We start from the raw sequence: 55,093 nt of genomic DNA, 5'->3' as shown, positions 1-55,093 counted from the left end.
GCGAACGCATCGAACGCCTGCAACGCACGCCTCTGGGGCATTTTCAGCTGTTCCTCAAAGGCTTGAACGGCGACGCCCTGATCGTCAGCCGGCGGCATGTGGCGGGCGTGCGCAAAATGATGCAACAGCTTTAATCCGCCATTTACGGGCGGGTTTCATCCCGATTGCTGGATGCCTGAGGCCAGGGAGGCCACGCGGTTTTCTGATACAAGTCAAAGTGGATTTGGCTGAGCTGTTATTATCCGCCGTATCTATTCAGTACGGATTGATCCATGTCCTCTCGCGAAATCCGCATCGCCACCCGTAAAAGTGCACTCGCCCTGTGGCAGGCCGAATACGTCAAAGCCCGTCTGGAAGAGGCCCATCCGGGTCTGCTCGTGACGTTGGTGCCCATGGTCAGTCGCGGTGACAAGTTGCTCGACTCGCCACTGTCGAAAATCGGCGGCAAGGGCCTGTTCGTCAAAGAACTGGAAACCGCGCTGCTGGAAAACGAAGCCGACATCGCGGTGCACTCCATGAAAGACGTGCCGATGGACTTCCCTGAAGGCCTCGGTCTGTTTTGCATCTGCGAGCGCGAAGACCCGCGCGATGCATTCGTCTCCAACACCTACACCAGCCTGGACGAATTGCCGCCAGGCAGCATCGTCGGCACCTCCAGCCTGCGCCGTCAGGCCCAGTTGCTGACCCGTCGCCCAGACCTGGAGATTCGTTTCCTGCGCGGCAACGTCAACACGCGCCTGGCCAAGCTCGATGCCGGCGAATACGACGCGATTATCCTCGCTGCTGCCGGCCTGCTTCGTCTGGGCTTTGAAGATCGCATCACCTCGGCCATCAGCGTCGACGACAGTCTGCCGGCCGGTGGCCAAGGTGCGGTGGGTATCGAATGCCGCAGCATCGACAGCGAAATTCACGCGCTGTTGGCACCGCTGCACCATCAGGACACCGCCACCCGCGTGACCGCCGAACGTGCTCTCAACAAACATTTGAATGGCGGCTGCCAAGTGCCGATCGCCTGCTATGCCGTGCTTGAAGGCGAACAAATCTGGTTGCGCGGTCTTGTCGGAGATCCGAACGGCGGCCTGCTGCTTAGCGCCGAGGCTCGTGCGCCACGTAGCGATGCCGAAGCCCTGGGTGTGCAAGTGGCTGAAGACCTGCTGAGTCAAGGCGCCAACGACATCCTGAAAGCAGTCTACGGCGAGGCAGGTCACGAGTGACGGGTTGGCGCCTGCTGCTGACGCGTCCCGCGGATGAGTCGGCGGCGCTCAGCGGTTTTTTGGCCGAAAAGGGGATTTTCAGCAGCAGTTTGCCGCTTTTGGAGATCGAGCCGATTCCTGCCTCTGACACAATGCGCGAGATGATTCAGGGGCTGGATCGCTATTGCGCAGTGATAGTCGTCAGCAAGCCGGCTGCCAGAATTGCCGTGGATCTGCTCGACAGGTATCGGCCGCAACCCCCTCGTTTGAAGTGGTTCAGCGTAGGCGCAGCCACCGCGCAGATCCTCGAGGATCGCGGGTTGGACATCAGCTTTCCGGTGGGGGGCGATGACAGCGAAGCCTTGCTTGAACTTCCGCAGTTGCGCGAGGCCATTGCGCGGCCCGATCCGCGTGTGCTGATCATGCGCGGGGAGGGCGGGCGCGAGTTGCTGGCTGAGCGTTTGCGCGAGCTTGGTGCTAGTGTCGAGTATCTGGAGTTGTACCGCCGCGACCTGCCGCTGTACCCGCCGGCAGCGCTGCCTGACCGGATCGAAGCGGAACGCTTGAACGGGCTGGTGGTCAGCAGTGGACAGGGTTTTGAGCACCTGCATCAATTGGCCGGCGATGCCTGGCCGCAGTTGGCGCGGTTGCCGTTGTTTGTTCCAAGCCCCAGGGTCGCCGAGCTGGCACGTTCCGCCGGGGCCCAAACAGTTGTGGATTGTCGTGGCGCCAGTGCCGCGGCATTGCTGACGGCGTTACGGGAGCATCCCGGACCCGTTCTCTAATGCAAAGGATGGATACGTGAGCGAAACAGCCTTGCCTAAAGATGACGTCAAGCCAGTGCTCGATGCACCGGTTGAAGCACCGGTTGAAACCGGGCCACCTGCTGCAGTGCAGCGCCGAGGCAATGGGCTGGCAATCGTCGCGCTGCTGCTGGGCGCTGCCGGTGTTGCCGTGGGCGGTTGGGGAGTCTGGCAGGTGCGTCACCTGCAAGCCAACACTCAACTGCAGTTGAGACAGGTCCAGGCATTGAACGATCAGGCGCAGGAGCTGAAGCTCAATGAACAACGCCTGACGGCTCGCCTGGAACAAATGCCGGCCGCCGACGAGCTCGACGCGCGCAGTCGTTTGGTCACTCAGCTTCAAGGTGATCAGCAACGCTTGAACCAACGTCTGGAAACGGTTCTGGGCGCCAGCCGCAAGGATTGGCGCCTGGCCGAGGCCGAGCATCTGCTGCGTCTGGCCAGCCTGCGTCTTTCCGCGTTGCAGGACATCAGCAGTGCCCAGGCTTTGGTCCAGGGCGCCGATGAAATTTTGCGCGAACAGAACGACCCGGGTTCGTTTGCCGCTCGCGAGCAAGTAGCCAAGACACTGGTGGCATTGCGTAGCACCCAGCAGCCGGATCGCACCGGTCTGTTCCTGCGATTGGGGGCGTTGCGCGATCAGGTGATCAGCCTTACCGAGCTGGCACCCGAGTACAAGGACCGTGGCGAATCCCTGTTGGGTTTGACCGCCGATGGCGACGGCGCCAGTCGTTGGGCGCAATGGTGGGATCAGGTCTCGCGCTACATCCGCATCGACTTCAACGCCGACAAGAATGTGCGTCCGTTGCTGGCCGGGCAGAGCCTGAGCCAGGTGCGCCTGGCCCTGAGCCTGGCGCTGGAGCAGGCGCAATGGGCCGCGCTCAACGGCCAGGCCGCGGTTTATACCCAGGCGCTGGCCGAAGCGCGGGACGTACTTAAAGGTAACTTCAACCCGGACAACCCTCAGAGCAAAGTGATGCTTGAGCAGGTTGGCGAGTTGAGCAAGCAACCGGTCACCGTCGTCACGCCAGACCTGACCGGCACGCTGAGTGCGGTTCAGGGGTATCTGGAGCGGCGTAACGTCAACGCCGAGGACTCGATCAAACCGATGGCCAAACCTGCCGCGGACACCGTTCAGGAGGCGACGCCATGAAACGCCTCTATGTAATCGTGTTCCTGGTGATCGCCGCTGCTGCCGCGCTGGGGCTGGCGATCGCCGAGCATTCCGGTTACGTGCTGATCGCCTACAAAAGCTTCCGTTACGAATCGAGCCTGTGGGCAACCCTGGCGTTGGTCGCTGTGCTCTGGCTGGTGTTCTGGGGCATCAAGGCGTTGATCGAACTGGTGATGACCTCCAGCGGCGTGGTCAATCCCTGGTCGCGGCGCAATCGCAGTCGCCGGGTGCAGGTGGCGATTGAACACGGTCAGCTGGATCTGGCCGAAGGTCGCTGGGCCAGTGCGCAGCGTCATCTGCATCGGGCTGCGGAAGCCGAGCGCCAGCCGCTGCTTTACTACCTCGGCGCTGCCCGGGCCGCGAACGAACAAGGGCAATACGAGGAAAGCGACAATCTGCTCGAGCGCGCTCTGGAGCGACAGCCCCAGGCAGAGTTGGCCATTGCCCTGAGTCACGCGCAACTCCAGACCGACCGCGGCGATACCGATGGCGCCCTGGTGACCTTGCAAGCCATGCACGAGCGTCATCCTCATAACGTCCAGACCTTGCGCCAGTTGCAGCGCTTGCACCAACAGCGCGGCGACTGGTCGGCCGTGATTCGCCTGCTGCCGGAGCTACGCAAGGACAAGGTCCTGCCAGCGTCCGAGCTGGCCGAACTGGAGCGCCGGGCCTGGGGGGAGAACCTGTCCCTGGCGGCGCATCAAGAAGCAGACGGAACGGTCGGCTTGCAATCGCTCAATCGCGCCTGGCAGCAACTGACCTCAGCTCAGCGTCAGGAGCCGCAACTGGTGCTCGCTTATGCCGAGCAACTTCGGCAACTGGGGGCTCAGGTCGAGGCCGAAGAGATCCTGCGAACAGCGCTCAAACGCAACTACGACAGTCATCTGGCGCGCCTCTACGGACTCGTTCGCGGCAGCGATCCGGCCCGTCAACTGCACACCGCCGAAGGCTGGCTCAAGGATCATCCGGCCGACCCGAGCCTGCTGCTGACCCTGGGGCGCTTGTGTCTGCAAAGCAGCCTTTGGGGCAAGGCGCGGGATTATCTGGAAAGCAGCCTGCGCGTGCAGCGAAACCCGGAAGCCTGTGCGGAACTGGCGCGGCTGCTGGCGCAGCTGGGTGACACTGAACGCAGCAATCAGTTGTTCCAGGAAGGCCTGGGTTTGCTGGACGAGCGCCTGCTGGCGGCACCGTTGCCGGTTCCTGTTCACGCTTGAAGAGCGGATGACGGGTCGCTCCAAGGAGCGACCCAGCCGCCTGCAAATTGTCGGTATTTTCCCTTTGTAGTCCGTAAACGGCAAAGTCCTACAGAGGACTACACCTAATCCTCTCGTTCCTGTCGGGAATTCCCTACACTTCTGTTGAAGTGTCCCCGCTGGCCTGCCTTGAAAGCCTGCGGCGCTTTCCTCTACCGTAACCGCCTGTCTCTACTGTTACGGAAATGCCATGTCTTTGGCCTGCTCACGCTCCTTGTTTTTCATGGCTTTCATTGCAGGTGCCCTGGCCTTGGGCGTGTCCTATTACCTGGAATATGCGGTCGGCCTCAAGCCTTGCGGGTTGTGCCTGTTGCAGCGCTTTTGCCTCGCGTTGCTCACGGGTGTCTGCCTCGTGGCTTCGGTGCATGGGCCCGGCCGCTTCGGGTCTTTCCTGTATTGGGTACTCGGACTGTTTTGCAGTCTGGCGGGTACGATCACGGCATGGCGCCAGGTTTTGCTGCAGAGCGATCCCACGCATCAGCTGTTGACGTGTCCGCCTGATCTGGCGGTTCCGTACGAGGACATGCCCTGGTTTTGCCAGGTGACACAGATGTTCAAAGGGGTGGCCGAGTGCGCGGAGATTTCCTGGACACTGTTCGATCTGAGCATTCCTGAATGGAGTCTGCTGCTCTTCATGGCGATGACGATTTTAGGTATTTATCAGTTGCTGCGTCTTGCCTGGAAAGCGTGTCAGCGACCGCTCAGCGGCGGTTCGTCGCATCGGGCGCTGGCGGGTGATTAAACACTTGTATGAACTTTATCTCCTGCGTACCTTGAAGCCATTGTCGCGCGGGCATAATCTGGCCCGCACGTGTCATTGGAATTATGTTGCTCGAATGACGCTCTGCCTGGCCGATACTTGATTTTCAAGTGTGCGACGGGTGTAGGGCAGCATGACCCACAAGGGAAGAGAGATCACCATGCTCGAAAGTTGTCAGAATGCTCAGGAACGTTGGGGTGGAGTGCATCTGCTGATCGATCGCTGGTTGCAGGAGCGTCACGAACTGGTTCGGGCCTATGATGCTCTCGGCGCCAAGCCTGAGGCGCTGGGTGAGAATCGTAAGCCGTTGCAGGAATTCTGCGGCGTGCTGGTCGATTACGTGTCTGCCGGGCACTTCGAGATCTACGAACAGCTGACCGGTGAAGCCAAGGCGTTTGGTGACACTCGCGGGCTTGAGTTGGCCGAGACCATCTACCCTCGCATCGATGTCATCACCGAGAAGCTGCTGGCGTTCAATGACCTGTGTGATGCAGGTCAATGCGTGGCAGAGAAATTCAAAGAGCTGGGTGGCCTGTTGCACGAACGCTTCGAACTGGAAGACTGCCTGATCGAAGTGCTGCACACCGCTCACAAGGAAGAAGACCCGGTTCAGGCCTGAACCTCCTTCCTGCAAGACCTGCAAAAACGGTGCGCCATGCGCGCCGTTTTTCGTTTCCGGTATTCAGCCTGTGGCACCGCGCAGTTCGACTTCGAATACCAGTGGTGTGAACGGAGCAATCAGATCGCCGGCACCCTCGGCGCCATACGCCTCGGCCGATGGAATCACCAAGCGCCATTTCGCACCGACCGGCATTTGCTGCAACGCGCTGCGCCATCCGCTGATCACGCTATCGAGACTGAACCACTGCGGCTGACTGTTCTGATCGAACACCGTGCCGTCGGGAAGTCGGCCGATATACAGCACCTGGACTTTGCCGTTGGGGCCGGCTTTGGCCCCAGTGCCTGGCGCCAACTCCGTTAGCAATATCCCATCGGCCAACTCACGAACGCCCGGTCTGGTTTTTTCCTCGGCGAGAAAAGCCTGCTCTTTTTCGAGGGCGATTTCGCTTTGCGGCATGCTCGGTTGCAAGGCGACCTGGGCTTCGTGCTCGGCAAGAATCTGTTCGATCTGCTCATCTTTCAGTGCCAGGGGTTTGCCTTGATAGGCTTGTTGCAAGCCTTGGATCAGCGCCTGCAGTTGCAGATCAGGAACCTCCTGGCGCAGGCGTTCGCCGAGACTTGCACCCAAGCTGTAAGAGAGATCATGAGTGTCATTTTCCTGGGTTTTTTCGGCGGCCTGGGCCACTGAAAAAAACACGCACAGAGATAAAAAAAGGTAGCGCGACATGGGCACTCTCCGACCTGAGATGCGGGGGATTATGCCAGTGTGAATGCGCCCGACGGTGAACTGGTTTTGCGCAAGCGCAGAAGAATTTCAATCCGTTGCAACGCAGCGCTTTGGATACTGTCAACATGCCCTAGCGGCGGTAGCAGCAGAGGTCTAGTATGAGCCGCACCCACGTCAGCCAGGAGGTAAACCATGTCGGCCACCAAGAAGCCTGTAAATACCCCGTTGCACTTACTCCAACAACTCTCGAGCAGCTTGCTCGAGCATCTGGAAAACGCTTGTTCCCAAGCCTTGGCTGATGCTGAAAAACTGCTCGCCAAACTGGAAAAGCAACGCGGAAAAGCGCAAGAAAAACTGCACAAATCCCGTACCAAATTGCAGGACGCTGCGGCGGCCGGCAAGGCCAAGGCACAAGCCAAGGCCAAAGGCGCGGTGAAGGAGCTTGAGGACTTGCTCGATGCCCTCAAGGATCGTCAATCCGAAACTCGCAGCTACATTCTGCAACTCAAGCGCGATGCTCAAGAAAGCCTGAAACTGGCCCAGGGCGTCGGTCGTGTGCAAGAGGCTGTCGGCAAGGCGTTGTCCCTGCGTTCGGCCAAGCCTGCTTCGGCTCCTGCCAAGAAAGCCGCTGCCAAACCGGCTGCTGCAAAAGCACCGGCCAAGCCTGCTGCCAAACCGGCCGCCAAAGCACCGGTGAAAGCCGCAGCAAAACCAGCAGCAAAACCTGCGGCGAAAAAACCAGTCGCTGCCAGCGCTGCGAAACCGGCGGCTAAAACAGCCGCTGCCAAACCTGCCGCCAAGCCAGCCGCTGCCAAGCCAGCCGCTGCCAAAACAGCTGCCGCTAAACCGGCTGCAAGAACCGCTGCTGCTAAATCCGCGGTGGCGAAAACTGCAGCGACGAAAACAGCTGCCAAACCGGCTGCAAAAACTGCCGCTGCGAAACCTGCTGCCAAGCCTGCCGCGAAATCAGTCGCGACTAAAACTGCGGCCAAGCCAGCTGCAAAACCAGCTGCAAAAGCTGCAGCCAAACCGGCTGCCAAAACTGCTGCTGCAAAACCTGCTGCAGCCAAGCCAGCCACTGCTGCAAAACCTGCCGCAGCGAAACCAGCAGCCAAACCTGCCGCTGCCAAACCGGCTGCAAAACCAGCGGTGAAAAAACCGGTTGCCGCCAAGCCGGCCGCCGCGCCAGTTGCCAAGCCAGCCAATCCGGTTCCGGCGGCAACGTCTGCTTTAGCAGCGGCCACTTCGACAACGCCGCCAGCGCCAACGCCGGCCGCCGCATCGATCGCAGCAACCACCCCAACCAGCGCTTCCTAAGTGCCGGTTACCGCGACGCGCAGCTGATGCAGCGCGTCGCGGTCCAGGTGGGCGGCACCCGCCGCCACACCTTCCAGCCAGGCCGATAGATCGGTCGCCTCATCCTGCGGCCAACTCAACGCCAATCGTTCCAGTCGCACCAACAGATGTCGCTCGGCTTGCAGCTCGAGTGCCTTCACTTGTTCGCGTAACGCATTCAGTTCGCTATCGTCAGTGGCAACGACTTTCCAATTCACCCGCAAGGCTCGCAGCGGTTGCACCACGTCTGCGTCCCACGGCTCGGCCACGCTACGCAATTGCTGCAATCGGTGCTCGTTACAGGTGACGCCACGTTCTCCCAGCCACAGCCCGCACAGCAGCAAGCACACATTGATACCCGCCGACTGCAATTGCAGGCACGCGGGTTCAACGCCGGGACGGGCGTAAGTACTAAGGGAAAAGCTCCACAGGTCAGAGGACATAGTGCTACTCGCGCCAGTTGCGAGCGAAGCTGGTAGACTCCGCCGCCATTATGATTCGACTTCAGAACCTGACTTTACAGCGTGGCCCGCAACGTCTGCTAGAAGACGCCGAGCTGACCCTGCACGCCGGCCACAAAGCCGGCCTCATCGGTGCCAACGGCGCCGGCAAATCGAGCCTGTTCGCCCTGCTTCTGGGTGACCTGCACCCGGACTCGGGTGATTGCTTCTTGCCGGCGGACTGGCGCATCGCCCACATGCGCCAGGAGATCGACACTCTCGATCGGGTGGCGGTCGACTATGTGCTCGATGGCGACCTGCGCCTGCGTGAGGTGCAACGCGACCTCGCGGCAGCCGAAGCGGCCCATGACGGTACCGCTCAGGCCCGCCTGCACTCGGAACTCGACAGCGCCGACGGTTACACCGCCGATGCCCGGGCCCGCAAGTTGCTGGCCGGCCTTGGGTTCACCAATGAACAGATGGATCGCCAGGTAGGAGATTTCTCTGGCGGTTGGCGGATGCGTCTGAACCTGGCGCAGGCTTTGATGTGCCCCTCGGACCTTCTGCTGCTCGACGAACCGACCAACCACTTGGACCTCGACGCCATCATCTGGCTCGAAGAATGGCTCAAGAGCTATCCCGGCACCTTGATGCTGATTTCCCACGACCGGGACTTCCTCGATGCGGTTGTTGATCACGTGGCCCACGTCGATCAGCGCAAGATCACCCTGTATCGCGGTGGTTACAGCGCCTTTGAACGCGCTCGCGCCGAACGTCTGGCCCAGCAACAGCAGGCCTACGAGAAGCAGCAGGCGCAACGGGCGCACATGGAAAGCTACATCGCCCGTTTCAAGGCCCAGGCCACCAAGGCCCGTCAGGCCCAGAGCCGGATCAAGGCGCTGGAGCGGATGGAAGAGCTGTCCGCCGCCCACGTCGATTCGCCATTCGATTTTGTTTTCCGCGAATCGGTGAAAATCTCCAGCCCGTTGATTGACCTCTCCGACGCCCGACTGGGTTACGGCGAGCGCGCCGTGCTGGAGAAGGTCAAATTGCAATTGATCCCCGGTGCGCGGATCGGTTTGCTTGGCCCGAACGGTGCCGGTAAGTCGACTCTGATCAAAAACCTTGCCGGTGAACTCGAGCCGTTGTCCGGCCGACTGACCCGTGGCGAGAACACCGTTGTTGGCTACTTCGCCCAGCATCAGCTGGACTCCCTCGACTCCAAGGCCAGCCCGTTGCTGCACATGCAGCGCCTGGCGCCGACCGAGCGCGAGCAGACGCTGCGCGACTTCCTCGGTGGTTTCGATTTCCGCGGTGCGCGGATCGATGAGCCGGTGCTGAACTTCTCCGGTGGCGAAAAGGCCCGTCTGGCGCTGGCGTTGATCGCCTGGGGCCGGCCGAACCTGTTGCTGCTCGACGAACCGACCAACCACCTGGACCTGGAAATGCGCCTGGCGCTGACCATGGCCCTGCAGGAATTCAGTGGCGCGGTACTGGTGGTCTCCCACGATCGCCATTTGCTCAAAAGCACCACTGACAATTTCTATCTGGTGGCGGACGGCAAGGTCGAGGAGTTCGACGGCGACCTGGAAGACTACACCCGTTGGCTGGTGGACTACCGTCAGCGCAACGCCCCGGTCAGTAACACGCCGGTCAATCCGGACAAGACCGACAAGAAGGCCCAGCGCCAGGCGGCGGCCGCGTTGCGTCAGCAACTGGCACCGCACAAGCGCGAGGCTGACAAGCTCGAAGCCGAGCTGGGCAAGCTGCACGAGAAACTGGCGAAGATCGATGCCAGCCTCGGCGATAGCGACATTTACGAGCCGGCGCGCAAAAACGATTTGCGTGATCTGCTGGCCGAACAGGCCAAGCTGAAGGTCCGTGAAGCCGAACTGGAAGAAGCCTGGATGGAAGCGCTGGAGTTGCTTGAAAGCATGCAGGCGGAGCTGGAGGCTCTGTCCTGATGGAAGCCTTCAAGTTGCCGCTGCCGGCTGGGTGGGGCGAGCCACTCTGGCTGGTCGTGCAAATTCTGCTGATCCTGCTGGCCGGTTATATCGCCCAGCGGGTTGTCGCTAAATGCCTGACACGCCTGGGCGAACGCTATCCGTTTCCGCCGCAATTTTTCATGCCGCTACGCGGTGGGTTGCGCTGGCTGATCATGGGCAGCGCGCTGATCTTCGTGCTGGAACGCCTCGGCGTTTCGGCGACGGTGCTCTGGACCGCGTTGTCCGGGTTTGTCGCGGTAGCGGCCGTGGCGTTCTTCGCCATGTGGAGCGTGCTCTCCAATCTGCTGTGCGCGATCCTGATCTTCACCGTCGGCCCGTTTCGGATCGGTGATGTGGTCGAATTGGTGGACACCACCGACAAGCCTGGCGTCAAAGGCCGGGTGGTGGCGATCAATCTGCTCTATACCACGCTGATCGAAGCCGAAGAACTCGGCACCGGCAGCGCCATGGTGCAAGTGCCCAACAGCCTGTTCTTCCAGCGCTCGGTTCGACGCTGGCGCGGTACGGATGTGTTTCCGTCCAATGGGTTCGAAAAATAGTCGTTACCTCTTGCATAGAGGTTGTCTGATAAATCGTCATCGCGAGCAGGCTCGCTCCCACATGGGATTTGTGAGCGCCGAAAAACCAATGTGGGAGCGAGCCTGCTCGCGATGAGGCCTTACAGCCATAAACGCTGGTCGGCAGTCCACCCTGTCCTGCAAAAAATCGGTAGTCATCAGCCCAAAGCCGCATTAGCTTAGACGTCTGTCACGAGTCTGAATCGAGGTGTGCGATGGTGCTTCAAACATGGCTGGCATTTTTTGCCGCCTGCTGGGTGATCAGTCTGTCTCCCGGTGCCGGCGCCATTGCGTCGATGTCCAGCGGTCTGCGATACGGATTCTGGCGCGGTTACTGGAACGCCCTGGGCCTGCAACTGGGTCTGGCGTTGCAGATTGCGATTGTCGCCGCCGGTGTCGGTGCGATCCTCGCGGCTTCGGCCACTGCTTTCTACGCGATCAAATGGTTTGGCGTGGCTTATCTGGTTTACCTGGCGGTCAAGCAATGGCGCGCGCTGCCCAATGACATGAGCGACGATGCGGCAGTCCGGCAAATCGGCAAGCCGATGGCGCTGGTGTTCCGCGGTTTCCTGGTGAACGTCAGCAATCCCAAGGCGTTGGTGTTCATGCTCGCGGTGCTGCCGCAATTCATCGATCCACATGCACCGCTGGTGGCGCAGTACCTGATCCTCGGTATCACCATGATCTGCGTCGACCTGATCGTCATGGCCGGTTACACCGGGCTGGCAGCGAAGGTGCTGCGGATGTTGCGCACGCCCAAGCAGCAGAGACGCATGAACCGCACGTTTGCCGGGCTATTCATAGGCGCGGCGGCGTTCATGGCGACGCTTCGCAAAGCGGCGGTGTAAAACTCTCGGGTACAAACGCGACCTATTGTGGCGAGCGAGCTTGCTCGCGCTGGGTTGCGAAGCGGCCCCCAAATATTGCGAGCGCTACGCACTCGAGCGGGAGCAAGCTCCCTCGCCGCATTAGGACTCAGTACGGTTCAGATTTATTTGATGGGCATAAGAGCAAGCATAAAAAAGGCGACCCTTTGGGTCGCCTTTTTCGTTTTCCGGAGGGTCAGCGCAGAATGACCGGCGCTATGTCCGCTGGCAGGTTGTTACGCCGCGGCGCTTGCTCCGGCTGCTCGTAACCACCGCCGCCGAGCTGTTGGCTCAGTTGCCCTGCCACGTCCTCTCCCAAGGACTTGGACACGTCACGCACCACCCGCGGACGGTTCAGCGAGACACGGATGTCCCGATGGTTCATCAGTTTGGTGTCCTGACCTTCGCCCATCGCCGTGAAGGCCGAGGTGATTTCGAAGGTCTTGGTGTTGATCAGGCTGAAATCCGCCACCAGGGTCAACGCCAGCACCGCCGAATAGCTGTTGGTGTTGGCGAGCTCGTTGATGTCCTTGTTGAAGTCGATGTCCGACACGGTGCCGAACAACACGTAGTCCGCGCCTTTGAAGTTGCCGGCCTTGATTCGCTTGATCACGTCATAGACGTCACCCTTGGACGCCGAAGTGTAAGGCGTGCCCTGGATCAGCTGGAACATGCCGGTACGAAGAATCTCGCCCTTGATGTCGCCGGTGAATTTGCGCAATTCACCCTGTTCGATGTAGCTGCTGGTGGCTTCGATTTCGTTGTAGCTCGAAGAGCCGCTGGCGCCGTAGTAACTCTGGCTGTGGTTGCTCTGTGCCGAAACGATGTGGATGTACTGCTCCACTCGCTCCTGATACGCGAGGTCCGTCACCGCGACTTTCGGGGCCGCTTGCACGCTGAATGCGCAAGTCAGGGCCATCATGCCAATCCATGCGCGCATTGATTAACGCTCCGTGGTCTTGCGGATCTCTTTCTCGTCCATCCACTCGGCCAGACCGCTTTCAACGTCAATCAATTGCAGGCTGAATTTGTAGAAGACGTCCTTGTAATCGGCGCTGCGCTTGACGATCGAGCTGATCGAACCTTCGATACGGTATTTGGCGGCGATCATGTTGCCGGTCTTGGCTACCGTGCTCTTCTTGTACAGGCCGCTCTGGTTTTGCAGCTTGAGCTGGTCAACCTGGCTCTGCATTGCGTTGTTATCGCTGGCGAAGCGCGCGACACCGGTTTTCATCAGCTGGGTCTTGATGCTGGTGGTGATTTCACGGGTGTCGATGTACTCGCTGGTCTTGTTCTTCACGTCGTAGACCTGAACCACCGGACGACCCTGCATGATGCCGGACTGGGCCAGGGAACGGGTCATGGACTCGGCGATCATCTGCAGGTCCGTGGAACCGAACTCGTTGGTCACGGTTTCCACAGCCTTGGTGTCGCCGTAGCTGATGCTTTTACTGCCCAGGGTCGGCGAAGTGTTGGCGCAGCCGCTGGCCAGGAGGGCGAAGACGGCGATGAACGAAAAACGTGCAAACATGGGAATGCTCTCTGGAACTGAACGAATAGGGTGTCGGGCTTAAGGCGTTTTGATTTCGAGACGGAAATCCACGGCCTTGGCGGTTGGCGCGATCGCTTGGATGAAGCTGGTCTGCTCGCCGTACATCATCTGGCTTTTCCAGGTTTCTTCTTCGGCGACGGGGAAGCCTTCAGGGCCGAGCCAGGCAAAACGGTAGTAGAAGGTCTTGTTGTTGAAGCTGGTGTTGCTCATCTGCGCATTGACCGTCATGAAGCCGTTTTCCCGGGCGACGCGCATGGCACCGACCACGATGTTCTTGAGCTTGCCCATGGCCACGACCTTGCTGGCGGCGCTGCCAGGTTCCGGCGGTGGCGGGGTGGCGCACCCGGCCAGCAAGGCCAGGGCGACAACAGCGATGAATTTGAAACGCATGCAAAGACTCCGTTCTTAAGGTTTGAGGCTGGCCATGGCGGTCGGGTTGGCTTTCGGGATCACCTGCGCGGCCAGGCCGCTGGCGAACACCTGATTGCCCACGGCGCGCAGGCTGATGACCTGGTAGCGCTGATCGACGGTGACCTTGACCACCGAACCGCCCACGGCGTTCGGCAGGGTGACTTGGTGCTCACCTTTCTTCAGGCGCAGACGCACCACTTGCGTGTAGTCCGGCAGGGTGCGCCACGTACGGGTATCGGCACCTTCGAGCACGGCTGAAGAAATACCCACCGCCAGGCCCGCCAGCGGGTTGGTTTCGTTGATCTGCTTCTGCGCCACGCCTTTGGTCACGGCACGCACGGTGGTGCGCAGGATGATGCCCGGCATGTCGTCACGCAGGGCGCGGCGGGACATGGCAGTGGTGCTGTTGAGTTGCGTCAGGTTCAGTTGCTGTCCGTCCACACCAATCTGGCTGAGCGTGGCGGTGGAGGTGTCCGCCTTGATGATTGGGAACGACAGTGGCGTGATCACCAATTGGTTGCTGATCGGCAAGGGCAACGGGATGCGGATCGAATCGCGCGACGGCGCCAGGCCGCTTTGCACGACGATCAGGATGTCGCTGTCATCGTTCTTGCCGCCTGGCTTGTCGAGATTGACCAGCGCCTGTTCGAGCAGCGGGGTGTTCGGACGCAGTTCGGCGGCTTTGCGGTAGCCCGGCGCAGCCAGGTCTTTTTCACCCAGGGCTTCGTAGACGAAGCCGGCCAGGTAATGGCTGAACGCACTCTGGTAGCTGTTTTTCAGGCTGACCACTTCCGGTGCGTCGAGGCTGGCGACCGGGTAACCCTGCAAGTCCTTGTACTGGGTCTTGACGCCTTCTTTCTCGGCTTCCTCTTCGCTCTTGAGGTATTCCTTGTCGCGCAGATCGGCGATCACGGCTTCGCGTTCGTGGGTCTTTTTGATCGACATGCGCGCGCCGTCGAAGTCGTTGACTGCCAGCAGGTTGAGGGCCATCTGCGTGGTCAGCATGACTTTTTCGTAGTCGTAGCCTTCGTAGCGACGGACCTTGTCGTTCACCACGAAACTGCCGAACTGGGCCAGGTATTTGCCGGTATCAAGCTTGACCGAGTCTTCCCACTTGCCCACCACCTGATCGGCGCTGGACCAGGCGTTCTGGCTCCCGGACAAGTCGCCCTTGGCGCGCAGCAGTTCACCTTTCTCGAAGTAATAGAGCAGGTCTTTGTCTTTGCTGGTGTTGTTCTTTTCCAACAGGGTCAAGGCGGCATCGACGTTGCCGGAGGCCAGTTGCTGGTTGGTTTGTGCAAGTTCCGAATCGTAGTTACGAAAGGCCGAGCAGCCGCCAAGCAAGGTGACAGCGCTGAGCGCGATCGAGGTAAGGGCGCGGGATGCCATGGGGTACTTCTTCCCTGAATGTAAGCAGCCGCAAATGCTGGCCGGGCTGATGGGACCTATTGGCGGGAAGGTTGGCATCCTGCCAATTCCTCATAAAAAGAGGAGCTTAAATGCCGTTTAGCAATAACGACGGCGCGGCATTATAAGCAAGGATGCTGGCTATGTAATGGCTTTTTAATTTCATATTTCCGAAATGTGCCATTAGTTATTTCAGGCCGCACGCCCTATGGCTGTCTCAGGAAACTCCAACAAAGCTTGAGTGAAACTCATTGAGAGTGAACAATGTGTTACTTCGTATTTCCATTTGAGAGTTATTCATGATTGCCTCCTCTCGTTTTCTGGCGTGGCTCGTGCTGCCAATGATCGCGTTCTGCAGCTTCAATGCGCTGGCCGAAACCGCGGAAGGTGCGCCCAAGGCCCTGCATCTGCTCGATTACATCGGCGCCGATTACCCGGCGACGGTGGAGGCGGGCAACGTCATCGATGAGTCTGAATACCGCGAACAGCAGGAATTTTTGAAAGTACTGCAAGGTTTGATCGCCGATTTGCCGGCCAGACCCGAACGCGCAGAGCTGGAGCAGGGCGTCGACAGCCTTGGCGCTGCCATCGCCGCCCGCAAAAATGGTGCGGATGTTGCCCGTCAGGCACGTCAGCTGGGGGCCAGACTGGCGGTGACCTATGAAGTCAGCCAGGCTCCGGTCATTACGCCGGACCCGACTCGCGGCGCACCGCTGTATGCCCAGCAATGTTCGGTGTGTCATGGCGATACGGGCGCCGGTGACGGCCCGGCGGGTGTCGGCATGACGCCGCCGCCAGCCAATCTGCGCGATGCTGTGCGACTGGACCGACTGAGCCTCTACGCGATCTACAACACCTTGGGAATGGGTGTCGAAGGCACCGACATGCCAGCCTTCGCCGATCAACTGGATGATCGTCAACGTTGGGATCTGGCGACCTACATCGCAAGCTTCAGTGCCGACCCGACCGCGGCAAAGTCCGAGAAAACCTACAACATCGCCGACCTCGCCCGTCAGACGCCAGCCGAAGTGCAGGCTGCTGAAGGTCCTCAGGCGGCTGCCACCTTCCGTGCCCAGCGAGCGCAACCGCCGCTGGTCAAGCGTGGTCCGGGGCAGTTGCTTGATTACACGGCGGCCACCCTGGACAAGAGCATCGCCGCCTACCGCGCTGGCGATCACGATCAGGCTTATGACTTATCGGTAGCGGCGTACCTGGAAGGCTTTGAGTTGGTCGAAAGCTCGCTGGACAACGTCGACGCCAACGTGCGTAAAGACACCGAAAAATCCCTGATGGCGTACCGTCAGTCGTTGCAGGACGGTTTGCCGGTGGCTCAGGTCCAGCAGCGTCTGGACGCAGCCAAGGCCAAATTGAAGGAAGCTGCCGGCCTGTTGGGCAGCGATGGCTTGAGCTGGTCCCTGAGCTACATCTCCGGTTTGTTGATTCTGTTGCGCGAAGGCCTGGAAGCGATTCTGGTGCTGGCGGCGATCCTCGCGTTCCTGCGCAATACCGGCCAGCAATCGGCGGTGCGCAGCGTCAACGTCGGTTGGGGCTTGGCGTTGCTGGCAGGTCTGGCGACCTGGGCGCTGGCGGCGTATGTGATCGATGTCAGCGGCTCGCAACGCGAACTGCTGGAAGGTGCCACGGCGTTGTTCGCCGCTGTCATGGTGCTTTGGCTTGGCGTGTGGATGCACGACCGTCGTCACGCGGCGGCCTGGCAGGATTACATCAAGAGCAGCCTGGTGGGCGGCGGTGGTCGTTTCGGGTTTGCAACGCTGGCGTTCTTCTCGGTGTATCGCGAACTGTTTGAAGTGATTCTGTTCTACGAGACCCTTTGGTTGCAGGCAGGTCCGGCGGGCCATAACGCGGTACTGGCGGGTGGTGCGACGGCGTTGGTCATGTTGGTGGGGCTGGCCTGGGTGATCCTGCGCGGTTCGGCGAAACTGCCGCTGTCGTTGTTCTTCAGCATCAACGCCGGTCTGTTGTGCGCGTTGTCGGTGGTGTTTGCCGGGCATGGCGTGAAGGCATTGCAGGAAGCCGGGATTTTCGGCACCCGGCCGGTGCCGTTCTTTGACTTCGACTGGCTGGGGATCCACGCTGACGCGTATTCGCTGAGTGCGCAGGCGGTGGCGATTATCGCGATCATCGTGCTGTATAGCCGTAGTCGGCTGGCTGAGAAGCGGCGGTTGCAGGTTTCTTAACAACAGCATTCGCTTCGCTCACAATCGCGAGCAGGCTCGCTCCCACAGGAATTGCGTATAACCTGTGGGAGCGAGCCTGCTCGCGATTTTTTTTGGAAGAGGAAAACACAATGCGCGTGTGGATCGATGCCGACGCCTGCCCCCGGGCGGCCAAGGATCTGGTGGTGAAGTTCGCCCTCAAGCGCCAGTTCGAAGTGGTGCTGGTGGCCGGACAGCCGCAGATCAAGCCGGGCTTGGCGCTGGTGAAGTTGATCGTAGTGCCCAGCGGCCCGGATGCGGCCGACGACTATCTGGTGGAGCACGCGGTCCCTGGCGAATTGGTGATCTGCAGCGATGTGCCGCTGGCCGACCGTCTGGTGAAAAAGGGCGTTGCGGCGCTGGATCCACGGGGCAAAGAATTCGATGCGCAGAACATGGGCGACCGGTTGGCGGTGCGGAACCTGTTTACCGATCTACGTGAACAAGGGCAAATGAGCGGCGGGCCAGCACCCTTTGGCGAGCGCGAGAAGCAGGCGTTTGCCAATGCGCTGGACCGGATCCTCACGCGGCTTACCCGTTCACACTGATCGTTCCCACGCTCTGCGTGGGAATGCCTAACTGGACGCTCTGCGTCCGCTTTGGGACGCGGAGCGTCCCGGCTGCATTTCCACGCAGAGCGTGGGAACGATCAGGTCAGGCGTCGTTTTCGTGGGTCAGTTCGAGCACGCGGTCGACCAGTTTGTTGATGCCCGACGCCGCTTCGCTGATGCTCTGCGCCAGCATGTACGCCGGGGTGCTGACCAGTTTGCGTGCCTTGTCTTCAACGATGTCGGTTACCGCGCAGTCGGCGTGGGTGGCGCCCATCTTGTTCATGGCGGCGGCGGTATCGGCGTCATTGCCGATGGTGCAGGTCACGCCCGGTCCATAGATTTTCGCCGCGAGCGCCGGCGAGATGCAGATCAGCCCGACCGGCTTGCCGGCCTCGGCGAACGCTTCGGTCAACGCCAGGACGTCAGGCTGAACGCTGCATCCGGCGCCTTCGACGGCAAAGTTCGACAGGTTCTTGGCCGATCCAAATCCGCCGGGAACGATCAGCGCATCGAAGTCTTCGACGCTGGCTTCGCGGATATCCTTGATGTTGCCCCGGGCGATCCGCGCCGATTCCACCAGCACATTGCGCGACTCGGGCATTTCTTCGCCGGTCAGGTGATTGATCACGTGCAACTGCGCGATGTTCGGCGCGAAACACTGCACCTGAGCCCCCCGCTGGTCCAGACGCAGCAGGGTGATCACACTTTCGTGGATCTCGGCGCCGTCGTATACGCCACAGCCGGACAGGATCACTGCAATTTTTTTGCTCATGGGCTTTTCTCCAGATTCATGGCGTTAAATGTCCACTAATTTGTCACTCGTTGCCATAGGGTTAATTCGCGGCTACACCTAGGATCTGTCCTCAAGATTCCGATCAGGGCGCGTCATGGACTTCATTCTGTATGCGGTGCCGTTTTTCTTTGTGCTGATTGCCGTCGAACTGCTGGCCGACCGTTGGCGCGGGGTGAGCAATTATCGCGTGGCGGATGCGATCAACAGCATAAGCACCGGCGTGCTGTCGACCACCACCGGCCTGTTGACCAAAGGCGTCGGCTTGGTGACGTATGCGTTTGCCCTCAAGCACCTGGCGCTGTTCGAACTCTCGGCCGACAGCGTTTGGGTCTGGGTATTCGCCTTCGTCCTCTACGACTTCTGCTACTACTGGCTGCATCGCATGGGCCACGAACGCAACATTCTCTGGGCGGCGCATTCGGTGCATCACCAGAGCGAGGACTACAACCTGTCCACGGCGTTGCGCCAGACCAGTACCGGCTTCCTGTTGAGCTGGATTTTCTACCTGCCGATGGCTGTGCTCGGCGTGCCGCTGCTGGTGTTCATCAGTGTCGCCTCGCTGAACCTGCTGTACCAATTCTGGGTGCATACCAAACACATTCCCAAGCTCGGCTGGTTCGAGTGGTTCTTCGTCACGCCGTCCAATCATCGGGCCCACCATGCACAGAACGCTCTCTACATGGATCGCAACTACGGCGGGGTGTTCATTATTTGGGACCGTCTATTTGGCTCGTTCCAGGAAGAGGACGATAACGAACCGGTGATTTTCGGCGTGACCACGCCACTGGCGAGCTGGAACCCGTTGTGGGCGAACGTGCAGTTCTACGCGCAGCTGTGGGATGACGCGCGGCGTGCGCAAAGCAAATGGGACAAGGTGCGCATCTGGTTCATGCGCACCGGTTGGCGGCCGGCGGATGTGGCGGCCAGATACCCGATGAACAAGCCTGACCTGAGTCAGTTCCGTAAATTCGAGGTGCCGCTGGACGGGCGTCAGCAGCTGTACGTCGTATTGCAGTTCTGCGTCTACCTCGCGCTGGGCAGCTACTTGATGAACCTGGAGCAGAGTTTGCCAACCGCTGCGCTGGTGCTCGGCTGGGGTGCCGTGGCGCTGGGTTTGTTTACGTTGGGCGTGGCCCTGGAGAATCGCCCGTGGGCGCTGAAGCTGGAGCTGCTGCGCCTGGCGTCGAATGTGCCGCTGGTGTGGCTGGCGCCGGTCGTTGGGCTGTGGCCGGCCAGCGCGGCAGGCTGGGTCGGCCTGCTGAGCTACAGCCTGCTCAGTGGTATCGGTCTCTACTGTTGCAGAAACCGTTTCACTCGGCTGGCGTCTTAGTCTCGGCAGATTTGGCCAGTGCGGCCTGCTCGTCGGCGTAGATCTTCTTCGCCAGACGGGCGTTCTTGAGGCGTCGGCGCAACCACAGGCAAAAGCCCAGTACCAACAGGGCGCCAAGCACCCACAGCTCGTACTTCTTGACGCTGCCGAGCATGCCTTCGAGTACCGCGCCGAAGTGATAGGCGGCGGCAGCCAGCGCGGTGGCCCAGATCGCGGCACCAATCCCGTTGAGCAGCAGATAACGTCCTGGCGGATAGCCCGACAGGCCGATCGCCACCGGCATCACCGTGCGCAGGCCATAGACAAAGCGGAAGCTCAGTACCCAGATGTCCGGGTGCCGGCGGATGTGTTCCAGTGCCCGGTCGCCCATCAATTGCCAGCGCGGTTTGCGTGCCAGCAACTTGCGGCCGTGCTTGCGCCCCAGGAAATACCACAGCTGATCACCGGCATAACTGCCGAGGAACGCCACGATCATCACCACTTTGAGGTCCATGTATCCGCGGAACGCAAGGAAGCCGGCGAGCACCAGAATGGTTTCGCCTTCGAAAAACGTGCCGAGAAAGAGGGCGAAGTAGCCGAATTCCTGAAGAAATTGTTGGAGCATTGTCTGGATGCTGGCGAAATGAACGCGCAGCCTAACCCTTCGGCAACATTCATGAAAGTGTCCAAATGTGTCTCGACGTGAACATTTCCTACAAGGACAATGGAATGCGGCTACGTGTCACAGGGCTAAGCACAACTGTCATGTGTTCGTCATAATGGCCGCTTATAACTGTCACGCTCGCCCGCCAGCGCGGGCTCAGGAGTCTGCCGTGAGCTTTACCCCCGCCAACCGTTTGTTCCCAGCAACCCGCCTGCGTCGCAATCGCCGTGATGATTTCTCGCGTCGACTGGTCCGTGAAAACGTTTTGACCGTCGATGATTTGATCCTGCCGGTGTTCGTGCTGGACGGTGAAAACCGTCGCGAAGCGGTGGCGTCGATGCCGGGCGTCGAGCGCCTGACCATCGATCTGTTGCTTGAAGAAGCGGCCAAGTGGGTCGAGCTGGGGATTCCGGCGCTGGCGCTGTTCCCGGTGACGCCGCCAGAGCTCAAGTCTCTGGACGCCGCCGAAGCCTGGAACCCCAACGGCATCGCCCAGCGCGCCACCCGCGCCCTGCGTGATCGGTTCCCGGAGTTGGGTGTGATCACTGACGTCGCCCTGGACCCGTTCACCACTCATGGCCAGGATGGCATCCTCGACGAAGAAGGCTACGTGCAGAACGACATTACCGTCGACGCACTGGTTAAACAGGCCCTGTCCCACGCCGAAGCCGGCGCTCAGGTGGTGGCGCCTTCGGACATGATGGACGGTCGCATTCAGGCGATCCGCGAAGCGCTGGAGCTGGCCGATCACGTCAACGTGCGGATCATGGCTTACTCGGCCAAATACGCCAGCGCCTATTACGGCCCGTTCCGCGATGCGGTCGGTTCGGCGCTGAACCTGGGCAAGGCCAACAAGGCCTCCTATCAGATGGACCCGGCCAACAGCAACGAAGCCCTGCACGAAGTGGCGGCGGACTTGTCAGAAGGCGCGGACATGGTCATGGTCAAGCCAGGCATGCCGTATCTGGACATCCTTTACCGGGTAAAAGAAGAATTTAAAGTGCCGACCTTTGTCTATCAGGTCAGCGGTGAATATGCCATGCACATGGCGGCGATCCAGAATGGCTGGTTGAGCGAAGGGGTTATCCTCGAATCCCTGACCGCTTTTAAACGTGCAGGCGCTGATGGCATCCTGACGTACTTTGCCGTCCGTGCTGCTCAATTGTTACGAGAGCAAAAATAGCCCTCCCAGGAACATTCGATGAATACCGAAGTGCTCACTGAAGTTGCCGTAAAAGACGCTCAACCTGTGGTGGAGCCAATCGCCGAAACCCCGCCGGAGCTGGAGCCTGCTCCACCCGCGGTGGTGGCTGAGCCCGTTGTAGCGGCGCCAGCGATTGCCATTCCCGGCCTGGATGACAGCAGCCTGTACATCCATCGCGAGCTCTCGCAACTGCAGTTCAACATCCGCGTGCTGGAGCAGGCGCTGGATGAGTCCTATCCGTTGCTGGAGCGGCTGAAGTTTCTGCTGATCTTCTCCAGCAACCTGGACGAGTTCTTCGAAATCCGTGTGGCCGGCCTGAAGAAGCAGATCACCTTCGCCCGTGAACAGGCCGGTGCCGATGGCCTGCAACCGCATCAGGCCCTGGCCCGCATCAGCGAGCTGGTACACGGTCACGTCGATCGCCAGTACGCGATCCTCAACGACATTCTGTTGCCGGAGCTGGAAAAACATCAGGTCCGCTTCATCCGTCGGCGTCACTGGACCACCAAGATCAAAACCTGGGTGCGCCGCTATTTCCGCGACGAGATCGCGCCGATCATTACCCCGATTGGCCTCGACCCGACGCATCCGTTCCCGTTGCTGGTGAACAAGAGCCTGAACTTCATCGTCGAGCTCGAAGGCATCGACGCCTTCGGCCGCGATTCCGGTCTGGCGATCATTCCGGCGCCACGTCTGCTGCCGCGGGTCATCAAGTTGCCGGAAGAAGTGGGCGGCGCTGGCGACAATTACGTGTTCCTGTCGTCGATGATCCATGCGCATGCCGATGACCTGTTCCAGGGCATGAAGGTCAAGGGCTGCTACCAGTTCCGGCTGACCCGAAACGCCGACCTCGCCGTCGACACCGAAGATGTAGAAGACCTGGCCCGCGCCCTGCGCGGCGAGTTGTTCTCGCGTCGCTACGGTGACGCGGTGCGTCTGGAAGTGGCCGACACGTGCCCGAAACACCTGTCCGACTACTTGCTCAAGCAGTTCAACCTGCACGAGACCGAGCTGTATCAGGTCAACGGGCCGGTCAACCTGACCCGTCTGTTCAGCATCACCGGTCTGGACAGTCAGCGAGCGCTGCAATACACGCCGTTTACCCCGCAGATCCCGAAACTGCTGCAAAACAGCGAGAACATCTTCAGCGTGATCAGCAAGCAGGACATCCTGTTGCTGCACCCGTTCGAGTCCTTCACCCCGGTGGTCGACCTGCTGCGCCAGGCTGCCAAGGACCCGCATGTATTGGCGGTCCGCCAGACCCTGTATCGCTCCGGCGCCAACTCGGAAATCGTTGATGCGCTGGTCGATGCGGCGCGTAACGGCAAGGAAGTCACTGCGGTGATCGAATTGCGTGCGCGGTTCGACGAAGAGTCCAACCTGCAACTGGCCAGCCGTCTGCAAGCGGCCGGTGCGGTGGTGATTTACGGCGTGGTCGGCTTCAAGACCCACGCCAAGATGATGCTGATCTTGCGTCGCGAGGCCGGCGAGATTGTCCGTTACGCTCACTTGGGCACCGGCAACTACCACGCGGCCAACGCCCGTCTGTACACCGACTACAGCTTGCTGACCTCGGATGACGCGTTGTGCGAAGACGTCGGCAAACTGTTCAGCCAACTGATCGGCATGGGCAAGACTCTGCGCATGAAAAAGTTGCTGCATGCGCCGTTCACGTTGAAGAAGGGCATGCTCGACATGATTGCCCGGGAGACCCAGTTCGCCCTCGACGGCAAACCGGCGCACATCATCGCCAAGTTCAACTCGCTGACCGATCCGAAGATCATCCGTGCGTTGTACAAAGCCAGTCAGTCCGGGGTGCGTATCGATCTGGTGGTGCGCGGCATGTGCTGCCTGCGTCCGGGCATCGCCGGGGTTTCGCACAACATCCACGTGCGCTCGATCATCGGGCGTTTCCTGGAGCACACCCGGGTCTTCTACTTCCTCAATGGCGGCGAAGAGCAGATGTTCCTGTCCAGCGCCGACTGGATGGAGCGCAACCTCGACAAGCGCGTCGAGACTTGCTTCCCGGTCGAGGGCAAGAAGCTGATCATGCGGGTCAAGAAAGAGCTGGAGCTGTATCTCACCGATAACACTCACAGCTGGAGCCTGCAGGCGGACGGCCGTTACATCCGCAATACGCCGACCGGCAACCAGAACCCGCGCAGCGCGCAGGCGACGTTGCTGGAGCGTTTGGGTAGCCCGATTCTGGCGGTCCGTTAACGCGCAAACCCTGTGTGGCGAGGGGGCTTGCCCCCGTTCGGCTGCGTAGCAGTCGTAGAACATTGCACGCGGTGTACCTGATACACCACGACCGCAGATTCTGGGGCCGCTTCGCGACCCAACGGGGGCAAGCCCCCTCGCCACATAAGCTCGCTCCCACATGGGTTTGCGTCGTTTGCTGAATTTTGGACACAAAAAAAGGCCTTCCGAAGAAGGCCTTTTTCATTTTCAGCGAACGTTAAGCACAAAGCCGACCCGGGTCAGCCACTCCGCTTCAAGGGCGAAGTCGGCCTGGGTCAGCTGGTTTTCGTCCAGCCAGTTCTCCGGGAACTGCACATCAAGACTGTCGCCGTTGGCGTGCAGCACGACCTGGGGCATTTCCTGGGTGCCACGGATGTGATGGAACAGAATCGCAAAGCGCAGCAGCACGCACAGGCGAATCAGCTTGATGCCTTCATCGCCGAAATCGGCAAACCTGTCCCGGGGAATATTGCGGCGGTGGCCGCGCACCAGCAGCGCGAGCATCAACTGGTCTTCGCGGGAGAACCCGGCCAGGTCCGAGTGCTCGATCAGGTAGGAGCCGTGCTTGTGATACTGATAGTGGGCGATGTCCAGGCCCACTTCATGGACCTTGGCCGCCCAACCCAGCAGTTCGCGCCAGACGCCGTCATCCAGCTCCCAATCCTCGGCCACTTGATCGAAGGCATGCAGCGCCTTGCGCTCAACGCGCGCCGCTTGTTCCAGATCGACGTGATAACGCTCCATCAACGAGCTGAGGGTGCGTTCACGGACGTCTTCGTGATGATGACGGCCCAACAGGTCATAGAGCACGCCTTCGCGCAGGGCACCTTCACAGTGGTCCATGCGTTTCAGCTCGAGCGCGTCGAAGATCGCTTCAAGAATTGCCAGGCCCGCCGGGAAGATCGCCCGGCGGTCGGGCTTGATGCCTTCGAAATCGATCTTGTCGACATCGCCCAGTTTGAACAGCTTGCGCTTGAGCCAGGCCAGGCCTTCGGCGTTGACCTCGCCAGTGCCATGACCGCCGGCCTTCAGCGCCAGGCCAATGGCACGGATGGTGCCTGAGGAGCCGATGGCTTCATCCCAGGTCAGGCGGTGCAGGGCGTGTTCGATGCTCATGATCTCCAGCCGCGCCGCGGTGTACGCCTGGGCGTAGCGGGCCGGGGTGATCTTGCCATCCTTGAAATAGCGCTGGGTGTAGCTGACGCAGCCCATTTGCAGGCTTTCGCGCAGCAGCGGTTCGAAGCGCTGGCCGATGATGAATTCGGTACTGCCGCCGCCGATGTCGGCCACCAGGCGTTTGCCCGGGGTGTCGGCGAGGGTGTGGGAAACGCCGAGGTAGATCAGGCGCGCTTCTTCACGGCCGGAGATGACTTCCACCGGGTGGCCGAGAATTTCTTCGGCGCGGTGGATGAACTCGGCACGGTTACGGGCTTCACGCAGGGCGTTGGTGCCGACGATCCGCACGGCGCCGGTCGGCATACCGTTGATCAGTTGGGCGAAACGCTTCAGGCAATCGAGCCCGCGTTGCATGGATTCTTCACTGAGCTGGCGCTCATCGTCGATGCCGGCGGCCAGCTGAACCTTCTCTCCGAGACGCTCGAGAATACGGATTTCGCCGTTCTGGGCCTTGGCCACGACCATGTGAAAGCTGTTGGAGCCCAGGTCGATTGCGGCGATCAGGGACAGATTCTTGGCTTGGGATTGCGGCATGGTCAGGGGGTCTCGGTCGATAACCCCGACATCGTGCCACGATCAAACGCTGACGCCAACGCATAGGAGCTGCCGAAGGCTGCGATCTTTTACCGCGGGGCATCCGAGGTGTTGCGAATGGCCTCTTCGCGGGCAAGCCCGCTCCCACAGGTTTTTGCGTCGAACACACCATCGCGTTCCAGCAGAGAACCCTGTGGGAGCGGGCTTGCCCGCGAAGGCGGCCTTGCAGGCGCCGAAGATCCCTCAGCCCGCCGCCTCAACCGTCCCAATGAAATTCGCCAGCTCCGCCGTTTGCGGATTGGCAAACAACACCTTCGGATCCCCGACCTCATGCACCTTGCCCTGATGCATGAACACCAACTTATCCCCAACCTCCCGGGCGAAACGCATCTCATGGGTGACCATAATCAACGTCATCCCTTCCTTGGCCAATTGCCGGACCACGCTCAGCACTTCATTGACCAATTCCGGGTCCAGCGCCGAGGTAATCTCATCGCACAGCAAGACCTTCGGCGACATCGCCAGCGCCCGGGCGATCGCCACCCGCTGTTGCTGCCCGCCCGACAACCGATCCGGGAAGGCATCGAATTTCTCCCCCAATCCGACCCGCTCCAACATCTCCCGCGCCAGTTCGGCCGCTTTGGCTTTCGGCACTCTCTGCACCACTTGCGGCGCGAGCATCACGTTCTCGCCGACCGTCAGGTGCGGGAACAGGTTGAACTGCTGAAACACCATCCCGACTTTCTGTCGCAAGCTGCGCAGATCGGCACGGGCGGCGTCGAGGTATTCGCCGTCGACTTCGATCACGCCGTCGTTGATCGATTCCAGGCCATTAAGGGTGCGCAACAAAGTGGATTTGCCCGAACCGCTGCGGCCGATGATCGCCACCACCTGGCCTTCCTCGACGCTCAGGTCGATGCCTTTGAGTACATGGTGGTCGCCGTAATACTTATGCAGGGCGGAAATTCTAAGCAGAGGCATGCAGTCTCCTTTCCAGGTAGCGCGCACTGAGGGACAAGGGGTAGCAGAGCAGGAAATAACCGAGCGCCACGAGGCCGTAGACCATGAACGGTTCGAAGGTCGCGTTGGCGAGCATGCCGCCGGTCTTGGTCAGTTCGGTGAAGCCGATGATCGAGGTGACGGCGGTGCCTTTGACCACTTGCACCGAGAAGCCCACGGTCGGCGCCACGGCGATCCGCAGCGCTTGCGGCAGGATCACGTAGCGCAGTTGCTCCAGCGGGTTCAGCGCCAGGCTCGACGAGGCTTCCCACTGGCCGTTAGGGATCGATTCGACGCAACCACGCCAGATCTCCGCCAGGTAGGCGCTGGTGAACAGCGTCAGGGCAATCGCCGCGGCCATCCACGGCGAAATCTCCACCCCGGCCAGCGCCACGCCGAAGAACACCAGAAACAGCTGCATCAACAGCGGCGTGCCCTGGAACAGTTCGATGTAGGTGCGGGCGAAGCTGCGCGGCAGGGTTTTTTTCGAGATGCGCATGACCATGATCAGCAAGCCGATCAGTCCGCCACCGATAAACGCTACCAGCGACAGCGCCAGGGTCCATTGCAGGCCTGTGAGCAGGTTGCGTACGACGTCCCAGAAGGTGAAATCGCTCATTGGCTGCTCCTCGCAATGAATCGGCGGCCAATCCAGTTCAACAACTGGCGGATCAGCAGCGCCATGCACAGGTAGAGCAACGTGGTCAGTGCGTAAGTCTCAAAGGCGCGGAAGTTGCGCGACTGAATGAAATTGGCGGCGAAGCTCAGCTCTTCGGTAGCGATCTGCGAGCAGACCGCCGAGCCCAGCATGACGATGATGATCTGGCTGCTCAACGCAGGCCAAACCTTGCCCAGTGCCGGCAGCAGCACCACATGGCGAAAGGCTTCGAACCGAGTCATCGCCAACGCGGCGGCCGCTTCCAGCTGTCCTCGGGGGATCGCCTGGATACCGGCGCGGATGATCTCGGTGGAATAGGCGCCCAGGTTGATCACCATCGCCAGCACCGCCGCCTGCCATTCCGAGATCTGCACGCCCAGTGACGGCAGACCGAAGAAGATGAAAAACAACTGCACCAGAAAGGGCGTGTTGCGGATCAACTCGACGTAGACCGCAAAAATGCCGGCGAACGGACGGATGTTCCACGCCCGCACCAGCGCCCCGACAATGCCCAGACTCACCCCGAGCACCGCGCCGATGGCCGTCAGTTCAAGGGTGAACAGCGCACCGCGCAACAGCAGGTCGGTGTTGTGTACCACCGGTATGAAATCGAACTGATAAGCCATGTTCAGTCTCCGCAACGACGATCAGAGATCGGCCGGCAGCGGCTCTTTGAGCCAGGTCTGGGAGTTCTTCTCCAGCGCGCCGTCGGTCTTGGCAGTGGCGAGGATCTGGTTGACCTTGTCCAGCAGCGCCGGCTCGTTTTTATTCACGCCGACGTAGACCGGCGAATCCTTGAGCTTCACTTTCAGCGCCGGAATGCGCTTCGGGTTGCGCTCGCTGATGGTCACCATCACCACGTTGCCGCTGGCGATCAGGTCAACTTGCCCGGCGAGGTAGGCGGCGATGGTCGAGTTGTTGTCTTCGAAGCGCTTGATGGTCACGCCTTCGGGCGCGACTTTGGTCAGCTCGATGTCTTCGATAGCGCCACGGGTGACACTGATGGTTTTGCCCTTGAGATCGTCCAGGCTTTTGATGCTGGCGTCTGGCGGACCGAACACGGCGAGGTAGAACGGCGCGTAGGCACGGGAGAAATCGATGACTTTCTCGCGCTCGGGGTTCTTGCCGAGGCTGGAGATCACCAGATCGACCTTGCCGGTGGTCAGGAACGGAATGCGGTTGGTGCTGTTGACTGGCGTCAGCTCGAGTTTGACCTTGAGTTGGTCGGCCAGCAGTTTTGCAGTATCGATATCAAGGCCGCGCGGCTTCATGTCCGGGCCGACCGAGCCGAAGGGCGGGAAATCCTGAGGCACGGCCACCTTGAGGACGCCGCGCTTGACCACATCCTCCAGACCGTCGGCGTGGGCGGGCGCCTGGCTCAGCATCAGGCTGGCAAACAGGGCGGCGAGGAGGGCGCTGTAACGCTGGGTCATGGCAAATCTCCGAATCGGCGAGAAGTGAATTCTGCGGATCGACAGAGCATGGGCCGTGCCAAGAGTCGGTTTTGGATGCCGCAGGCCGCGGTTTTGCTGGATTCGTTCGGTCTTACTGGTCTGAACAGTTTGGCGGCGTTTCGCACCCCGATAGCGCATTGCCGGATTTCTCCGAACCCCCATGGGGCACGACTTGCCGGGCGTCGTGAATAGCTTTACAACTGACCGCTCATTGGCCTGGTTCGTCTGAAAAACCATGAACTCGATCTCTCGCGCCGTACCTGAAGTGGCGCTGCAAGCCATCCGTAAACTGATCACCGAGCAAGGTTTCGGGCCGGGCGATGCCTTGCCCTCGCAACGGGATTTGGCGGTGCAATTAGGCGTCAGCCGCGCGTCGCTGCGCGAAGCGTTGTCGTCGTTGAGCGCGTTAGGGGTGATCAGCATCCAGCCGGGCAAAGGCGTGTTCGTGCAGTCACCGGTTGATTTGCCGCGAGGTGATGCGGGGCTGAGTTGGCCGTTCGCGGCCCAGGCCTCGCCGCTGGACATCTTCCAGTTGCGCTATGCCCTGGAAGGCTTTGCCGCCGGTTTGGCAGCGGTGACCCTGAGCACTCACGAGCTCGATGCACTGGAAGATAACGTCGCCGCCATGCGCCTCGAATTGAAGGCCGGCGACTTCGAGGCTGCGGCGCGACTTGATTTCGAGTTTCACCGGCGCATCCTGCTGGCGAGCGGCAATCAGGCGATGCTGAGCATTCTGACGGCCAGCGCCGACATCTTTCTGGAGAGCCAAAAGCTACCGTTCATCAGGGCCGAGCGGGCCATGGAAACGTGGCAGGAACACCGCAAAATCCTCCGCGCACTGGCCCGGCGGGCGTCTGGCGCAGCGCAGAAGGCCATGCAAGAACATGTGCGTAACGCGGCACTGCGCACTGGAATTGCCTTCGTCGCTCCCGCCACCTCGTGACTTGAGCTATACCCAAACTCATGCGGCACCATAGCGAGACTCAATCATCTGCACCTTCCTGAACGAGGGAAGGGCGGCTATGATGGGCCACGTTTTTTTGCTTACAACCTGGAGACTTCCATGAGCAGCGATCTTATCAAACACGTCACCGACGCTAGCTTCGACGTCGACGTCCTCAAGGCCGAAGGCGCTGTACTGGTCGACTACTGGGCTGAATGGTGCGGCCCTTGCAAAATGATCGCTCCTGTTCTGGACGAAATTGCTGAAACCTACAAAGGCAAGTTGACCGTTGCCAAACTGAACATCGACGAAAACCAGGAAACTCCGGCCAAGCATGGCGTGCGTGGTATCCCGACCCTGATGTTGTTCAAGAACGGCAACGTTGAAGCGACCAAGGTCGGCGCACTGTCGAAGTCGCAACTGGCTGCTTTCCTCGACGCCAACATCTAAGCGTCGTTTAAGCGTCATCAAAAAGGCCCCGCACATCGCGGGGCCTTTTCGTTATTGAGGGCTAGACGCTCCGAAACTCAGGTGGTACATTCGGCCCCGCACTGGTTTCTCCATTGCCCCCTGCTAGCCGTCGCCGACGCACTCCTTTTCGAATAAGTACGCGATCCTGTCGCCTTCTCTGCGGCGCGGCCTCATTAAGCCCAAAAGCTTAATTTCCCCCCCTCCATAAATGATTACGTCATTCCTATATGAATCTGACTGAACTCAAGCAAAAGCCGATTACCGAACTGCTCGAATTGGCCGAACAGATGGGCATAGAAAATATGGCCCGTTCGCGCAAGCAGGACGTGATTTTCTCCCTGCTCAAAAAGCACGCTAAAAGCGGCGAGGAAATTTCCGGTGATGGCGTGCTGGAGATTCTCCAGGACGGCTTCGGCTTCCTTCGCTCCGCTGACGCTTCCTATCTTGCCGGCCCAGACGATATCTACGTCTCGCCGAGTCAGATCCGTCGCTTCAACTTGCGCACCGGTGACACCATCGTTGGCAAGATCCGTCCTCCAAAGGAAGGCGAGCGTTATTTCGCGCTGCTCAAGGTCGACACGATCAACTACGATCGTCCCGAGAACGCGAAAAACAAGATTCTCTTCGAGAACCTGACCCCGCTGTTCCCGACTGTGCGCATGAAGATGGAAGCCGGCAACGGTTCCACCGAAGACTTGACCGGTCGTGTCATCGACCTGTGCGCCCCGATCGGTAAAGGCCAGCGCGGTCTGATCGTTGCACCGCCGAAAGCCGGTAAAACCATCATGCTGCAGAACATCGCAGCCAACATCGCACGTAACAATCCTGAAGTTCATCTGATCGTATTGCTGATCGACGAACGTCCGGAAGAAGTGACCGAAATGCAGCGCACCGTGCGCGGCGAAGTGGTTGCCTCGACGTTCGATGAGCCGCCAACCCGCCACGTGCAGGTTGCCGAAATGGTGATCGAGAAGGCCAAGCGCCTGGTCGAACACAAGAAAGACGTGGTGATCCTGCTCGACTCCATCACCCGTCTGGCTCGCGCCTACAACACCGTGATCCCGAGCTCCGGCAAAGTACTCACCGGTGGTGTCGATGCCCACGCCCTGGAGAAACCGAAACGTTTCTTCGGCGCCGCGCGGAACATCGAAGAAGGCGGTTCGCTGACCATCATCGCCACCGCGCTGGTTGAAACCGGCTCGAAGATGGACGAAGTGATCTACGAAGAATTCAAAGGCACGGGCAATATGGAACTGCCGCTGGATCGTCGGATCGCCGAAAAACGCGTCTTCCCGGCCATCAACATCAACCGTTCCGGCACCCGCCGCGAAGAGTTGCTGACAGCCGACGACGAGTTGCAACGCATGTGGATCCTTCGCAAGCTGCTGCACCCGATGGACGAAATCGCTGCCATCGAGTTCCTGGTCGACAAGCTGAAAACGACCAAGACCAACGATGAGTTCTTCCTGTCGATGAAACGCAAGTAAGTCGATAAGGCCAAGAAGCCGGGGAAACCCGGCTTTTTGCTATCTGATTTTTGATCAATTGCCAGTTCGTGGTTCTGAACAGAGGGGTTCGGCGCTAAACTGCCACCCCCGAACGGCACGGCCAACACGAGGCTCACGCATGCAGTATCGCGACTTGCGCGACTTTATCAGCGGTCTGGAAAAGCGCGGCGAACTCAAGCGCATCCAGGTTCCGGTGTCCCCAGTGCTCGAAATGACCGAGGTCTGCGACCGCACCCTGCGTGCCAAAGGTCCGGCCCTGCTTTTCGAAAAGCCCACGGGTTATGACATCCCGGTGCTCGGCAACCTGTTTGGCACCCCTGAGCGCGTGGCGCTGGGCATGGGCGCAGAAGCGGTCAGCGAATTGCGCGAGATCGGCAAGCTGCTGGCGTTCCTCAAGGAACCCGAGCCGCCGAAAGGCCTGAAAGATGCCTGGTCCAAGCTGCCGATCTTCCGCAAGATCATCGCCATGGCGCCGAAGGTGGTCAAAGACGCGGTGTGTCAGGAAGTGGTCATCGAAGGCGACGACGTCGACCTCGCGATGCTGCCAGTGCAGACCTGCTGGCCGGGCGATGTCGGCCCGCTGATCACTTGGGGCCTGACCGTCACCAAAGGTCCGAACAAGGATCGCCAGAACCTCGGCATCTATCGTCAGCAGGTGATCGGCCGCAACAAAGTCATCATGCGCTGGCTCAGTCATCGTGGCGGCGCGCTGGATTACCGCGAGTGGTGCGAGAAGCACCCTGGCCAGCCGTTCCCGGTGTCCGTGGCATTGGGCGCTGACCCGGCAACGATTCTCGGCGCTGTAACACCTGTGCCGGACAGTCTCTCCGAATACGCCTTCGCCGGTCTGCTGCGCGGTAACCGCACCGAACTGGTGAAGTGCCGTGGCAACGACCTGCAGGTTCCGGCGACCGCCGAGATCATCCTTGAAGGCGTGATCCATCCGGGCGAGATGGCCGATGAAGGTCCCTACGGCGACCACACCGGCTACTACAACGAAGTCGACAGCTTCCCGGTGTTCACCGTCGAGCGCATCACCCACCGCATCAAACCGATCTACCACAGCACCTACACCGGGCGTCCGCCGGATGAGCCGGCGATTCTCGGCGTGGCGCTGAACGAAGTGTTTGTGCCGATCCTGCAGAAGCAGTTCCCCGAGATCACTGACTTCTACCTGCCGCCCGAAGGCTGCTCGTATCGCATGGCCATCGTGACCATGAAGAAGTCGTATCCTGGCCATGCCAAGCGGGTAATGCTCGGTGTCTGGTCGTTTTTGCGACAGTTCATGTACACCAAGTTCGTTATCGTCTGTGATGACGACATCAACGCACGCGACTGGAACGACGTGATCTGGGCCATCACCACGCGCATGGACCCCAAGCGCGACACGGTGATGATCGACAACACGCCGATCGATTACCTGGACTTCGCCTCGCCGGTTTCCGGCCTGGGTTCGAAGATGGGGCTCGATGCCACGAATAAATGGCCGGGCGAAACCACTCGCGAGTGGGGCCGGGTGATCGTCAAGGACGAAGCCGTTACCCAGCGGATCGATGCCATCTGGAATCAGTTAGGAATAGATTGATGCGTGTAACCTTGCAGCCCTCCGGAGCAGTGCTAGAGATTCTGCCCGGCGAGCGGATTCTCGACGGCGCACGGCGTCTGGGCTATGAATGCCCGCAAAGCTGTCGAAACGGCAATTGCCACGTGTGCGCCGCGCTGTTGGTGGAAGGGCGGGTCGAACAGGAAGGCGGTGTGCGCGACCATGGCGAGTTCTACACTTGCATTGCAGAGCCGCTGGAAGACTGCATCGTGCTGTGGGATGGCGTGCTCGCGCTGGGAGAATTGCCGGTGCGCAGCTTGTCATGTCAGGTCATTGAGTGCAGGGACGTCGGCGGCGATACCTGGCGTGTACGTCTGCGAGCTCCGGCTGGCAAGCCACCGCGTTATCACGCCGGCCAGTACTTGATGATCGAGCGCGAGAATGGGGAGAAATCCGCATTTTCCCTGGCCTCGGCACCGCATGGCGGGCGTGATCTGGAAATTCATGTACTGGCGCGCGAAAGCAGTGCGCTGAGCCTGATCGACCAGTTGCAACGCAACCCGATGGTGCGGATCGAAATGCCATTCGGCGACACCCATCTGGCGGAACTGCCGGACGGTCCACTGGTGCTGATTGCCGCGGGCACCGGCATGGGCCAGATCCATAGCCTGATCGAACATTGCCGCGCCAAGGGCTTCAAGCATCCGGTGCATCTGTATTGGGGCGTGCGTCGTCCTGAAGACTTTTATGCCATCGAACATTGGGACGAATGGCTGAAACTGCCCAACCTGTTCCTGCATAAAGTCGTCAGCGATCAATGCGGCTGGCAGGGGCGCTGCGGGATGCTGCATGAGGCGGTGTGCGAGGACTTCCCCGATCTGAAACCCTTGCATGTCTACGCCAGCGGCTCTCCGGCCATGGTCTACGGCACGCTGGATGCTTTGGTCGAAGCTGGGATGGATGCCCATCAAATGCGCGCAGATGTATTTGCGTACGCGCCGCGATCTTGATCCGCGATTTTGATCCCCCGCTCTTAATCGTTATAACTCTCTATATAGCCGATCGGTATTTATAAAATTATATAAATGCCGGTAGGTTATATGTCATTCAGGCAATTATTTAAGAACTGTGCCGTGGCACTTAAATTGCCTTAAAACTTATGTGCCTTATTGTTACAGCGGTGCGTTCTATTAAGTAATTCTTCATCCGCGGGGAGCTGAACGCTAATCGCCATGAGCGCCATTGAATCTGCTTTTTTGAATCTGGCTTACCCTCCGCAGCTCGATCTGGGGCCGCAGCTCACGCACGAACAATTAGTCAGCTCAATGCAGTCGACCATGGCGCGCCACAAGGGCGGGCCGGTGTGGCTGTTCGCTTACGGTTCGCTGATCTGGCGTCCTGAATGTGCAGCGGTGGAGCGAGTGCGGGGTCGTGTGCATGGCTACCATCGCGGTTTGTATTTGTGGTCCCACGAACATCGCGGCACACCCGAAGTGCCTGGGCTGGTATTCGGCCTGGATCGCGGTGGTTCTTGCAGCGGCTTCGCCTATCGCTTGCCGGAAGAACAACTTGAAGCCTCTCTTTACGCACTTTGGCTGCGCGAAATGCCATTCCCGTCCTATCGCCCACACTGGCTCAACTGCCGTCTTGAAGACGGAAGTCAGGTTCAGGCGTTGGGGTTCGTGTTGGAGCGGCATCTGCCCAGCTATGCGGGCAACTTGCCGGATCACGTGCTGAGTCATGTGTTCGAAAACGCTTGCGGGCGTTACGGCACGACTCGCGATTATGTCGAGCAGACCGCCCACGCCCTGCGTAGCCACGCCATGCCAGACCGGAATCTGGAGGCGCGGCTCAAGCGCTGCAAATCAAAAACCGATCAGGCGATTGCTTCGCGGCTCTGACTGGCGACTTGTTTGTGCCACAGCGTCGGCGCCAGGAACGCCATCGCCAGCAGGCACGCGCCGATCAGCAAGACGAAACCGCCATCCCAACCGAAGTGGTCCACGGTGTAGCCCATCGCTGCACTGGCCGCGACCGACCCCCCCAGATAACCGAACAGACCCGTGAAGCCCGCTGCCGTACCGGCGGCTTTCTTCGGCGCCAATTCCAGCGCTTGCAGGCCGATCAGCATCACCGGGCCGTAAATCAGGAAGCCGATCGAGACGAGCGCGATCATGTCGACTGTCGGGTTGCCGGCCGGGTTGAGCCAGTACACCAGGGTCGCCACGGTCACCAAAGCCATGAACACCATGCCGGTCAGGCCACGGTTGCCACGGAAGATCTTGTCCGACATCCAGCCACAGAGCAGCGTGCCCGGAATACCTGCCCATTCGTAGAAGAAGTAGGCCCACGAGGTTTTATCCACAGTGAAGCCCTTGGCTTCCTTGAGGTAGGTCGGTGCCCAGTCCAGCACGCCGTAGCGCAACAGGTAGACGAAGACGTTGGCCAGGGCGATGTACCAGAGCATTTTGTTGCGCAGCACGTACTTGACGAAGATTTCCTTGGCGCTGAATTCTTCTTCGTGGCTGGCGTCGTAGCCTTCCGGATAGTCGTTCTTGTACTTCTCGATCGGCGGCAGGCCCACCGATTGCGGGGTGTCGCGCATGGTGACGAAGGCAAACACCGCCACCGCCATGGCGACCGCCGCCGGCACGTAAAACGCTGCGTGCCAATCATTGAACAGGCCCATGCCGAGCAGGAACAGCGGGCCGATCAGGCCGCCACCGACGTTATGCGCCACGTTCCACAAGGACACTACTCCACCGCGTTCCTTCTGCGACCACCAGTGCACCATCGTCCGCCCACTCGGCGGCCAGCCCATACCCTGGGCCCAGCCATTGATAAAGAGCAGGATGAACATGATGGTCACGCTGGACGTCGCCCAGGGCGCGAAGCCGAAAATGAACATCACACCGGCCGATACCAACAAGCCGAAGGGCAGGAAGAAACGCGGATTGGAACGGTCGGACACAATGCCCATCAGGAACTTGGAAAGGCCATAGGCAATGGCAATGGCCGACAGCGCCAGGCCCAACTCGCCGCGGGTATAGCCCTCTTCGATCAGATAGGGCATGGCCAGGGAGAAGTTTTTGCGCAGCAGGTAATAGCCGGCATAACCGATAAAAATACCGGCGAAGATCTGCCAGCGAAGGCGTCGGTAGGTGTTGTCTATTTTTTCTTCAGGCAATGGAGCCTGATGTGCGGCAGGACGAAAGAAAGCAAACATTCAAGAGCTCCAGATTTCTTGTTTTGACTGCGGATGCGAATGTTACAGTTTCGTTACCGAAAATAGCACCGGTTCGCATCGGCCAAATAGCGGAAATGCTGGAGATTGCATGTTCTTTTATGAACATGTCGCTCAGGTATAAATGTAGGGCGTTGTGGGAAAGGTTACTTGCAGATCTACGTGCAGCATTTCGGTCCAGGGTAGGACGAGGCTTTGGGAAATGTCCTTCGTGTGTATGGGAAGTCGTGGCGTTTTGTTCCCAGGACAATAAAAAGCGGTCTGAACAACTTCATTTGAAGTCCAGACCGCTGCATTGGGCTCAGCGAACCTGAACCACCACTTTCCCGACCGCTTTGCGCTGGCCAAGATCATTGATCGCCTGCCCCGCATTGCTCAGTGGATACACTTGCGACACCAACGGCTTCAACTTGCCCTCGGCGAACCAGCCAAACAATTGCTGGAAGTTCGCCGCGTTGTCTTGAGGCTGGCGCTGGGCGAATGAGCCCCAGAACACGCCGATCACCGCTGCGCCTTTGAGCAGCGCGAGGTTCACGGGGAGTTCGGGGATGCGTCCGCTGGCGAAGCCGACAACCAGCAGGCGGCCATTCCACGCGATGGCGCGGATGGCCTGGTCGAACAGATCGCCGCCGACCGGGTCGTAGATCACGTCGGCGCCTTGGCCATCGGTCAGGCGCTTGATTTCGTCCTTGAGACTGGTTTCGCTGTAGTTGATCAACTCATCGGCACCGGCGGCCTTGGCTACTGCGAGTTTTTCGGCGCTGCTGGCGGCGGCGATCACGCGGGCGCCCATGGCTTTGCCGATTTCCACGGCGGCCAGGCCGACACCCCCGGACGCGCCGAGTACCAGCAAGGTTTCACCCGGTTGCAGGTTTCCCCGTTGCTTGAGCGCGTGCATCGAAGTGCCATAAGTCATGCTGAACGCGGCGGCGGTGTTGAAATCCATCGATGGCGGAATGGGCAGCACGTTGTAGCCCGGCACCGCGACCTGTTCGGCGAAACTGCCCCAGCCGGTCAGCGCCATGACCCGATCGCCAACCTTGAGGTGACTGACCTTTTCGCCTACTTGGCTGACTACGCCAGCGGCTTCGCCACCCGGGGAAAACGGGAAGGGCGGTTTGAACTGGTATTTGCCCTCGATGATCAGCGTGTCCGGGAAATTCACCCCGGCGGCGTGCACGTCCAGCAGGATTTCATTCTTCTTCGCGACAGGACTGGCGACGTCTTCCAGCACCAGCGATTCGGCAGGGCCGAAGGCTTTGCACAGCACGGCTTTCATCAGGGCTATTCCTTTGGGAGTGATGGCCGATAAGTGTAGGTGTGTGAGTCGATGGGTCAACGAGCATGCCCGGCCCTGATAGTCAGCCATAAGCTTGTGCTTGAGCGGCGGGTCGTTATGCTAGGCCGCAAACCGGATAAGGAGCGAATTGTGAAAGCGTGGATCATGTTGTTGCTGGCCCTGTCTCTGCCTGTGGCAGCGATGGCCGAAGAAGCCAAAGAAGGTGCAGCGCCGAAGGTCAATTACATCACCCTGAGCCCGCCGTTCGTGGGCAATTACGGGCTGGACGGGACGCCGAAGCTCAAGGTCTACAAGGCCGATGTGGCGTTGCGAGTGACCGGTGAAGAGGCGACCAAACTGGTGAAAGCCAACGAACCGTTGATTCGTAATCAACTGGTGGCGTTGTTTGCCCAGCAGACCACTGAAGCGATGAACAACGTCGAGGCCAAGGAAAAGCTGCGTCAGGAAGCCCTCAAGCAGACCCAGCAAATCATGAGCGACGAAACCGGCCAGCCGGTGGTTGAGGATTTGTTGTTCAACAACCTGATCATCCAGTAATGCTGGATCTGTAGGAGCAAAGCTTGCTCGCGATAGCGCCCACAAGACCGCCATCGCCGGCAAGCCGTGCTCCTGCATTCAGGACGCCAGACTCTTGCGAAACCGCATTAGCGCAATTGCAAAGAACAGCAGCCCAATGACCGTGAGTGCCAGCAAGTCCGGCCAGACCACGCTCAGCCCGGCGTCGCGAAACAGTATCGCGGCGCTGAGGCTGACGAAGTGCGTCGATGGCGAACCCTGCATCACCCATTGCAGCCATTGCGGCATGCTGTCGAGTGGCGTACTGCCACCAGATAGCAGCAACATCGGGATAATTACCGGAATCGCCAACAAGCCGAACTGCGGTGTCGAGCGGGCGAGGGTCGCGAGGAATATCCCCAGGGCTGTGCTGGCGAACAGATAAACGGCAGTCACCAGCAAAAATAAGGTTATCGAGCCGGCCAGCGGCACGCCGAGCGCACCTTTGACGATCACTTCCAGCGACAGCCAGGTGCACAGCACCACCACCAGCATGTTGCTCCAGATTTTCGCCAGCATGATTTCCAGCGCTGTCAGCGGCAGCACCAGCAAATGGTCGAGGGTGCCGTGTTCGCGCTCACGCAGCAGCGCCGTGCCGGTCAGGATGATGGCGAGGATGGTGATGTTATTGACGATCTGAATCACCGCCAGGAACCAGCCTCCCTCCAGATTCGTATTGAACAGCGAGCGAGTGGTCAGCAGGACTGGCGCTTTACTCGCCACATCGCTCTGGCCGCTGTAATTCAACAATTCGCGCTGGAAAATCCGCCCTATGTAACCCGCCCCCATGAACGCCTGGCTCATGGCTGTGGCGTCGACATTCACTTGCACGGCAGGCTGGCGACCGGCCAACAAATCCGTCTGAAAGTTCGCCGGCACGTTGATCACAAACGTGTACTGGCCGCTGTCCATGACCTGATCGAGTTGCCCATAAGGCAGCAAGACCGGGCGTTGAAACTCCGGCGGTTGCAGTGCCTGCGCCAGTTGTCGCGACACTAGGCTGTGATCTTCGTCCACGATAGCCACGCTGGTGTTATGCACGCCGATCACCGAGCCGGCAGCCGGCATATAGATCGCCACCGTGAAGGCGTAGAAGAGGAACAGCAGCAGGACGCTGTCATGCCGCAGGCTGGTGAGTTCCTTGAGACCCAGGCGCAGGATGTGCGCGAGCTTGTGCATCAGGCCTCCTGCTTTTTCAGCATGACCAGGCTGAGCCCGGTGAATCCGAGAAAGAACCCGAACAGCGCCAGGCATTGTGGCCAAAGCTGTCGTATGTCCAGGGCCTTGGTGAAAGTGCCTACCGCGATATCGAGAAAGTGACCCGCGGGGAACAGCATGCCCATCACGGATGCCGCACCCTCCAGGGACGAGCGCGGCACAATCAGCCCGGAAAACTGGATGGTCGGCAAGCTGGTGATGATCATGGTGCCGAGGATGGCCGCGATCTGGGTTCGGGTGAACGCCGAGATCAACAAGCCCATGCTGGTAGTTGCCAGCACATAAAGCAGTCCACCAAAGGTCAGGGTCAGGAAGCTGCCCTTGAACGGTACACCGAACAGCCACCGGTTCATCGCGGCTAGCACGGCGAGGTTGATCAGACTGATTGCCAGATACGGTGCCTGTTTGCCCAGCAGGAATTCGAGTCGGGTCAGCGGCGTGGCGTAGAAGTTGGTGATCGAACCCAGTTCTTTCTCCCGTACGATGCCCAGCGCTGTCAGCATGGCCGGAATGAACGCCAGGATCAGCGCCATGACGCCGGGGCCGATGGCGTTGACGCTGACCACGTCCTGGTTGTAGCGGAAGCGGGTTTCCAGTCGGGCGGCTGCTTGGCGGTTCAGCGCGGGGCTGCTCTGTTCGGCCAGCTGTTCAATATTGGCCAGGTGCACGGCCTCGACGTAGTTGCGGCTGGTCTCGGCGCGAAACGGCATGCCACCATCGAGCCAGGCAGCCACGACCGGTTGACGCCCGGCGTACAAGTCCCGGCCAAAACCCGGCGCAATCTCAAGTGCCAGTTTGATTTCAGAACGCTGAAGGCGGCGATGCAGCTCTTTGGCATCGCGGATAGAGGGTTGTTCGTCGAAATACCGAGAGCCGCGAAAGGCTTCCAGATACGCGCGGCTCTGCGGCGTCTGATCCTGATCGTAGACGGCGAAGGCGAGTTTCTCTACGTCCAGGGAAATGCCGTAGCCGAAGATCACCATCATGAAAATTGCCCCGAGCAGGGCAAAGGCCATCCGCACTTTGTCGCGCAGCAGTTCCTTACCCTCACGACTTGCTACCGCCATCAGGCGCCCGAGACTGAAGCCGCGATCTTTCTTGGGCATGGCCGGCATGACGGGCGCATTCGCAGGCTCTGGAGGTTTCGCTGGTTCAGGCGTGTTTTGGGCCTGCTCCAGGCATGTGACAAATGCAGCTTCCAGTGTTTCGCCTTTGAACTGTTGTTGCAGTGCTGGCGGCGTATCGCAAGCCAGCACCTTGCCGGCATGCATCAACGAGATGCGATCGCAACGTTGGGCTTCGTTCATGAAATGGGTGGAGAGGAAGATGGTCACACCTTGTTCACGGGACAACTCGATCAGCAGTCGCCAAAAGTCGTCCCGCGCCGCCGGGTCGACGCCGGAAGTCGGTTCGTCGAGGATCAATACTTCCGGGCGATGCAACACCGCCACCGCCAGGGACAGGCGTTGGCGCAAGCCCAAAGGCAGCGCCCCGGACTGCTGATCGCAAACGCTGCCCAGGTTGAAGCGCTGGATCAGCTCATCGATGCGTTGTGTGCTTTGGGTTGTGGGCAAGTCGAACAGGCGTGCGTGCAAATCCAGGTTCTGCCGCACGCTGAGTTCGCCATACAGAGAAAAGCTCTGGGACATGAACCCGACCCGTTTGCGGGTGGCCAGGTCCTTGGCATTCACCGGGTTACCCAGCAGCGTGGCACTGCCTTCACTGGCGGGTATCAGCCCGGTGAGGACTTTCATCGTGGTGGTTTTGCCGCAGCCGTTGGAACCGAGAAAGCCAAAGATTTCGCCACGACCGATGGCAAAACTGACCTTGTCTACAGCAGTGAAGTCGCCGAAGCGCAGGGTCAGAGCGTGGGCTTCGATAGCGATATCGGTGGTGGTGCCGGTTCGAGGCGGGATCACCAGAGGCTGATAGTCGTGGCTGCTGTCGCCCTGATAGTGGGTGAAGGCTTCGTCGAGTTTGCCGCTGGTTGTGACTGCCCGTAATTCCTTGCTTAACCCGGTGGCAATCAGCTTGCCGCCATCGAGCATCAGGCAATGCTCGAACTGCTCGGCCTCCTCCATATACGCGGTGGCAACCAGCAGTGTCAGTTGTGGACGCTGGCGCCGCACATCGTCAATCAGTTCCCAGAAGTGCCGACGGGACAGGGGATCGACGCCGGTTGTCGGTTCATCAAGGATCAGCAGATCCGGCTCGTGGATCAACGCACAACACAGGCCCAGCTTCTGTTTCATGCCGCCGGACAGTTTGCCGGCCGGGCGCTCGGCAAAGCGCAACAGGTCGGTGGCCAATAACAGATTGTGCATGCGCTGATCGCATTCAGCTTTTGACAGGCCGAACAGGGTGGCGAAAAAGTGGATGTTCTCGCTGATCGACAACTCGGGGTAAAGGTTGCCCCCCAGGCCTTGGGGCATGAAGGCGATGCGCGCATAGAGGGTATTGCGATGGCGGCGATCCTGGATTGAGCCGCCGAGCACTTCCAAATGGCCCTGCTGCAGCGTTTTCACCCCGGCGATCAGCCCCAGCAGACTCGATTTTCCAGCGCCATCGGGGCCGATCAACCCGCAACGGGTTCCGGCGGGCAGGCTGAACGTGATGTCACTGAGCGCCTGTTGTTTGCCGTAGCGATGATTGATGCCGGTCGCTTGAACCGCCTGGCCGGTCATTGCAGATTGGCCGGCCAGGCAACGGAGGTGGTGCGCACATAGCCAGCACCGGGCATGCCGGGTTTGGCTTGCGGCATTGCCTTGGGATCCGTCAGGTGTAACTTGACGCGGAACACCAGTTTTTGCCGCTCATCGCGGGTCTCGACCTCTTTGGGGGTGAATTGCGACTTGGCAGCCACAAAGCTGATTTTTGCCGGCAGGGGACGGTCGGGCAGGGCATCGAGCAAAATCCGCGCTTCATCGCCCACCGCCAGGCGTCCAGTCACGGAGGCCGGGAGGTAGAGGTTCATGTATTGATCGTTGGGGTCGATCAGCAGTAATACGCGTCCCCCAGCCCCCAGCACCTCACCGGCTTCGGCCATGCGCAGCTGGATCACTCCGTCGATAGGGGCTCGCAAACTGCTGTCATCGATTTCGCTGGTCAACATCGCGACTTGGGCTTGTGCCGCACCAATCGCTGCGCCAACGGCTGACACCTGGGCTCTAGACGAGGCGACCGAAGCGATGCTGGTGTCGAGACGTGCCTGCTGTTGATCGATAATCTGGCCGCTGACGAAACCGTGTTTGAACAGTTCCTGAGAGCGCTTGAGTTCCTGCCGGGCCAGCAGTTGCTCGCTCTGACGCAATTGCACGTTGGCTTGTGCGGCGTTGAGGTTTTCCCGGGCGCGCAACACTTCAGCTTCGGCCTGGTGGCGTTGGGCTTCAAGGGTGCGGGTGTCCATGCGGGCCAGCAGTTGGCCCTTGGTGACCTTGTCGCCTTCATCGACAAGCACCTCTGCCAGTCGGCCCGATGTCTTGCTGGCGATCTGCACTTCGGTGGCTTCGAGACGGCCGTTGCCGACATACAAACCTTCGGGCAACCGGTCATGCATCGACTTCCAGTAGCCAAAACCACCGGCGGCCAGCAGCAGTACCATTAAAGCGCTGGTGAAAAAAATTGAAGAGCGGCTGTGCATAGACATGCGGGCATCCTGCGGCTGTTGCGTCCTAGTCTGGTTGATCGAACGCCGAGGCGCGTTGATACCAGTCAACTGGGGGCCAAGCCTAACCCTGTTCGGTGCTGAAAAGAGGGTGACCGGGTGGTTCTGCTGTATTTAACGTAAATCGAGCACCGCAGCCCATTGCGCGTTTGTCACCGGCATCACCGACAGGCGCGAACCTTTCTGCACCAGCGGCATCTCGGCCAGCGCCGCCTGCTGTTTCAGGTAATCCAGCTTAAGCACCTTGGGAAACGTCTCGACATGCGCGACATCGATCGCGCTCCAGGCGTTTTTCTCTGCCGTGGCTTTCGGATCGTAGTAAGGGCTTTCCGGCTCCAGCGCCGTCGGGTCCGGATATGCGGCTTCGACGATCTTTCCGATCCCGGCGATCCCCGGTTCGGGGCAGCTTGAGTGATAGAAGAAAAACTCGTCGCCTACGGCCATGGCCCGCAGAAAATTACGCGCCTGGTAGTTGCGAACCCCGTCCCAGCGCGCCTTGCCGAGCGTCTCCAGGTCCTTGATCGAGAGTTCGTCGGGCTCGGATTTCATCAGCCAATAAGCCATGGTTTTTGCTCCTTGCGAAGTGGTGGGCAAGTTGTCCGGGGATTTTATGACAAACCGACGGTCGGTTGACGCCAGTGTTTGCGTGTCGGTTCACGTTGTCGCAAAATGCCGGCCTTCTAAGCTTGACGCTGCTGCACGGCCTACACCTGAAACGGAAACCGCTGCTGTCATCGTGTTGATGTGCCTTTGGGGGGCAATCGATGAAACGCAAACCGGATTTACTATGGATTTTGGTTATTTTGTTCGGCCTCGGCGTCGTGACTACCGGCTATGCCCAAAGCCTGTGGAGCAACAAGACCGACGCACCGATCGAAATCGCGCAGCAACAACAGCCGTCGGCCTTCAAGCGCTGAACCTGTCTTCGGGCGCCGCTGATTCCAGTGGCGTCTAGCCGGCGAAATACCGCGCCTTGTCTGTCACCGTTCCCTGTAACGGCACATCCCAGCTCGCTTGAGCCAATCGTTCGACCTTCTGACATTCATGGGCCAGCCCCAATAGCGTCGGCTTGCGCCAGTTTTTACGTCGTGCCAGGTACGCCAGGCTTCGATCATAAAAACCACCGCCCATGCCCAGGCGTCCGCCGACATCGTCAAATCCCACCAATGGCAACAACACCAGATCGAGCGCCCAGACTTTGCGTTGCCGGGCGAGGTTGTGCCGGGGTTCGAGAATACGGAAGCGGTTGGGTTTGAGTTTTTCGCCGGGGCGAATTCGCTGGAACACCATTTTGGTTCGTGGCCAGGCGCTGAGTACCGGCAGATACGTCGCCTTGCCCCGACGTTGAGCGGCACGCAGCAAAATGCGCGGGTCGATTTCACCGTCGGTGGGCAAATACAGGGAGATATGTTTAGCGCGGCGAAACAACGGCTGCTGGGCCAGTTGCTTGTACAGCCCGCGAGCGGCCTGGCGTTGCTGACTGGGTGTCAGTGCGCGGCGGGCCTTGCGCAGCATGCGTCGAAGTTGCGGGCGGGGCAGCAGCGCAGGTTCGGTCATGGATTCGGCTTCAGAAGGGCAAGTACGTAAAGCGTACCCGTAAAAAAGCCGATGCCGGTATTTAAACCGGCATCGGACTGGAATCAGGCTCCCCGGATGAACCGCTGCTGACTTAGCCCTTGAACCCGAAAGTTCAAGGTGGAAGATGCAGTAGGCTTTAAGGCTTTCCGTCTAGCGGACATGCACACCAGCCCAACGTGCAACTTCCAGGGTAGTGCGAATCGGCTCAGGGACGTGGTCAACTGGCAAGCACCCCAGGGAGTGATGCGAGTATACCCCAAGCGGTTTCGCGTTTCAGCCCTTGGTGACGTCCGGATCGGTTGCGAGCACCAGATCGACGCGATCCAGCAGGTCGCGAACCTGCTCACGGGTCGAGCCGCTGGCCTGTACATCCGGGCGTTCTTCCTTGTGCAGAAGGTCGTGGGTGATGTTCAGGGCGGCCATCACGGCGATGCGATCGGCGCCGATGACTTTGCCGCTGCTGCGGATTTCGCGCATCTTGCCGTCCAGGTAACGGGCGGCGCTCACCAGGTTGCTGCGCTCTTCCTGGGGGCAGATGATCGAATATTCTTTATCGAGGATCTGCACGGTAACGCTATTGCTTGAACTCATGAGTCTTGCTCCAGGGCCTTGAGGCGCGAAATCATTGATTCGACCTTACGCCGGGCGATTTCGTTCTTTTCAATGAGGTGAGCGCGTTCCTCGCGCCAGGTCTTTTCCTGAGCTAATAGGAGTCCGTTTTGACTCTTTAGTTGCTCGACGCGGCTAATTAGCAGTTCGAGTCTGGCCATCAGCGCTTGCAGGTCGGTGTCTTCCATTGTGTCCACTGAAAATGTGTCAGATGGGTGGTAGCTGGCGGACAGCCTTTAATAGTCTTGGCGAGTCTGTCGATGTAGGATACAAGGCCTTCATTCTAGACATAGCGCCGTCTGGCGCCTAGCTGCCCATGCCCATTCAGAATTCCCCGTACCAAGCCTTCGCCAAACTGCTGACTTCCAGCGGTCATAACGTCTCGCCTGCCGAATTGCATGGCCTGTTGCTCGGCCGCAGTTGCGCCGGTGCCGGTTTCGATGCCGAAGGCTGGCTGGTCGATGCCGCCGAACTGCTCGAGAGCGAGCCGCAGGATAACGTCCGCAACGCCTTGATCGGCTTGCAGGAGATGGTCAAGGGCGAGCTCACCGGCGACGACGTGACCGTCGTTCTGTTGCTGCCGACCGATGACGAGCCACTGGCCGACCGTGCCGCCGCACTGGGCCAATGGTGCCAGGGTTTCCTCAGCGGTTTTGGCCTGAACTGCCGTGACAGCAGCATGCTGAGCACCGAGGCCACCGAAGTGCTTCAGGACCTGGCGGCTATTTCACAGGTGCAAGACGCCCTGGAAGAGTCCGACGACGGCGAAAGCGATTACATGGAAGTGATGGAGTACCTGCGCGTCGCGCCACTGCTGCTGTTCACCGAAAACAAAAAGCCGGACGCGCCGGCTGCCGCCAAACCGTCGTTGCATTAATCGCGTGCCAGGGAAAGCCATCTGCCCATGATTCATATCCCGAAATCGGAATACAGCCGTCGCCGCAAGGCCCTGATGGCGCAGATGGAACCCAACAGTATCGCCATCCTGCCCGCCGCCGCCGTTGCGATCCGCAACCGCGACGTCGAGCACGTCTACCGTCAGGACAGCGACTTCCAGTACCTCAGCGGTTTTCCCGAGCCTCAGGCGGTCATCGTTTTGATGCCTGGGCGTCTGCACGGCGAATACATTCTGTTCTGCCGTGAACGCAATGCCGAACGCGAGTTGTGGGACGGCCTGCGCGCCGGGCAGGAAGGCGCGATTCGCGACTTTGGCGCCGACGACGCCTTCCCCATCACCGACATCGACGACATCTTGCCGGGCCTGATCGAAGGTCGCGACCGGGTGTATTCGGCCATGGGCAGCAATCCGGAATTCGACCGGCACCTGATGGACTGGATCAACGTGATCCGCTCTAAAGCGCACCTCGGCGCCCAGCCGCCGAACGAATTCGTTGCCCTGGATCACCTGCTACACGACATGCGCCTGTATAAATCGGCGGCAGAAGTGAAGGTGATGCGCGAAGCCGCACGGATTTCCGCCCAGGCGCACATCCGTGCGATGCAGGCCAGTCGTGTGGGGCTGCATGAGTTCAGCCTCGAAGCCGAACTCGACTACGAATTCCGCAAGGGCGGGGCGAAAATGCCGGCCTACGGCTCGATCGTCGCCGCTGGGCGCAACAGCTGCATCCTGCATTACCAGCAGAATGACGCGGTGCTCAAGGACGGCGATCTGGTATTGATCGACGCCGGTTGTGAGATCGACTGCTACGCCAGCGACATCACCCGCACCTGGCCGGTCAACGGCAAGTATTCAGCGGAACAGAAGGCAATCTACGAGTTGGTGCTGGCGTCGCAAGAAGCCGCGTTTGCGGAAATTGCCCCGGACAAACACTGGAATCAGGCCCACGAAGCCACGGTCCGGGTGATTACCACCGGTCTGGTAAAGTTGGGCCTGTTGCAGGGCGACGTCGACGAGTTGATCGCCAGCGAAGCCTATAAAGCGTTCTACATGCACCGCGCCGGCCACTGGCTGGGCATGGATGTGCATGATGTCGGCGAATACAAGGTCGGCGGGGAATGGCGTGTATTGGAAGTCGGCATGGCGCTGACCGTAGAGCCGGGCATCTACATTGCCCCGGGCAACCAGAACGTAGCGAAAAAATGGCGCGGCATTGGCGTGCGCATCGAGGACGACGTAGTGGTCACCAAAACCGGCTGTGAAATCCTGACCAAAGGCGTACCGAAAACGGTCGCCGAGATCGAGGCCTTGATGGCCGCCGCGCGGACACAAGCGGCATGAGTCGAGTCAATCTGGCAATCATCGGTGGTGGCCTGGTCGGCGCCAGTCTGGCGTTGGCGTTGCAGGCGGGGGCCAAGGCTCGTGGCTGGAAGATCGTGCTGATCGAACCGTTCGCCCCCGGCGATACTTATCAACCGAGCTACGACGCCCGTTCCTCGGCGTTGTCCTACGGTGCCAAGCAGATTTATCAACGGTTGGGCGTGTGGCAGGAAATCTCCCGCCGCGCCGAGCCGATCAAACAGATTCATGTCTCCGACCGTGGACGCTTTTCCACCGCGCGATTGTCGGCGATGGAAGAAGGCGTTCCGGCGCTGGGTTATGTGGTGGAAAACGCCTGGCTCGGCCAATGCCTCTGGCAGGGGCTGGACAAGGACGTGATCAGCTGGCGTTGCCCGGCGGAAGTCACGCGCATGGAGCCGCTGATTGATGGCTATCGCCTGACCCTCAACGACGAAACCACTCTGGAATGCGAGCTTGCGGTGCTGGCTGATGGCGGCCGTTCCGGCCTGCGCGAGCAACTGGGGATCGGCATCAAAAAGCGCCCGTATAACCAGAGCGCGTTGATTGCCAACATCACGCCGAGTGAAGCGCACAACGGCATGGCCTTCGAGCGTTTCACCGATGACGGGCCGATGGCCTTGTTGCCGTTGCCGGAAAACCGCTGTGCATTGGTCTGGACCCGATTGGGCATGGACGCGCAACGGCTGGCGGCCCTCGATGAAAAGAGTTTCCTCAGCGAGCTGCAAGGCGTGTTCGGTTATCGCCTCGGCACGTTGAAACAGGTTGGCGCGCGGCATTTGTACCCGCTGACATTGATCGAGGCCGAAGAGCAGGTGCGTCCGCACCTGGCGATTCTCGGCAATGCTGCCCACAGCCTTCACCCAATTGCCGGGCAAGGTTTCAACCTGTCGTTGCGTGATGCTCAAGCGCTGGCCGATGCATTGCTGGGCAGCGAAACATCTCCCGGCGACTTTGCGACCTTGCAGGCCTACCGCGAGCGTCAGCGTCTGGATCAGAACCTGACCGTGGGTTTCTCCGATCAGGTCACCCGTTTGTTCGGCAGCACTCAACCCTTGGTTTCCCTGGGCCGCAACATCGGCCTGCTCGGGCTGGACCTGTTGCCGCCGGCCAAACGCTGGTTCGCGCGGCAGGCCATGGGGCTGGGTACGCGTCCCGATGCTTGAGTGGTTCGGCAGCTGCTACCCGCCGTACCTCGGCGCGGGCACTTTGGTTAAATCCCTTTTTAGGCGGCTCAAGCCGCAAGCGAGACAGGCTTAAAGCATGGAAATGCGCGCAGATCTGCTGATTGTCGGGGCCGGAATGGTCGGCAGCGCCCTGGCGCTGGCGTTGCAGGACAGCGGGCTGGAAGTCCTGCTGCTGGACGGCAGCCCCCTGAGCGTCAAACCATTCGATGCTCAGGCTTCGTTCGAGCCGCGAGTCAGCGCCTTATCGATTGCCAGCCAGCGGATTCTTGATCGTCTGGGCGTCTGGGACGGCATCGCCAAACGGCGCAGCAGCCCCTACACCGACATGCAGGTTTGGGACGGCAGCGGCACCGGGCAAATCCATTTCTCGGCGGCCAGTGTGCATGCCGACGTGCTGGGGCATATCGTCGAGAACCGCGTGGTTCAGGACGCCTTGCTCGACCGCCTGCACGACTGCGATCTCGGCATGTTGGCCAATGCGCGCCTGGAGCAAATGCGTCGTTCCGGCGATGACTGGTTGCTGACCCTGGCCGATGGCCGCACCTTGCGCGCACCTTTGGTGATCGCAGCGGATGGCGCCAATTCCGCCGTTCGGCGTCTGACCGGCATGGCGACGCGCGAGTGGGACTACCTGCACCATGCGATTGTCACCAGCGTGCGCAGTGCCAAACCTCATCAACTGACCGCGTGGCAGCGCTTCACCGACAACGGTCCGCTGGCGTTCTTGCCGCTGGAGCGTGATGGTCAGCAGGATTGGTGTTCGATCGTCTGGTCGACCACCCCGAGCGAAGCCGAACGCTTGATGGCGCTGGATGACGACGGTTTCTGCAAAGAGCTGGAGCGGGCCTTCGAAGGCCGACTGGGCGAGGTGGTCAGCGCCGACCCGCGCCTGTGCGTACCGCTACGCCAGCGTCATGCCAAGCGTTATGTGGCTGAAGGTCTGGCGTTGATCGGGGATGCGGCGCACACCATTCACCCATTGGCCGGGCAGGGCGTGAACCTGGGTTTTCTCGATGCCGCCGTGCTGGCCGAAGTGCTGTTGCAAGCGGCCACGCGTGGCGAACGTCTGGCGGATGTGAAAGTGCTCAGCCGTTACGAACGTCGGCGCATGCCCCACAACCTGGCGTTGATGGCGGCGATGGAAGGCTTCGAGCGTCTCTTCCAGGCCGATCCGTTGCCGATTCGCTGGTTGCGCAATGCCGGGTTGAAGATGGTCGATCAGATGCCCGAAGCCAAGGCGCTGTTCGTGCGTGAGGCGCTGGGGTTGACCGGTGATTTGCCCGCGTTGGCCAAAGCCTGACCTGTGGCGAGGGGGCTTGCCCCCGTTGGGTTGCGAAGCAGCCCCGGCATATCTTCAGACAAACCTTGCATTTCGATTTGCGACCGCTTCGCGCTCGAACGGGGGCAAGCCCCCTCGCCACATTGTCCATGGTTCCGTGCAACATCTGGTAACGTCTCCACCAACTGTTCGATTGAGAAGGTAAATGTGAGTCCATATCATTTGGCTTCATTTTTTCAATCGAGGATCGCTCCCATGTTGGTACCGAAGCGTCTATTGACCGCGCTCGCCCTGACCCTGATTGGTAGCACTGCGGCCCAGGCCGCTGACGAGGTGGTGGTTTATTCCTCGCGTATCGACGAGCTGATCAAGCCGGTCTTCGATGCCTACACCGCAAAAACCGGTGTGCAGGTGAAGTTCATCACCGACAAGGAAGCGCCGCTGATGCAGCGGATCAAGGCCGAGGGCGAGAACGCCACCGCGGATCTGCTGCTGACCGTCGATGCCGGCAACCTCTGGCAGGCCGAGCAAATGGGCATACTGCAACCGTTCACCTCCAAGGTGATCGACGCCAACATCCCGCTGCAATACCGCTCATCCGCCCATGCCTGGACTGGCCTGAGCCTGCGGGCGCGGACCATTGCTTACTCCACCGATCGGGTGAAACCCGGTGAGTTGACCACCTACGAGGCGCTTGCGGATAAGCAGTGGGAAGGCCGCCTGTGCCTGCGCACGTCGAAGAAGGTCTACAACCAGTCCCTGACCGCCACCATGATCGAAGTCCATGGCGCCGACAAAACCGAGAAAATTCTCAAGGGCTGGGTGAATAACCTGTCCACCGATGTGTTCTCCGATGACGTCGCGGTGCTGGAAGCCATCAACGCGGGTCAATGCGACGTCGGTATCGTCAATACCTATTACTACGGTCGTCTGCACAAGCAGAAGCCAGACCTGCCGGTGAAGCTGTTCTGGCCAAACCAGGGTGACCGTGGCGTGCACGTCAACCTGTCGGGCATCGGCCTGACCAAACACGCCCCGCATCCGGAAGCCGCCAAGGCGCTGGTAGAGTGGATGACCACGCCTGAAGCGCAGAAGATTTTCGCTGACGTGAACCAGGAATTCCCGGCCAACCCTGCGGTTCAACCTTCTGCAGAAGTGGCGGGCTGGGGCAAGTTTGTGGCTGATACGTTGCCTGTGGAAATTGCCGGCAAGCGCCAGGCTGAAGCGATTCGCATGATGGATCGGGCTGGCTGGAACTGACCCCCCACCGTTATTGTGGCGAGCGGCTACCTGTGGCGAGGGAGCTTGCTCCCGCTGGGCTGCGAAGCGGCCCCGTTGGCGTCGACAGGTCAGGATCGAGATGATCTGATAACCTCCTGCGGCTGCTTCGCACCCGAGCGGGAGCAAGCTCCCTCGCCACAAAATGGAGCCGACTTCAGGTTAGAGTTGGCCCAATATTTTCTAGAGAATCTCCTTGGCCCACCCCGCCCAACGCCGCTGGTACCCCCTGGTCTTCGCCATCGCTGCGCTGGTCCTGTTGCCCCTCAGCGTTTTGCTGTTGTCATGGCAAACCGTCGATCTTCAAATCTGGTCCCACCTCTGGGATACCCAAATGCCGCGCTTGCTGGGCAATACCCTGACCCTGGTGCTCGGCGTCGGTATCGGTGTGACGCTCTTGGGTGTAAGCCTGGCCTGGCTCACCAGCCTCTGCGAATTCCCCGGTCGGCGCTGGCTGGACTGGGCGCTGATGCTGCCATTCGCGATTCCCGCCTATGTGTTGGCGTTCGTCTTCGTCGGCCTGTTGGATTTCGCCGGGCCCGTGCAAACCCTGTTGCGCGAATGGTTCGGCACGGGGTTGAGGTTGCCGCGCGTGCGCTCCACCGGCGGAGTGATTCTGGTCCTGGTGCTGGTCTTTTATCCCTACGTTTACCTGTTGGCGCGAACCGCATTCCTGGCTCAGGGCAAAGGCTTGATGGAAGCGGCGCGAGTCCTGGGGCAATCCCCGTGGCAAGCGTTCTGGCGAGTCGCGTTGCCCATGGCGCGCCCGGCCATCGGCGCTGGCGTGGCGCTGGCGTTGATGGAAACCCTGGCGGATTTCGGCGCGGTGTCGGTGTTCAACTTCGACACGTTCACCACCGCCATTTACAAGACCTGGTACGGATTCTTCAGCCTCTCCACCGCTGCGCAACTGGCCAGCCTGTTGCTGCTGGTGGTGATGGTCGTGCTGTACGGCGAGCGCCGTGCACGCGGGGCCAACCGGGCGAGCAACGAACGACCGCGGGTCAAGGCGTTGTATCACCTGCGCGGTTTCAAGGCGCTGGCGGCCATGAGTTGGTGCGGCCTGGTGTTCGCCTGCGCTTTCGTCATTCCCGTGCTTCAACTGGTGGTGTGGTTCTGGCAGCGCGGGCGTTTCGACCTCGATGAGCGTTACGCGGGACTGATCGTCCATACCCTGTACCTGGGCGGCATGGCGGCGCTGATCACCGTCAGTGTTGCTTTAGTGCTGGCGTTTGCCCGGCGTCTGGCACCGACCCGAGCGATCCGCTCCGGCATCAGCCTGGCCAACCTCGGTTACGCCTTGCCGGGTTCGGTGCTGGCGGTGTCGATCATGCTGGCGTTCAGTTACCTGGACCGCGAACTGGTGATCCCGTTGTCGGGTTGGCTGGGCGGCGCCGGCAAGCCATTGCTGCTGGGCAGCCTGTCGGCGTTGTTGCTGGCCTACCTGGTGCGTTTCATCGCGGTGGCTTATGGGCCGCTGGAAAGCAGTCTGGCGCGAATACGGCCATCTTTGCCTGAAGCGGCACGTAGCCTTGGCGTCAGTGGGCCACGACTGTTTTTCAAAGTGTATCTGCCGTTATTGCTGCCTGGAACGTTGAGCGCCGCGTTGCTGGTGTTCGTCGATGTGCTCAAGGAAATGCCCGCGACCCTTCTGATGCGCCCGTTTGGCTGGGACACGCTGGCGGTACGCATCTTCGAAATGACCAGCGAAGGCGAGTGGGCGAGAGCCTCGTTGCCTGCCCTGACCCTGGTTTTGGTCGGGCTGTTACCGGTCATCGGATTGATTCGGCGTTCAGCGCATCGAAACGCCTAGGTGCCAGTCCTACACCTTGAGGCTACAATGCGCGGCATTCGGTGCGGTCCGTCCTACGGACCAGGTAGCTGAAATCGGCTGAAAGCCTTCTATTTCAAGGCTTTCACCCCGTGCAGTACCGGCCCGCACCTTCGCCACGCCCGGAAGGAGAAACCCATGGGACAGCGCACGCCTCTGTATGACCTTCATCTCGCCCTCGGCGCGAAGATGGTCGATTTTGGCGGTTGGGATATGCCTTTGCATTACGGCTCGCAGGTCGAGGAACACCATCAGGTGCGCCGCGATTGCGGTGTTTTCGATGTATCCCACATGACCGTGATCGATGTCAGCGGCCCTCAGGCCAAGGTTTGGCTCCAGCATTTGCTGGCCAATGATGTCGAACGTCTGCACAGCCCTGGCCGTGCCCTGTACAGCACCATGCTCAACGAGCGCGGCGGCATCGTCGACGACATGATCGTCTACCGTCTCGACGACGGGTATCGGCTGGTGGTCAACGCCTCCACCCGTAATCAGGACCTCGCCTGGATGCAGGCTCACCTCGAAGGTTTCAAGGTGCAGCTCAACGAGCGCTCCGAGTTGGCGATGCTGGCCATTCAGGGGCCCCACGCCCGGCACAAAATCTCGGAACTGGTGACCCAGTCCCGGGGCAACCTGATTCAGATGCTCAAGCCCTTCGAAGGCCAGGCCGATGGTGACTGGTTCATCGCACGCACGGGCTACACCGGCGAAGATGGCCTGGAAATCGTTCTGCCGGCCAATCAAGCGCCAGGATTTTTCAACGATCTGGTGGGCGCGGGCATCTCGCCGATCGGCCTCGGGGCACGCGATACGCTGCGGGTCGAAGCCGGTATGAACCTCTACGGTCAGGACATTCATCAAGACGTTTCACCACTGGCCTCCAACATGGCCTGGAGCATTGCGTGGGAACCGGCCACTCGCCAGTTCATCGGCCGCAGCGCTCTTGAAGCCGAACGGGCGGGTGGTGTGCAGCACAAACTGGTCGGTCTGGTCCTTGAGGAGCGTGGGGTTTTGCGCGCTCATCAAGTGGTCCGCATCGCCAATGTTGGCGAAGGGGAGATCACCAGTGGTAGTTTCTCTCCTACGCTTAGCAAGTCGATTGCCCTGGCGCGCGTGCCGATGGCGACAGCCGACCGCGCAGAAGTGGAAATCCGTGGCAAGTGGTACCCGGTCCGAGTGGTCAAACCGACCTTCGTACGCCATGGCAAAACCTTGATCTAACCTTTTCTGGCGGGCAACGACCGCTGACAATTCTCTTGAGGACACAGAACATGAGCGATATTCCTGCCGACCTGCGTTTTGCCGAAAGTCACGAGTGGGCCCGTCTCGAAGCCGATGGCAGCGTCACCGTGGGCATCAGCGATCACGCTCAGGAAGCCTTGGGCGACGTGGTGTTCGTTGAGCTGACCGAAGTCGGGACAGTCTTCGCTGCCGGTGATCAATCCGGTGTGGTGGAGTCGGTTAAAGCCGCTTCGGACATCTACTCCCCGGTTGCCGGTGAAGTGATTGCCATCAACGAAGAACTGAGCGCTAACCCTGAGTTGCTCAACTCCGACCCGTACGGTGCCTGGATCTTCAAGCTCAAGCCAAGCAACGCTGGCGATCTGGACAAGCTGCTCGATGCAGCAGGCTACAAGGCCGCCATCGGCGAGTAAGCCTTAAGCGTCACCCCCCAAAGCCCCGACTTGTCGGGGCTTTTTTATTCTCAAAATCAAAAGATCGCA

The 55,093-nt window shown here is 60.1% G+C and carries 54 protein-coding genes and 1 other RNA gene (1 of these 55 cut by a window edge); 32 read left to right on the top strand and 23 right to left on the bottom strand.

Annotated features, from left to right (window positions below; translation table 11 throughout):
- From ACQ4OB_RS22290 to ACQ4OB_RS22260, 7 genes are all read left to right on the top strand, one after another.
- Positions 1–134: the 3' portion of a LytR/AlgR family response regulator transcription factor gene (locus ACQ4OB_RS22290; RefSeq protein ID WP_046045093.1), read on the top strand. 613 nt of this gene lie to the left of the window's left edge; 134 of the gene's 747 nt are visible here — the last part of the coding sequence; its start codon lies off the left edge, out of view; its stop codon occupies positions 132–134.
- Positions 135–272: 138 nt separating this feature from the next.
- Positions 273–1,214 carry a hydroxymethylbilane synthase gene (gene hemC / locus ACQ4OB_RS22285; RefSeq protein WP_074871890.1) on the top strand — a complete coding sequence of 314 codons (942 nt, stop codon included), beginning with the start codon at positions 273–275 and terminating at the stop codon, positions 1,212–1,214.
- Positions 1,211–1,978, top strand: coding sequence for a uroporphyrinogen-III synthase (locus ACQ4OB_RS22280; protein WP_430956459.1), 768 nt, complete (start codon positions 1,211–1,213; stop codon positions 1,976–1,978). Before hemC ends, ACQ4OB_RS22280 begins: the two co-directional genes overlap by 4 nt.
- Positions 1,979–1,994: 16 nt before the next feature.
- Positions 1,995–3,149 (top strand): uroporphyrinogen-III C-methyltransferase, encoded by a 1,155-nt coding sequence (locus tag ACQ4OB_RS22275; protein WP_430956458.1) that lies wholly within the window; start codon positions 1,995–1,997, stop codon positions 3,147–3,149.
- The gene (locus ACQ4OB_RS22270) at positions 3,146–4,384 is read left to right on the top strand and encodes a heme biosynthesis protein HemY (protein ID WP_074871886.1); all 1,239 of its coding nucleotides are present in this window, start codon (positions 3,146–3,148) and stop codon (positions 4,382–4,384) included. Before ACQ4OB_RS22275 ends, ACQ4OB_RS22270 begins: the two co-directional genes overlap by 4 nt.
- A gap of 229 nt (positions 4,385–4,613) precedes the next feature.
- Positions 4,614–5,165, top strand: coding sequence for a disulfide bond formation protein B (locus ACQ4OB_RS22265; RefSeq protein WP_074871884.1), 552 nt, complete (start codon positions 4,614–4,616; stop codon positions 5,163–5,165).
- 178 nt (positions 5,166–5,343) lie between these two features.
- Complete coding sequence (locus ACQ4OB_RS22260; protein ID WP_033053386.1) at positions 5,344–5,802, top strand: Rsd/AlgQ family anti-sigma factor; 459 nt, start codon at positions 5,344–5,346, stop codon at positions 5,800–5,802.
- Positions 5,803–5,865: 63 nt separating this feature from the next.
- Here the strand turns inward: ACQ4OB_RS22260 and ACQ4OB_RS22255 are convergent, their stop codons facing one another.
- On the bottom strand, positions 5,866–6,531 hold the full coding sequence (locus ACQ4OB_RS22255) for an FKBP-type peptidyl-prolyl cis-trans isomerase (protein WP_074871882.1): 666 nt from the start codon (positions 6,529–6,531) through the stop codon (positions 5,866–5,868).
- A 192-nt stretch (positions 6,532–6,723) separates the two neighbouring features.
- On the opposite strand from ACQ4OB_RS22255, the gene ACQ4OB_RS22250 reads away from it, so the two are divergent.
- Positions 6,724–7,848, top strand: coding sequence for an AlgP family protein (locus tag ACQ4OB_RS22250; protein ID WP_430956457.1), 1,125 nt, complete (start codon positions 6,724–6,726; stop codon positions 7,846–7,848).
- Here ACQ4OB_RS22250 and ACQ4OB_RS22245 read toward each other — a convergent pair.
- Positions 7,845–8,309 carry a TIGR02444 family protein gene (locus ACQ4OB_RS22245; RefSeq protein ID WP_074871878.1) on the bottom strand — a complete coding sequence of 155 codons (465 nt, stop codon included), beginning with the start codon at positions 8,307–8,309 and terminating at the stop codon, positions 7,845–7,847. The two genes, ACQ4OB_RS22250 and ACQ4OB_RS22245, sit on opposite strands and share 4 nt — an antisense overlap.
- 50 nt (positions 8,310–8,359) lie before the next feature.
- Between ACQ4OB_RS22245 and ACQ4OB_RS22240 the strand changes: the two genes are divergently transcribed.
- The 3 genes from ACQ4OB_RS22240 to ACQ4OB_RS22230 all read left to right on the top strand — a co-directional run bounded on the left by ACQ4OB_RS22240 (position 8,360) and on the right by ACQ4OB_RS22230 (position 11,717).
- Positions 8,360–10,270 carry an ATP-binding cassette domain-containing protein gene (locus tag ACQ4OB_RS22240; protein ID WP_074871876.1) on the top strand — a complete coding sequence of 637 codons (1,911 nt, stop codon included), beginning with the start codon at positions 8,360–8,362 and terminating at the stop codon, positions 10,268–10,270.
- Positions 10,270–10,851 (top strand): mechanosensitive ion channel family protein, encoded by a 582-nt coding sequence (locus tag ACQ4OB_RS22235; protein ID WP_007899338.1) that lies wholly within the window; start codon positions 10,270–10,272, stop codon positions 10,849–10,851. The genes ACQ4OB_RS22240 and ACQ4OB_RS22235 overlap by 1 nt, the downstream gene beginning before the upstream one ends.
- A 233-nt stretch (positions 10,852–11,084) precedes the next feature.
- Positions 11,085–11,717 carry a LysE family transporter gene (locus ACQ4OB_RS22230; protein WP_102616172.1) on the top strand — a complete coding sequence of 211 codons (633 nt, stop codon included), beginning with the start codon at positions 11,085–11,087 and terminating at the stop codon, positions 11,715–11,717.
- Between the two features lie 214 nt (positions 11,718–11,931).
- Here ACQ4OB_RS22230 and ACQ4OB_RS22225 read toward each other — a convergent pair whose 3' ends face one another.
- Genes ACQ4OB_RS22225 through ACQ4OB_RS22210 form a run of 4 tightly spaced genes read right to left on the bottom strand, consistent with a single transcriptional unit; the run spans position 11,932 to position 15,087 of the window.
- Positions 11,932–12,675: a penicillin-binding protein activator LpoB gene (locus ACQ4OB_RS22225; protein ID WP_430956456.1), complete on the bottom strand. Its 744-nt coding sequence runs from the start codon at positions 12,673–12,675 to the stop codon at positions 11,932–11,934.
- Positions 12,676–12,678: 3 nt separating this feature from the next.
- Positions 12,679–13,266 carry a penicillin-binding protein activator LpoB gene (lpoB, locus tag ACQ4OB_RS22220; protein WP_074871871.1) on the bottom strand — a complete coding sequence of 196 codons (588 nt, stop codon included), beginning with the start codon at positions 13,264–13,266 and terminating at the stop codon, positions 12,679–12,681.
- 39 nt (positions 13,267–13,305) lie between these two features.
- On the bottom strand, positions 13,306–13,677 hold the full coding sequence (locus ACQ4OB_RS22215; RefSeq protein ID WP_074871869.1) for a YcfL family protein: 372 nt from the start codon (positions 13,675–13,677) through the stop codon (positions 13,306–13,308).
- A 15-nt stretch (positions 13,678–13,692) separates the two neighbouring features.
- On the bottom strand, positions 13,693–15,087 hold the full coding sequence (locus ACQ4OB_RS22210) for a COG3014 family protein (protein ID WP_430956455.1): 1,395 nt from the start codon (positions 15,085–15,087) through the stop codon (positions 13,693–13,695).
- Between the two features lie 317 nt (positions 15,088–15,404).
- Between ACQ4OB_RS22210 and ACQ4OB_RS22205 the strand changes: the two genes are divergently transcribed.
- A complete protein-coding gene (locus ACQ4OB_RS22205) occupies positions 15,405–17,303 on the top strand; it encodes an FTR1 family protein (RefSeq protein WP_430956454.1) in 1,899 nt (632 codons plus the stop codon).
- A 110-nt stretch (positions 17,304–17,413) separates the two neighbouring features.
- Complete coding sequence (locus tag ACQ4OB_RS22200; RefSeq protein ID WP_430956453.1) at positions 17,414–17,869, top strand: YaiI/YqxD family protein; 456 nt, start codon at positions 17,414–17,416, stop codon at positions 17,867–17,869.
- A 106-nt stretch (positions 17,870–17,975) separates the two neighbouring features.
- On the opposite strand, the gene elbB is transcribed toward ACQ4OB_RS22200, so the two are convergent.
- Positions 17,976–18,644: an isoprenoid biosynthesis glyoxalase ElbB gene (elbB, locus tag ACQ4OB_RS22195; protein WP_074871861.1), complete on the bottom strand. Its 669-nt coding sequence runs from the start codon at positions 18,642–18,644 to the stop codon at positions 17,976–17,978.
- Positions 18,645–18,759: 115 nt separating this feature from the next.
- On the opposite strand from elbB, the gene ACQ4OB_RS22190 reads away from it, so the two are divergent.
- On the top strand, positions 18,760–19,995 hold the full coding sequence (locus ACQ4OB_RS22190; protein WP_430956452.1) for a sterol desaturase family protein: 1,236 nt from the start codon (positions 18,760–18,762) through the stop codon (positions 19,993–19,995).
- Here the strand turns inward: ACQ4OB_RS22190 and ACQ4OB_RS22185 are convergent.
- Positions 19,976–20,599, bottom strand: coding sequence for a DedA family protein (locus ACQ4OB_RS22185; RefSeq protein WP_074871857.1), 624 nt, complete (start codon positions 20,597–20,599; stop codon positions 19,976–19,978). The two genes, ACQ4OB_RS22190 and ACQ4OB_RS22185, sit on opposite strands and share 20 nt — an antisense overlap.
- A gap of 208 nt (positions 20,600–20,807) precedes the next feature.
- On the opposite strand from ACQ4OB_RS22185, the gene hemB reads away from it, so the two are divergent.
- Positions 20,808–21,821 carry a porphobilinogen synthase gene (hemB, locus tag ACQ4OB_RS22180; RefSeq protein WP_007899362.1) on the top strand — a complete coding sequence of 338 codons (1,014 nt, stop codon included), beginning with the start codon at positions 20,808–20,810 and terminating at the stop codon, positions 21,819–21,821.
- An 18-nt stretch (positions 21,822–21,839) separates the two neighbouring features.
- The gene (ppk1, locus tag ACQ4OB_RS22175; RefSeq protein ID WP_074871855.1) at positions 21,840–24,062 is read left to right on the top strand and encodes a polyphosphate kinase 1; all 2,223 of its coding nucleotides are present in this window, start codon (positions 21,840–21,842) and stop codon (positions 24,060–24,062) included.
- A gap of 228 nt (positions 24,063–24,290) precedes the next feature.
- Here the strand turns inward: ppk1 and ppx are convergent, their stop codons facing one another.
- The 5 genes from ppx to ACQ4OB_RS22150 form a co-directional block, all read right to left on the bottom strand.
- Entirely contained in the window at positions 24,291–25,793 is a 1,503-nt protein-coding gene (gene ppx / locus ACQ4OB_RS22170; protein WP_074871853.1) for an exopolyphosphatase, read from the bottom strand.
- A 243-nt stretch (positions 25,794–26,036) separates the two neighbouring features.
- Entirely contained in the window at positions 26,037–26,774 is a 738-nt protein-coding gene (locus tag ACQ4OB_RS22165) for an amino acid ABC transporter ATP-binding protein (protein ID WP_430956451.1), read from the bottom strand.
- On the bottom strand, positions 26,761–27,411 hold the full coding sequence (locus ACQ4OB_RS22160) for an amino acid ABC transporter permease (RefSeq protein ID WP_076029343.1): 651 nt from the start codon (positions 27,409–27,411) through the stop codon (positions 26,761–26,763). Before ACQ4OB_RS22160 ends, ACQ4OB_RS22165 begins: the two co-directional genes overlap by 14 nt.
- Positions 27,408–28,076: an amino acid ABC transporter permease gene (locus ACQ4OB_RS22155; RefSeq protein ID WP_430956450.1), complete on the bottom strand. Its 669-nt coding sequence runs from the start codon at positions 28,074–28,076 to the stop codon at positions 27,408–27,410. Before ACQ4OB_RS22155 ends, ACQ4OB_RS22160 begins: the two co-directional genes overlap by 4 nt.
- A gap of 21 nt (positions 28,077–28,097) precedes the next feature.
- Positions 28,098–28,883: a transporter substrate-binding domain-containing protein gene (locus ACQ4OB_RS22150; protein ID WP_430956449.1), complete on the bottom strand. Its 786-nt coding sequence runs from the start codon at positions 28,881–28,883 to the stop codon at positions 28,098–28,100.
- Positions 28,884–29,139: 256 nt separating this feature from the next.
- On the opposite strand from ACQ4OB_RS22150, the gene ACQ4OB_RS22145 reads away from it, so the two are divergent.
- From ACQ4OB_RS22145 to ACQ4OB_RS22120, 6 genes are all read left to right on the top strand, one after another.
- Positions 29,140–29,847 carry a FadR/GntR family transcriptional regulator gene (locus tag ACQ4OB_RS22145; RefSeq protein ID WP_102616166.1) on the top strand — a complete coding sequence of 236 codons (708 nt, stop codon included), beginning with the start codon at positions 29,140–29,142 and terminating at the stop codon, positions 29,845–29,847.
- 120 nt (positions 29,848–29,967) lie between these two features.
- Positions 29,968–30,297 (top strand): thioredoxin TrxA, encoded by a 330-nt coding sequence (trxA, locus tag ACQ4OB_RS22140; RefSeq protein ID WP_008150340.1) that lies wholly within the window; start codon positions 29,968–29,970, stop codon positions 30,295–30,297.
- Positions 30,298–30,545: 248 nt separating this feature from the next.
- Positions 30,546–31,805: a transcription termination factor Rho gene (gene rho / locus ACQ4OB_RS22135; protein WP_007942421.1), complete on the top strand. Its 1,260-nt coding sequence runs from the start codon at positions 30,546–30,548 to the stop codon at positions 31,803–31,805.
- 139 nt (positions 31,806–31,944) lie between these two features.
- Positions 31,945–33,411, top strand: coding sequence for a 4-hydroxy-3-polyprenylbenzoate decarboxylase (gene ubiD / locus ACQ4OB_RS22130; RefSeq protein WP_008150342.1), 1,467 nt, complete (start codon positions 31,945–31,947; stop codon positions 33,409–33,411).
- The gene (locus tag ACQ4OB_RS22125; RefSeq protein WP_430956448.1) at positions 33,411–34,379 is read left to right on the top strand and encodes a CDP-6-deoxy-delta-3,4-glucoseen reductase; all 969 of its coding nucleotides are present in this window, start codon (positions 33,411–33,413) and stop codon (positions 34,377–34,379) included. The genes ubiD and ACQ4OB_RS22125 overlap by 1 nt, the downstream gene beginning before the upstream one ends.
- Positions 34,380–34,601: 222 nt before the next feature.
- Positions 34,602–35,270: a gamma-glutamylcyclotransferase gene (locus ACQ4OB_RS22120; RefSeq protein WP_430956447.1), complete on the top strand. Its 669-nt coding sequence runs from the start codon at positions 34,602–34,604 to the stop codon at positions 35,268–35,270.
- On the opposite strand, the gene glpT is transcribed toward ACQ4OB_RS22120, so the two are convergent.
- Positions 35,246–36,595: a glycerol-3-phosphate transporter gene (gene glpT / locus ACQ4OB_RS22115; protein WP_074871843.1), complete on the bottom strand. Its 1,350-nt coding sequence runs from the start codon at positions 36,593–36,595 to the stop codon at positions 35,246–35,248. The genes ACQ4OB_RS22120 and glpT overlap by 25 nt on opposite strands.
- Positions 36,596–36,914: 319 nt before the next feature.
- Positions 36,915–37,892 carry an NADPH:quinone oxidoreductase family protein gene (locus ACQ4OB_RS22110; RefSeq protein ID WP_074871841.1) on the bottom strand — a complete coding sequence of 326 codons (978 nt, stop codon included), beginning with the start codon at positions 37,890–37,892 and terminating at the stop codon, positions 36,915–36,917.
- A 150-nt stretch (positions 37,893–38,042) separates the two neighbouring features.
- On the opposite strand from ACQ4OB_RS22110, the gene ACQ4OB_RS22105 reads away from it, so the two are divergent.
- On the top strand, positions 38,043–38,450 hold the full coding sequence (locus ACQ4OB_RS22105) for a flagellar basal body-associated protein FliL (RefSeq protein ID WP_076029349.1): 408 nt from the start codon (positions 38,043–38,045) through the stop codon (positions 38,448–38,450).
- A 78-nt stretch (positions 38,451–38,528) separates the two neighbouring features.
- Here the strand turns inward: ACQ4OB_RS22105 and ACQ4OB_RS22100 are convergent, their stop codons facing one another.
- The 4 genes from ACQ4OB_RS22100 to ACQ4OB_RS22085 all read right to left on the bottom strand — a co-directional run bounded on the left by ACQ4OB_RS22100 (position 38,529) and on the right by ACQ4OB_RS22085 (position 43,914).
- Positions 38,529–39,647 carry an ABC transporter permease gene (locus ACQ4OB_RS22100; protein WP_430956446.1) on the bottom strand — a complete coding sequence of 373 codons (1,119 nt, stop codon included), beginning with the start codon at positions 39,645–39,647 and terminating at the stop codon, positions 38,529–38,531.
- Positions 39,647–42,370 carry a ribosome-associated ATPase/putative transporter RbbA gene (gene rbbA / locus ACQ4OB_RS22095; RefSeq protein WP_430956445.1) on the bottom strand — a complete coding sequence of 908 codons (2,724 nt, stop codon included), beginning with the start codon at positions 42,368–42,370 and terminating at the stop codon, positions 39,647–39,649. The genes ACQ4OB_RS22100 and rbbA overlap by 1 nt, the downstream gene beginning before the upstream one ends.
- A complete protein-coding gene (locus ACQ4OB_RS22090) occupies positions 42,367–43,332 on the bottom strand; it encodes an HlyD family secretion protein (protein WP_430956444.1) in 966 nt (321 codons plus the stop codon). The genes rbbA and ACQ4OB_RS22090 overlap by 4 nt, the downstream gene beginning before the upstream one ends.
- A gap of 132 nt (positions 43,333–43,464) precedes the next feature.
- Positions 43,465–43,914 carry an EVE domain-containing protein gene (locus tag ACQ4OB_RS22085; protein ID WP_430956443.1) on the bottom strand — a complete coding sequence of 150 codons (450 nt, stop codon included), beginning with the start codon at positions 43,912–43,914 and terminating at the stop codon, positions 43,465–43,467.
- A gap of 200 nt (positions 43,915–44,114) precedes the next feature.
- On the opposite strand from ACQ4OB_RS22085, the gene ACQ4OB_RS22080 reads away from it, so the two are divergent.
- Complete coding sequence (locus ACQ4OB_RS22080; protein WP_008024268.1) at positions 44,115–44,267, top strand: hypothetical protein; 153 nt, start codon at positions 44,115–44,117, stop codon at positions 44,265–44,267.
- A gap of 34 nt (positions 44,268–44,301) precedes the next feature.
- Here the strand turns inward: ACQ4OB_RS22080 and ACQ4OB_RS22075 are convergent, their stop codons facing one another.
- The 4 genes from ACQ4OB_RS22075 to ACQ4OB_RS22060 all read right to left on the bottom strand — a co-directional run bounded on the left by ACQ4OB_RS22075 (position 44,302) and on the right by ACQ4OB_RS22060 (position 45,725).
- The gene (locus ACQ4OB_RS22075) at positions 44,302–44,907 is read right to left on the bottom strand and encodes a 5-formyltetrahydrofolate cyclo-ligase (protein WP_074871830.1); all 606 of its coding nucleotides are present in this window, start codon (positions 44,905–44,907) and stop codon (positions 44,302–44,304) included.
- 85 nt (positions 44,908–44,992) lie between these two features.
- Positions 44,993–45,171: non-coding RNA, 6S RNA (gene ssrS / locus ACQ4OB_RS22070), on the bottom strand.
- Positions 45,172–45,201: 30 nt separating this feature from the next.
- Positions 45,202–45,519 (bottom strand): cell division protein ZapA, encoded by a 318-nt coding sequence (locus ACQ4OB_RS22065; RefSeq protein WP_007942435.1) that lies wholly within the window; start codon positions 45,517–45,519, stop codon positions 45,202–45,204.
- The gene (locus ACQ4OB_RS22060) at positions 45,516–45,725 is read right to left on the bottom strand and encodes a TIGR02449 family protein (RefSeq protein WP_007942437.1); all 210 of its coding nucleotides are present in this window, start codon (positions 45,723–45,725) and stop codon (positions 45,516–45,518) included. The genes ACQ4OB_RS22065 and ACQ4OB_RS22060 overlap by 4 nt, the downstream gene beginning before the upstream one ends.
- Before the next feature lie 128 nt (positions 45,726–45,853).
- On the opposite strand from ACQ4OB_RS22060, the gene ACQ4OB_RS22055 reads away from it, so the two are divergent.
- The 8 genes from ACQ4OB_RS22055 (at position 45,854) to gcvH (ending at position 55,024) form a co-directional block, all read left to right on the top strand.
- A complete protein-coding gene (locus ACQ4OB_RS22055; protein WP_102616160.1) occupies positions 45,854–46,414 on the top strand; it encodes a YecA family protein in 561 nt (186 codons plus the stop codon).
- 27 nt (positions 46,415–46,441) lie between these two features.
- Positions 46,442–47,776, top strand: coding sequence for a Xaa-Pro aminopeptidase (pepP, locus tag ACQ4OB_RS22050; protein WP_076029353.1), 1,335 nt, complete (start codon positions 46,442–46,444; stop codon positions 47,774–47,776).
- Positions 47,773–48,960 (top strand): 2-octaprenyl-6-methoxyphenyl hydroxylase, encoded by a 1,188-nt coding sequence (gene ubiH / locus ACQ4OB_RS22045; protein WP_430956442.1) that lies wholly within the window; start codon positions 47,773–47,775, stop codon positions 48,958–48,960. Before pepP ends, ubiH begins: the two co-directional genes overlap by 4 nt.
- Before the next feature lie 103 nt (positions 48,961–49,063).
- Positions 49,064–50,281: a 2-octaprenyl-3-methyl-6-methoxy-1,4-benzoquinol hydroxylase gene (locus tag ACQ4OB_RS22040; protein WP_162842867.1), complete on the top strand. Its 1,218-nt coding sequence runs from the start codon at positions 49,064–49,066 to the stop codon at positions 50,279–50,281.
- A gap of 234 nt (positions 50,282–50,515) precedes the next feature.
- The gene (locus ACQ4OB_RS22035; protein ID WP_074871821.1) at positions 50,516–51,520 is read left to right on the top strand and encodes an extracellular solute-binding protein; all 1,005 of its coding nucleotides are present in this window, start codon (positions 50,516–50,518) and stop codon (positions 51,518–51,520) included.
- 214 nt (positions 51,521–51,734) lie between these two features.
- Entirely contained in the window at positions 51,735–53,351 is a 1,617-nt protein-coding gene (locus tag ACQ4OB_RS22030) for an ABC transporter permease (protein WP_430956441.1), read from the top strand.
- Between the two features lie 156 nt (positions 53,352–53,507).
- Positions 53,508–54,590, top strand: coding sequence for a glycine cleavage system aminomethyltransferase GcvT (gcvT, locus tag ACQ4OB_RS22025; protein ID WP_074871819.1), 1,083 nt, complete (start codon positions 53,508–53,510; stop codon positions 54,588–54,590).
- A 50-nt stretch (positions 54,591–54,640) separates the two neighbouring features.
- Positions 54,641–55,024: a glycine cleavage system protein GcvH gene (gcvH, locus tag ACQ4OB_RS22020; RefSeq protein WP_074871817.1), complete on the top strand. Its 384-nt coding sequence runs from the start codon at positions 54,641–54,643 to the stop codon at positions 55,022–55,024.
- Positions 55,025–55,093 lie beyond the last annotated feature (69 nt).

The sequence above is a fragment of the Pseudomonas sp. ES4 genome, assembly GCF_050586665.1.
GTDB classification, from domain to species: Bacteria; Pseudomonadota; Gammaproteobacteria; order Pseudomonadales; family Pseudomonadaceae; genus Aquipseudomonas; species Aquipseudomonas frederiksbergensis.
This window is presented reverse-complemented; position numbering and strand designations above follow the sequence as displayed.

What these genes read in the sequence shown, in the direction of transcription:
- ACQ4OB_RS22165 (WP_430956451.1), bottom strand. Translation starts at nt 26,774, where the DNA reads ATGCCTCTGCTTAGAATTTCCGCCCTGCATAAGTATTACGGCGACCAC.
- glpT (WP_074871843.1), bottom strand. Translation starts at nt 36,595, where the DNA reads ATGTTTGCTTTCTTTCGTCCTGCCGCACATCAGGCTCCATTGCCTGAA.
- trxA (WP_008150340.1), top strand. Translation starts at nt 29,968, where the DNA reads ATGAGCAGCGATCTTATCAAACACGTCACCGACGCTAGCTTCGACGTC.
- ACQ4OB_RS22090 (WP_430956444.1), bottom strand. Translation starts at nt 43,332, where the DNA reads ATGTCTATGCACAGCCGCTCTTCAATTTTTTTCACCAGCGCTTTAATG.
- ACQ4OB_RS22060 (WP_007942437.1), bottom strand. Translation starts at nt 45,725, where the DNA reads ATGGAAGACACCGACCTGCAAGCGCTGATGGCCAGACTCGAACTGCTA.
- ACQ4OB_RS22035 (WP_074871821.1), top strand. Translation starts at nt 50,516, where the DNA reads ATGTTGGTACCGAAGCGTCTATTGACCGCGCTCGCCCTGACCCTGATT.
- ACQ4OB_RS22040 (WP_162842867.1), top strand. Translation starts at nt 49,064, where the DNA reads ATGCGCGCAGATCTGCTGATTGTCGGGGCCGGAATGGTCGGCAGCGCC.
- ACQ4OB_RS22160 (WP_076029343.1), bottom strand. Translation starts at nt 27,411, where the DNA reads ATGAGCGATTTCACCTTCTGGGACGTCGTACGCAACCTGCTCACAGGC.
- ACQ4OB_RS22240 (WP_074871876.1), top strand. Translation starts at nt 8,360, where the DNA reads ATGATTCGACTTCAGAACCTGACTTTACAGCGTGGCCCGCAACGTCTG.
- gcvT (WP_074871819.1), top strand. Translation starts at nt 53,508, where the DNA reads ATGGGACAGCGCACGCCTCTGTATGACCTTCATCTCGCCCTCGGCGCG.
- ACQ4OB_RS22265 (WP_074871884.1), top strand. Translation starts at nt 4,614, where the DNA reads ATGTCTTTGGCCTGCTCACGCTCCTTGTTTTTCATGGCTTTCATTGCA.
- ppk1 (WP_074871855.1), top strand. Translation starts at nt 21,840, where the DNA reads ATGAATACCGAAGTGCTCACTGAAGTTGCCGTAAAAGACGCTCAACCT.
- ACQ4OB_RS22075 (WP_074871830.1), bottom strand. Translation starts at nt 44,907, where the DNA reads ATGACCGAACCTGCGCTGCTGCCCCGCCCGCAACTTCGACGCATGCTG.
- ACQ4OB_RS22225 (WP_430956456.1), bottom strand. Translation starts at nt 12,675, where the DNA reads ATGCGCGCATGGATTGGCATGATGGCCCTGACTTGCGCATTCAGCGTG.
- pepP (WP_076029353.1), top strand. Translation starts at nt 46,442, where the DNA reads ATGATTCATATCCCGAAATCGGAATACAGCCGTCGCCGCAAGGCCCTG.
- rbbA (WP_430956445.1), bottom strand. Translation starts at nt 42,370, where the DNA reads ATGACCGGCCAGGCGGTTCAAGCGACCGGCATCAATCATCGCTACGGC.
- ACQ4OB_RS22145 (WP_102616166.1), top strand. Translation starts at nt 29,140, where the DNA reads ATGAACTCGATCTCTCGCGCCGTACCTGAAGTGGCGCTGCAAGCCATC.
- elbB (WP_074871861.1), bottom strand. Translation starts at nt 18,644, where the DNA reads ATGAGCAAAAAAATTGCAGTGATCCTGTCCGGCTGTGGCGTATACGAC.
- ACQ4OB_RS22235 (WP_007899338.1), top strand. Translation starts at nt 10,270, where the DNA reads ATGGAAGCCTTCAAGTTGCCGCTGCCGGCTGGGTGGGGCGAGCCACTC.
- ACQ4OB_RS22080 (WP_008024268.1), top strand. Translation starts at nt 44,115, where the DNA reads ATGAAACGCAAACCGGATTTACTATGGATTTTGGTTATTTTGTTCGGC.
- gcvH (WP_074871817.1), top strand. Translation starts at nt 54,641, where the DNA reads ATGAGCGATATTCCTGCCGACCTGCGTTTTGCCGAAAGTCACGAGTGG.
- ACQ4OB_RS22150 (WP_430956449.1), bottom strand. Translation starts at nt 28,883, where the DNA reads ATGACCCAGCGTTACAGCGCCCTCCTCGCCGCCCTGTTTGCCAGCCTG.
- ubiH (WP_430956442.1), top strand. Translation starts at nt 47,773, where the DNA reads ATGAGTCGAGTCAATCTGGCAATCATCGGTGGTGGCCTGGTCGGCGCC.
- ACQ4OB_RS22215 (WP_074871869.1), bottom strand. Translation starts at nt 13,677, where the DNA reads ATGCGTTTCAAATTCATCGCTGTTGTCGCCCTGGCCTTGCTGGCCGGG.
- hemC (WP_074871890.1), top strand. Translation starts at nt 273, where the DNA reads ATGTCCTCTCGCGAAATCCGCATCGCCACCCGTAAAAGTGCACTCGCC.
- ACQ4OB_RS22260 (WP_033053386.1), top strand. Translation starts at nt 5,344, where the DNA reads ATGCTCGAAAGTTGTCAGAATGCTCAGGAACGTTGGGGTGGAGTGCAT.
- ACQ4OB_RS22100 (WP_430956446.1), bottom strand. Translation starts at nt 39,647, where the DNA reads ATGCACAAGCTCGCGCACATCCTGCGCCTGGGTCTCAAGGAACTCACC.
- ACQ4OB_RS22250 (WP_430956457.1), top strand. Translation starts at nt 6,724, where the DNA reads ATGTCGGCCACCAAGAAGCCTGTAAATACCCCGTTGCACTTACTCCAA.
- ACQ4OB_RS22055 (WP_102616160.1), top strand. Translation starts at nt 45,854, where the DNA reads ATGCCCATTCAGAATTCCCCGTACCAAGCCTTCGCCAAACTGCTGACT.
- ubiD (WP_008150342.1), top strand. Translation starts at nt 31,945, where the DNA reads ATGCAGTATCGCGACTTGCGCGACTTTATCAGCGGTCTGGAAAAGCGC.
- rho (WP_007942421.1), top strand. Translation starts at nt 30,546, where the DNA reads ATGAATCTGACTGAACTCAAGCAAAAGCCGATTACCGAACTGCTCGAA.
- ACQ4OB_RS22190 (WP_430956452.1), top strand. Translation starts at nt 18,760, where the DNA reads ATGGACTTCATTCTGTATGCGGTGCCGTTTTTCTTTGTGCTGATTGCC.
- ACQ4OB_RS22110 (WP_074871841.1), bottom strand. Translation starts at nt 37,892, where the DNA reads ATGAAAGCCGTGCTGTGCAAAGCCTTCGGCCCTGCCGAATCGCTGGTG.
- ACQ4OB_RS22230 (WP_102616172.1), top strand. Translation starts at nt 11,085, where the DNA reads ATGGTGCTTCAAACATGGCTGGCATTTTTTGCCGCCTGCTGGGTGATC.
- lpoB (WP_074871871.1), bottom strand. Translation starts at nt 13,266, where the DNA reads ATGTTTGCACGTTTTTCGTTCATCGCCGTCTTCGCCCTCCTGGCCAGC.
- ACQ4OB_RS22255 (WP_074871882.1), bottom strand. Translation starts at nt 6,531, where the DNA reads ATGTCGCGCTACCTTTTTTTATCTCTGTGCGTGTTTTTTTCAGTGGCC.
- ACQ4OB_RS22085 (WP_430956443.1), bottom strand. Translation starts at nt 43,914, where the DNA reads ATGGCTTATTGGCTGATGAAATCCGAGCCCGACGAACTCTCGATCAAG.
- ACQ4OB_RS22125 (WP_430956448.1), top strand. Translation starts at nt 33,411, where the DNA reads ATGCGTGTAACCTTGCAGCCCTCCGGAGCAGTGCTAGAGATTCTGCCC.
- ACQ4OB_RS22210 (WP_430956455.1), bottom strand. Translation starts at nt 15,087, where the DNA reads ATGGCATCCCGCGCCCTTACCTCGATCGCGCTCAGCGCTGTCACCTTG.
- ACQ4OB_RS22120 (WP_430956447.1), top strand. Translation starts at nt 34,602, where the DNA reads ATGAGCGCCATTGAATCTGCTTTTTTGAATCTGGCTTACCCTCCGCAG.
- ppx (WP_074871853.1), bottom strand. Translation starts at nt 25,793, where the DNA reads ATGCCGCAATCCCAAGCCAAGAATCTGTCCCTGATCGCCGCAATCGAC.
- ACQ4OB_RS22065 (WP_007942435.1), bottom strand. Translation starts at nt 45,519, where the DNA reads ATGAGTTCAAGCAATAGCGTTACCGTGCAGATCCTCGATAAAGAATAT.
- ACQ4OB_RS22205 (WP_430956454.1), top strand. Translation starts at nt 15,405, where the DNA reads ATGATTGCCTCCTCTCGTTTTCTGGCGTGGCTCGTGCTGCCAATGATC.
- ACQ4OB_RS22200 (WP_430956453.1), top strand. Translation starts at nt 17,414, where the DNA reads ATGCGCGTGTGGATCGATGCCGACGCCTGCCCCCGGGCGGCCAAGGAT.
- ACQ4OB_RS22155 (WP_430956450.1), bottom strand. Translation starts at nt 28,076, where the DNA reads ATGGCTTATCAGTTCGATTTCATACCGGTGGTACACAACACCGACCTG.
- ACQ4OB_RS22185 (WP_074871857.1), bottom strand. Translation starts at nt 20,599, where the DNA reads ATGCTCCAACAATTTCTTCAGGAATTCGGCTACTTCGCCCTCTTTCTC.
- ACQ4OB_RS22270 (WP_074871886.1), top strand. Translation starts at nt 3,146, where the DNA reads ATGAAACGCCTCTATGTAATCGTGTTCCTGGTGATCGCCGCTGCTGCC.
- ACQ4OB_RS22245 (WP_074871878.1), bottom strand. Translation starts at nt 8,309, where the DNA reads ATGTCCTCTGACCTGTGGAGCTTTTCCCTTAGTACTTACGCCCGTCCC.